The organism is Vibrio sp. Vb0349 (assembly GCF_033338975.1).
In genome coordinates this window covers 675,905-733,575 of sequence record NZ_JAWOTS010000001.1, presented here as the reverse complement: position 1 = coordinate 733,575, position 57,671 = coordinate 675,905, and the positions used below count along the sequence as shown (strand labels likewise).

The window sequence follows — 57,671 nt, the reverse complement described above, 5'->3', positions numbered from 1 at the left end:
GACTCTAGTCGCATTTTTATCCTCTAATACAAGGCTTCGTTAATATGCACAAGACTGAGCACTGTTCAAAATTAATACACAAAAGCGCTTCCGTACTGAGTTCGTAAATTGTTATAAGTAATCCACTAAAACGAAAACAAGGAAGACAAACACAATGACTATTCACTTTCGTCAGCTTGCAGCTAAGAGAAACACGACACACTTGTTTATTGACGATTGGAAAATTAACACTCAGCAGTCTTGGGGGATATTCAGCGCGGATGGAGATATTGGCTCTCTGCTTGGAGACCTTATTTGTGATGAAATATCACCAAATAGTGGGGAAATTGAGCTAAATGGGCTGTCCGTTGCGCAAGTGTCGTTATCAGAGCAACAGCGATTACTGGAAAGAGAATTAGAAAAAGATGATACGGATTTTCTTGATCGTATCGACCAAGGAAGCACTGTTTATTCATTAATCCTAGAACAGAGCCAAGACACTAACTTAACTGAACAGCTAGTTAATGATCTCGACCTAAGTCATCTTAGAGATAGTGGCTTCCGTGTTCTCTCTACCGGAGAAACCAGAAGAGTAATGCTCGCCCGAGCTTTAGCCACACAACCTGACTTAGTATTACTCGATAATCCATTTACTGGCTTAGATATTGCGCACCGAGCTGCTCTCGCTCGCTATTTACACTCGCTTTCTCAAAATGTGCAACTACTCATAACCTTCTCTCGCGAATCTGACATGCCTGAGTGGATCAATAGCATCGCGCTTTTCAGTGCAGGAAAGCTTGATAGTACAATGGATAAGTCCAGTTGGGATAATCATCCAATCATTGGACAAATTAAATCTCAGTCAAAGCAACAGAGTGAAGAAATGATGAGCTTGATACGTCAGCATCAGCACTCGACACCATTCAACAACCCAATATTTGAACTAAAGAATGGGACTGTTGAATACACCGATAAGAAGATTTTTACTGACTTGAACTGGCGCATAGACAAGGGCCAACATTGGCAGGTCAAAGGCCCAAATGGTTGTGGAAAGAGTACCTTACTTGGATTGATCTTTGGCGATCATCCGCAATGCTACAGCAATGACATTGATATTTTTGGTAAAAAGCGTGGTACTGGCGAGACAATCTGGGAAATTAAGCAGCATATCGGTATGGTGTCTTCAGCGCTACACCTCCAATATCGAGTCAATTGCAGCGCATTAGAAGTCATTTTGTCAGGATTTTACGATTCGATTGGGTTGTATAACCAGCCAACTCGCAAAGAAATGGATATTGCAAACGAGTGGCTCGATATCTTACATATGAGCCAGTACAAAAAAACCTCATTTAAGCAATTAGAGTACGGCCAGCAGCGACTGTTACTGATTGCAAGAGCCATCGTGAAACAACCCACATTATTGATTTTGGACGAGCCGTATCAAGGGTTAGATTTTTTGGGTAGACGGTTAGTTAAGAACACACTTGAACTCATCGCTAGAGAGAATTTAAGCCAACTATTGTATGTGTCTCACTACCAAGAAGACCGCTTAGATAGCATCAAAAATGAGTTAGAGTTTGTGTTTGATGAAAATGCTCAGTGTTATAGAGCTAACGTCTACCAATCATAATGACTTCGCTGCGCAAGCTGCTCATAAGGTAATGGTTTGGAGTACAGGTATCCCTGATGATATCTCACTCCCATCTGCTTTAAGTGTTCAGCTTGCGCTATGGTTTCCACGCCTTCAGCGATCAATTGTACTTGTAATTCTTCCGCGAAGTGAACCATCGCTTTTAAGACAGAAGCACTAAGGCTAGGAATACCAATAGTTTCGACAAAACACTTATCGATTTTTAAGTAATCTATGCGCATGTGCTGTAGAAATGCTAACGAGGTTTGGCCAGTTCCAAAATCATCGATCAGCACATCAATACCATGCACTCGCAGCGCTGCAATGCATTTTCTCGCCTCTGAATCAATGAGCTGACGCTCCGTTATCTCTACCCCTAATGAGACTTTGTTTCGGCTCAACTGTCTGTCGAGCAATTGAATTTTTCTGATCGCGTTTGGTCCGACTAAATAACCAGGCGGCACGTTAATACCAAGGTGGACAGGCTGATCAAAGCCTAATTTACTGAAGTCCTCTGCCGCTTTATCCAGAACGAAATCAGTAAGTAAAAAAACCAATCCACTTTGCTCTGCCGCAGGGACAAACTCATCCGGAGAAATGAACCCCTTACTTTGATGCTCCCATCGCACTAGCGCTTCAAACCCGAATAACTGACCGGTATCAACGTTAACTTGCGGTTGGTAATACAGGGTCAACTCTCCTCTTTTTATCGCTCTTTTAAGATCCAGTATCAAATTGCGATGGGGATCAATAAACTTATTCAACGCATACAAGCAAAGGTAGATAACGAAAATAATTGGAATTGAGTACAAAAAATAGGAAAGTGTTCTCTGTTTGACGAAAAGATCGCTGGCTTCGCTCAAAGCTTCATACTCAAACATTTGCGACGATTTGATACCGATAGGATTACTTCCCGCTCTTAATGCTCCTTCTGGTGAAACTTGATCATGGATAAACAGCGCAGAGCGTTTTAGGCGTAAATCGTTGTTAAACCCTATTGTCGCATTAAAGTAGTCATGATCGATAATCGTTACGGCTTGATAACCCCGCTCTCCTTCCGTTACCACTAGCAAGAACTGATCGTACAAGCTATCAACACTACCAAGCGCTAGCGTTTGTCCCTTGGGAAAGGCGATGTGCTCAGCTAACGGTTTAGAGATACTTCCCAATTTCGAAGAACAAGTAATGACTCCCTCTTTCACAATGAGCATTTCTTCAATATCTCGTTCAAACATTAAGCTTTGCTGGAGCTCTTCACATCGTTCAGGGTGTAGCAGCGCCGTGCGGTTTTCTGTCTCTATTTGGAATAAAATTTCATCTGCAATTTGCACATTTTTTTCTAATAAATGATTGAGATTGTTTTGCACGCTTTCACGAGCTAAATACAAAACCTCTCCAATAACCAAGGGAATAGGCAGAAGGAAAATGATGGCTTTTTTAAAAATCGCCTTATTCAGCATATAAAAGTAACCTTTTATAAAACCGATTTACTGAGATGGTACCTCGATTCCGATACCCGCTAGCAACTCACGTTTTTTAACATTATTTGTTTGGATTAACTCAGTATGCGAAACGCTGAGTAATACCGCAAACTAAACAATGTCTTATTCACTCCTGTTCCAATTTAGTATCAAGCGCCTCAAACCTGAGACTTTAATTCGACACCATGTTATGTCTATCGGTACTTGCGAAAGTCTTTACCTGTCTGTTTCTCATCATGTAAGAATTACCCATTAAAATTATTTTTCTTTTCTCAGTGATTAAGAATTATATTTGTCGTAACTCCTACAACACGTTACAACACTCTCATGACGACAAACAAAGCTAATGCTAACCAGGTAAACGAAAAATCACTGCAGTTGTTAATGCAAGTTGCAGTTAGTCCGTTCCCAGTTTCTGCGAAAACGCTAAGCGAGCAATTGAACGTTCCTTTAAGCAGCCTTTACCGACACTTAAAACTGCTTAAAGAATGGAACTTGATCGAAGAAAGCGTTCACGACAAGACATTTGTCGTTGGTCCGGCGGCATTATTACTCATGCACAGCTATGAGACCGCGCAACATGGGCTCGACATGGTCGAAACCATACTGGCTAGGTTGGTACAACAAACCGGGGAAATGGCCGCTTATATGGTACCAGCGGGTTATCGTGCGCTTTGTGTCAGACAGAAAGAAAGTATGCAGGCGCTGCGTTGCAGCTTCGTCCAGGGTCAAAGTCAACCTCTGCTGCGCGGTGCCTCATCTAAAGTGATGCTCGCTTTTATGCCTCAAAGTCGATGCGAGAAAATCTTGAGATATTTTAATCAAGATCACCGACGTGACGAGTGGGAAAAAGAGCTCACAACCATCCGTAAACACGGATATGCCGTCAGTACTTCTGAGATTGACCCTGGTGTGTCAGGTATTAGCGCACCGGTAATGAAAGGAAGCAAACTGATTGGCGCAGTCTCGGTGATGGCTCCGGCCCACCGAGTCGAAAAGGACAAGCAGCGCATTATTTTACATGTACTGCAAGCGGCAAGGGCACTACCACCAGAAAGGTAATTCATCATGTTAAGCTTTTTCAAACGCTATAAACTCCACCACACCGTGAAACAGCCGCAGCATTACCCTTTTTCTTTTATGACAGTGTGTGAGTATTTGCCACCCATGTCTAAGGGCGCGTTTGAATTAGCTGATCAAAGTTTGGAAAATGCTAGTGATTGGCTTTACCAACAACACGATCATGAAACCGCTGAGAACTATGGGCACTTCAACCACGACAAACTGGAGAATGGCGAGTTTCAGGAAGCGTTAAGCCTTTCGCTTTCTCGCCACTCAATTCCTGTTTTAGTCACTAACTGTACCGAGGCAATCTTGTCCATGTTACCTGTGGTCGTGTCCTATCGAGACGAAGTGGGTGTGGTAAATATTGGACATGACATGAACTTGAAACCAACACTTGAACCACGTTTAGGCTCGGCATTCCATTTTGCTCTTTCTCGCTATCAAAACGTGCGATTATTTTTTGCTGGTGTTAGCGAACAAGATACAAAGCAAGAAACGTGGGAATACGCGGAGGATCAAGGTTGTGACTGGGTAACCGATAAAGAGTTTTCTTTTCGTCATCGCAATAATGTTAAGCAACAGATCGGCAATTACCTAGACCACTGCGACCAAATAATCATTAGTATCGACCTTGGATCTCTAAAAACCAAAAACAGCCTTGATGGCGCGTCAGAAATTGATATCCAAATGGTTCTACGCACGATTAGGCAATGTTTGGTTGCAGGTAAAGTGAGAGCAATTCAGCTCGTTGGCGATCGAGATTGTCTGGTGTATTCGAGACAAACGAAAGCCATACTAGAAGAGTTATATCAGATGGCTCCACTCATCGTTCACGCTGCCTAGCGTTATAAACGTTCAGAATCAGGATCGCGTCCTTCCTGATTCTGAACCAACATGCTTACTTATTATCCTTAACTAACAAATAGTTACACATATAAATCGACACACATCACACTTGCCTCTTGAACTAACCTGACACTTACGTTGTAATAAGGCAGCTAAACTTTGGTATGACATACGAAATAAAAAATAACCAAAGTTCAATAACTAAGCGGCTTCAGAACAAAAAAGTACCGCAGCTATTCCAATTTCAGTGAGCATTTGCTCACGCTCGCTTGATGCCATCTTGTTCCACTCATTAGGACATTTGATGATGCGTCTTTGCAGTATTTTCACTGCGGTTCTTTTTTTACCGCTAACCTCACACGCCACCACTTATGACGTAAAAGATCTATCTGAGTTAGGTCAACTTTGCTCACACAAGAGTTTTAGTATCGAAAGCGATGGCACGACTTATCGCTGTACAGGGAAACTAGTCCTACCCGCTGGTGATAAAATTGTCTCCTCATTACCGGAAAAAGAGATAACATTAAAAGCAGATTATGGAATTGTGTTAGAGGGGAATAATACAATTGGTGAACCCAATAAACGTATCTCTCTACACGCCCTCGCTACCGGATTAACGGTTAACAATGAGAAAGCATCAAACCTCGACGATTACCAAAACAAGCACACTGTTATCTATGGTGATCTTCTATCGGCTTATCCAACAAAGCTGCATAACGTTCTCATCGATGGGGATATAGAGCTAACAGGTGAGGCCCTTCATATTAATGGTGAGTACAACACCATTATTGGTGACATTTTGACTCACAGCACGACCAATATATTTAATACAAACATCTGTGGTAAGGTCGAATCACAAGGCGAAACACTACACCTAAAAACAAACCATCCTTTACAAGACCATTTTGTCGTCGGTGATGTTTCTGCGCACAAATCTCTGATTATAAAAGATATGTCGATCTATGGTACGGCTGAATCTGTAGGATCGTCAGCTACATTAAGTGGCTCATTCTATAGTTCCACCGCAGCAATTAAATACTTCCAAACATTGAACTTCAACAACGCTCCAAATCAGCCTAGTCAAGTTTGTGGTGAAATCCAACAAACGCCAGGAAGTGCACAAACGAAAGCACAAGACAACAAATACACACAATACTGTGGATTGGGCGAGGCTGATTGTCACTACTCTTCCCAAGTCTGTCCAATCACCCCTCAAGATGTTCCGAATTGCAGCATGCAGCCTCCATCGGAGAACGACTTAAACCTCAGCGTCACACCATCGGACAACATGGCACTGATGTGCGGCGACGATCTTCCGCAATTTACAGCAACAACAACCAATAATGGAGAAGTTGTAAGCGCAGAAGTCAGTGCTGTCCTATCACACCCTGACTTGTTCACTTTAGAGGTGGTTAAAGGTCAGCAGACATTAGGAGCCAACCAATTTATATCTGACGAGAATGGTGAACTTGTTGTTCGAGTGGTTCCGAATAATATTGATACGATCTCGTTAGATACCAACTACACACTAACTTTCACTATGGCGAAAGACACGAGCAAGCATCAAACTGTTCGCTTTATGTTTACGCCATTTATGTTTGAGGCCTACTCAAAGACGAAAAGCGCAACTTTAAATGAAATACGCGTTATTGCAGGTAAACCAGAAAACGTGCATACGCGATTGCTTGCTTGTGCCTCCACCGGCGAACCTGTAGTGGCAAGCAACTACAATGGTACGCCTAAGATTTTTCATCCATTGGTTCAACCATTAGGAGGAAGTGAAGGAAACTTTAGCTATTCAGCGGAATTTAAAGACGGCTTGTCTGAACATGGTCTTATCACGAACGAGTCCGGCATATTTGAAGTGACATTGTCCGATCATTTTGAATGTGAGGGATTTGAAGAATGTCCAGAAGAAGGCAAAGTGGAAGTGAAAGGGACATTTAATGTGCACTCGCGACCATGGACACTCGCTATTTGTGACAACCAACGTGCTTTGCCTTCTGGCACCTCTGAACAAGGAGAAGGGTTTCTTGCTGCCGGAGAACTTTTCTCTCTAACGGTGAAACCAATCATTTGGCAACCTGACGGCTCTGTAAGTGGGTCTGTTGAATCAGCACGCTATTGTGATGCTTCTATCACCCGTAATTTTACGCTTGATGACGCTCCAGCAGCATCGGTTGTCTTGTCGAGTGAGCAACATACGCCATCAGAGACAGCGAACCAAACCTCAAAATTGCTAAAAAGTAGTGACTCACTGGCTCAGGCGCATAATTCAGCCAAGAATGATCAATTCGTCTTTAATGGATTATATTGGGAAGAAGTCGGGAGCTTGAGAGTAAAAGCAAACCTAGAAAGTAAATATCTAGGTATGACTGTGAACGAAGGCTATCGTTACGTTGGTCGTTTTTACCCAAAATATTTTCAAGTGCAAGACCAAGAATGGCACTACCCACATGGCCAAACTTTTGCTTACATGAATCAACCTTTTGAGAAAGTCACTTACGATGTTGTCGCACTCAATGCGAATAAGGAAAACGTGAAGAATTACGTCCACTTTTCGTCTAACCTTCAACAACATTTCGATTTAGGCGAGCTAAGCTCATACTCCGATCGGTTTTTGCCGCCTAAGCCTAAGAAGGTAGACTGGAAACTACTGGGTAGCGCGAGTGTTGGAACGTTTGTTATAGAGAAGCCCTCGACCAATGCGACTTGTAACAATAGCCCATGCTGGAAAAAGAACACGACAGATAAGCAATATCCTGATGGTCCATTCAATACCGAGACTAATAGTGATATCAGCCAAATAGGTTTAGTCTCAGTAAAAGCCGTTGATGAGGTAAACTTCTTCGACGATAGCGAAGTGCTCACAAAACAACCAGACATTCGATTCGGTCGTTTGAACTTTCAAGATGTAGGTGGCAACCAAGGCATGGTGATCAAAGTGCCACTTGCTGTAGAAACTTGGCAAAACGGTCGATTTACGACTAACTTCGATGACAGCTCAACAACGGCGAATGGTGAATATTACTTCAGCACGCCAATTTGGTCTCATGCGCCAGCAAACAACGCCCTGCTTTCTGGCGTTGGAACGATGAGTATTGGCAGAATGACCGATATCGTTGCAAGCCAAATTGACTCAGCGCGAGAGCAAATACAATTCCACCTAGATTTAGACAGCTCAGGCAATCGCATCCCTTGGCTGAAATACGACTGGGATAGCTCTACAAGTGAAGAGGAAAGCCCACCCGTCATTGTTACGTTTGGTATTCACCGAGGAAACGATCGCATTATTTATCGTGGTGAACCCAATATGCTTGGCCTAAATTAACGCGAAACGGCAAACAAAAAGAGCCCCTCAATTGAGGGGCTCTTTTCATCACAAACTGATGTAATTTACTTTGCGCCACGACGCGCTTTCAGGCGCTTCACCATAGCAAGACGACGCTCTGCCGACCCTTGGTCTGTTGCCGACTGGTTCGGATTATTACGACGACCTTGACGATTCTTAAATGCTGGTTTTGAGTGCAGCTTTTCAATGTAAGATTCACGCTGTTTTGGTTCATAGCCTGCAAGCTCAATACGGCGAATGCGTTGCTGGATCAGATTTTCAACCTGAACCACCGTGAGCTCTTCATCTCGATTTACAAATGAAACAGCATGGCCTTGCTTACCTGCACGGCCTGTACGACCAATTCGGTGAACGTAATCTTCCGCTAAGAAAGGCATGTCATAGTTCACAACATGAGGTAAGTCTTCAATATCTAGACCTCGAGCAGCGACATCGGTAGCCACCATGACACGTGCTTTACCGGACTTAAACTCTTCTAGCGCACGACGACGAGCGCTTTGAGCACGGTCACCATGACAAACCACCGCTTTGATACCATCAAGTTTCAGCTCTTTTACCACTTCGTTTGCGGTCTCTTTGTAGTTCACAAATACCAACACTTGTTTCCAGTTCTTACGACCAATCAGCTCCGAAAGCAGTTCCGTTTTTCGCTCTTGATCAACTGGATATAACACGTGAGCAACTGTCTGTGCTGTCATATTCGCTCGCTCAACTTCAATACGTTTAGGCTTACGCAGGATATCTTTTGCTAACAGATTTAGTTGGCTCGAAGTCGTTGCGGAAAACATCATAATTTGCGGATCAGTATCCACATCTAGCATGATCTTACGTACTGCGTGAATAAAGCCCATGTCCAAGATACGGTCTGCTTCATCAAACACTAAAAACTCTAAGTGTGCGACCGAGACATTACCTTGTTCAATGTGCTCTTCCAATCGACCAGGTGTAGCCACTAGGATATCTACACCGTTTTCTAATGCCGTTACTTGAGAAGACATTTTACGGCCACCGAAAATCGCAGCCACCGACAGGTTCGTGTACTTCGTGTAAGCTTTGATGTTATCAGCAATTTGTTCAGCAAGCTCACGAGTTGGAGCCAAGATAAGTGCGCGAGCAGTCTTACGAGAAGCGCTACGGTTACTGTCTAGCAACTGCTGAATCATAGGCAGAGAAAACGCAGCCGTTTTACCAGTACCTGTTTGTGCTGTAGCGAAAATATCATGGCCTTTGCGAGCCATTGGAATCGCCTTCTGTTGAATTGGCGTTAACTTTTCATAACCGCATTCTGCCAGTGCTTTAACCACTTCTGGCGCAAAACCTTGAGATGAAAATGACATTGAGCGTATTCCTTAAACAAACCACTAAAAATAGCTTTAAAAATTTAGCCGTGCACTATACCCGAATTTGAGTGATTTATCTCACTTTTCTCATTGAAATCCTACAAAAGAAAAAACGGTGAGCACAGATACATTAATGGTTCACCGTTTTCGTTTAACCTTTGTGCGATCTAATGTTTGATGCCAGATAACTGAAGGAGAATTCGCTCAAGCTCATCCCATGGCAACAGCTGAGAATCTATCACTTCTAATCGTGATTCAAAGCCTTCTAAGCTGATTTCATTCACCGACACGACTCGGTTGGCAACATTAAACGCGTAACAACCTTGATCCGTATTGACCACCGCTTTAACACGCTCTGCGGTCAAGTCCGAAAGCATAGAGAAAAGCTTTTCAAAATCAAACTTATACTCTGCCCCAAACAACCACCCACAACTAAAATAACCCTGCCCTTTGTTCTCTTTGCGCACAAAGGCTTCACCAGGCGCCAACTGGAATTGAGGCTCTTGGTGAGCATGGTCATGATGATGTGACTCGATATGGGAAGAAGCGCTGCCGTAAACCCGTTCGATATCCAAGACTTCTATCGGTAACTCACCATCATGAATAAGCTTACTGAATACTTTTGAGGGAGATTGGTCCGTCACCCAGTCATTAAACACATCAATGTCGTGACTGGTACAAAGGTCAACCTTACTGCCTATAACCACATCTGCGCTGTCTAACTGGTCCACGAAATTTTGGTTAGAAAGATATTTTTCATCACTTAAGTTACGCGGATCAACCAGAGCGATCGTCGCTTTTAGATCAACGTAAGGTTCATACTGCTGTGAGGTAAGCGTCGCGATAACCTGTTTTGGATGACCAAGGCCTGTCGGCTCAATCAATAAACGGTCCGGTTTTTGGCGCAGTAACGCGGTAATACCGACCGACATTGGCACGCCCGCCGTACAACACATACAGCCACCCGGCACTTCTTTAATCAGCGCACCTTGGTCGGTCATCAATGCACCGTCGATGCCAATCTCACCAAATTCATTGACCAAAACCGCCCAGTTTTCGTTTTCCGGTTTGTTCTTCAGTAGATTTAAAATCGTGGTCGTTTTACCGACACCCAAAAATCCGGTCAGTATGTTGGTTGGTACTCGATTTGACATGCTTATCTCCGACACGTTAGTGCATTAATGCTCCAGCAAAGTATACGGAGAATGTGACTCGCTTCAACGCTTTTTATCGCGCTCATCAAGCTCATTGCGTGATGCGTAGGTATACATTTTTTGAGAATGATCAGAGTGACTTATCAACTCTGAACGCTTCATATCGGACAAGTACCTACCGGTATAAATAACGCAGGTAAAAAACGCGATAATAGCGACTACGATGGGAAGAACTCCGAGCGTGTTTTCGAATTTAAGCGCAGCAATAGCCAACGCGAAAACAACGACAGAGATAAGTGCGATTGACTTACTTTTGTTGCTTTTCATAATAACTCGCCTTTCGTAAAGTTAGCCCCCTAACACCTCCTGTACTAGAGGAATGTCAGTTTGAACAACATCCAACCTGACTATTCAATGCTACTCCTTTCGCTACTTGTGAAATTTGACAAAGCTAACATTTACTACAACATCAAACGACGAGCTTATTATTATCTTTCATATACTTATTGGATTTTAAAACACTTACTAGCAAATCGTTCCACCGCTTACCAGGATATCGCTATCATTGGCAATACAAACTTGCGCCACCAGCTTTAGCCCTTCGACTATCATGTCCAAAGACATAGAAGGCTGACTGCCATCTGCTGCTTGTTCTGGCAATAATGGAATATGAACAAACCCGTGACGAATCGGATTGTCTTTCAAGTAATGTTGGATGCCATAAAAAAGGTGGTTACATACAAATGTTCCGGCACTGTTGGAAATCTGGCTAGGTATACCCTGCGTTTGCAATGTTTGCACAACACGCTTTATCGGTAGTGTCGAGAAGTAAGCATCAGGACCATCAGCCACCACGGGTTCATCAATCGGCTGATGACCAGCGTTATCTGGAATACGAAAATCATCCACATTAATTGCGACACGCTCTGGGGTTATCGCGCTACGCCCGGCCGCTTGCCCTACAGTAATCACACAGTCTGGCTGGTGCGCTTCTATTGCTTCAATAACGACTTTCACCGAGTCATATCGAACTACGGGGACTGGGCAAGTAACTATCACACCGCCTTTTATGGCCGCGGCCTCTAATTGCTTGACCGCTTCTAAGGCGGGGTTAATGGCGTCACCACCAAAAGGTTCAAAACCGGTAATCAGGACTTTCTTCATAACAGCCTTTAGGAAAAGAGTTTTACAAATTATTGCACTCCCCTTCACCCCATCCAATAGCAAAAGTATTGATGAGATAAACCAGACAACATTATGTGACTCATGTCTAACCAGAGAGTGTTTTCTGCCTCATTGAATCTAGGCAAGTTCCGGACTATCGAGACTAACTTATTGATGATTAGTGGCAGGGCAAGGTTCTCTCGTTACATGACTCACGTAGAAGCTTGGTTTCCACGCTTAACTTAGGTAGAGTACGCGACCGCAATGCAATTCGAAGAGATTGAATACAATGAATATTGATAACCATGTAATCGAAACGATTGAAGAGTTAGAGGCATTTCTGCATTTAGTAGAAAGCGGCGCTCTGGGTCTTGAAGGTGTCACTGGCGTTGCGCTAGCCACCTCTAATACCGATGGCCGTCCATTTGTTGCCGTATTAGGAGAAAAGCACCAATTGCTCCTTGGCCGCTGGGTTTCGCAGCACGTATATGACAATGGTAAAGACATCGTTCGTAACGGCCCAACCAGAAAACACTAAGCGCTCGACGCCACCTATAACATCACGCCGTCTTATACACCAAGCGTATGCTTTGAAAGCAATGCGCTTGGTGTACTCAAAAAATAAAAAAGAAAAGGCTAGCCTTTATTAATTTTGTCGGTATACTGCACATCAGCTCTTACGGAAAGAGCTATTAATGTAATTAAAGATCAAAGTTTCTCTCAGTTCCACATCGAATTCCTCGTTTACGTTCCTGCGACAAAATAGTTATCTCTAAAATCATATAGTAGCACTTGATATTAGCTAAAAATTCAATATTTAAAACAATCAAATATAGAGGTATCTATGTCTAATAAATTAACTGGTTCAGTAAAATGGTTCAACGAAACTAAAGGTTTTGGTTTTATTTCTCAAGACAATGGCGGTGATGACGTATTCGTTCACTTCCGTTCTATTGTTTCTGAAGGCTTCAAAACTCTTACTGAAGGCCAAAAAGTATCGTTCGTTGTTGAACAAGGTAACAAAGGTTTACAAGCAGCTGAAGTAACTGCACTGTAATTCTTTGTGTGGCATCAATGTTGTTGGTGCCACAATCCCCTTCCACTTATTACTGCCCTTACTATTCTCTATCTGAGTTTATATACCCAAATCACTTACCTCTCCCACACCATCATTAATCACTTTCAATAAAGTCACTTTGGTATACATCTTTAGGTAATCACACAGTCTACCTTGCAATTCCAGTTTGGAACTAAATTAATCTCATTCATATCTGAATCACTTCGCCTCATGCTTTGCTCATAAAAATAAAGTTTATAAAATAAAAGCGATTGGCGAATATAAGAGAAAAAATGAAATTAAATATATCTGCTCAATCAATAAATTCTAATAACTACGAGCACATAATCCCTAGCTGAGAGATTGAGTTTGCACTGAAATGTCATTACATGAAGCCATTTATCGGACAACACTTCATAGGGACAGCGTGTGGAGTCACACACTTCGGGGTATTTGTTGAGTTAGAGGAACCGAAGGTCTCATTCCTTTATCAAGTTTCCAAAATGGTGAGTTCGAATTTGATGCAGTCAAACAAAAAATTTCCAGCCAGAGCGCCACGTTTACTTTAGGGACCAAAGTGCACGTGTTGGTTAAAGACGCCGATTCGAGACAAAGAAAGATCATGTCCAACTTAAAAGACGCGGAACACGCGGTAGGTTAGCCTGTTTTAGGTTACTTTCTAATCCATTAATCAAAAATAAAAAATAAGCTTTTAATACCGCAATTAACTTGTGACATTTCGCTGACATCGACTCATTCTAAAACCCTAATATCTGACAAAGGAAACGAATCTAATTTTTGTTTCCAGACACCATCGCAGAGTGTATTTCCAGCATTCTGTTTGCCTCGAGAGGTTCTTATGACAGCCTAGGATCTCTCGAGGCTTTTTTGCATCTATTCAAACCACCTGATTCTACATCACAACTATTATCCCCTACACAAGCTGTACTTTTTAACTAGTGCACTAGATCGCGAACTCTGATTTAAGCAACTGATCACACAACCACTTCTAAATTTTGGGTATAAAAGTATCAATACTTTCGTTAACTAGGATGTAAATAATGAAAAACTCGTTTGATCTCACTATGCCCAACGAAGAAGGATACTTTGGTGAATACGGTGGTAGCTTTGTTCCACCTGAGCTTGAACAAATCATGCATGACATCAACGCAGCTTATGAGGAATGCAGCAAAGATCCTGAATTTAAAGCGGAACTCGCTCGCCTGTATAAGCACTTTGTTGGACGACCTAGCCCAATCTTCCATGCGGAAAACTTGTCTAAAAAATACGGAGCAGACATCTACCTAAAGCGCGAAGACTTAAACCATACAGGCGCACATAAAATTAACCACTGCTTAGGGGAAGCCATTCTCGCTAAAAAGATGGGTAAGAAGAAACTAATTGCAGAAACTGGCGCAGGGCAACACGGTGTTGCGCTTGCTACAGCCGCGGCATTGGTTGGTTTGAAATGCGATATTTACATGGGTGAAGTTGATATCGCCAAAGAACATCCGAATGTCGTCCGCATGAGAATCCTTGGTGCTAATGTCATTCCTGCCACTCATGGGCGCAAAACCCTCAAAGAAGCGGTAGATTCTGCATTCGAAGCTTATCTGAAAGATCCTGATACACAGCTTTATGCGATAGGCTCTGTCGTTGGCCCTCACCCATTCCCTAAAATGGTACGAGATTTCCAATCAATTATCGGTAACGAAGCACGAGTTCAATTCAAAGAAATGACCGGCAAGTTACCCAATAATCTCGTCGCATGCGTTGGAGGTGGTTCTAACGCGATGGGGCTATTTACTGCTTTCTTAGAGGATGAACAAGTCGCCATTCATGGCGTTGAACCTGCGGGCCGCTCTTTGCAAAAGGTTGGCGAGCATGCTGCAACACTCACACTCGGTGAGCCAGGTATCATGCACGGATTTAAGTCTTACATGCTTAAAGATGCGCAAGGCGAACCTCAGGAAGTGTACTCTGTAGCAAGTGGCTTGGATTACCCATCGGTTGGACCTCAGCATAGTTACTTAAAAGACATTGGCCGTGTCAATTACGGCTCAATCAGTGATGACGAAGCGATTGATGCCTTCTTTGAGCTGTCTCGTGAAGAGGGAATAATCCCTGCTATTGAATCCTCACACGCTGTCGCTTACGCAATTAAACTCGCACAGCAAGGAGAAACCGGCTCGATTTTGATCAACTTATCAGGCCGTGGTGACAAAGACATTGATTTTGTCGTTGAACACTACGGCGCAAAATACGGCATTGAATCACTCATATAGCCTAACTCCGTAGCCTAACCCTACATGCAAAAAGCTACCTGGTACTAGGTAGCTTTTTGTTTTTGTCTACTATTTTAAGAAGCAAGTCCCTTTACTCACTGCTCTCACTATACCTTTAGAGCATAATTCGATTAACCGATAAGAGCTGGAATGCCTGGAAGCTGACCAACAATAGCAAGGGAGCCTGCACAAACGATAAACGCAGTGCCAGGAATCAGATATTTATCTTTGCGCGATAGTTCGTTAGCACGCTCATGGTCGCCGATAAGCCCGAGGTTATCCAACAGCATCGTGATTGCCCAACCGAAGACTGGATTAACGAATGCACAGGCAAAAATACAGATACCTGCACTGAGTGAATCTTTATGCTTATGGATCATCTGCATACCCGCTTCAAGGAGTGGTAAGAATACACCCACAATCAAAGCAACGCGCAGAACAGGTTCCCACATTGCTAGATCCATTGGGTAGCCAATTACCGCCGCCGCAATACACATGAAACCCGTCAACAGAGCGCCACCTGGAATAGGACGCTTGGCAATTGCGGCAGGAATCATGTACGTTCCCCAAGAAGAAGCTAGGTTTCCGCCCCCTAAGAGTGAACCAACCCCCTGACGAACAGATGCTCCGACCATCGTGTCGTCGACATCCATGAGTACACCTTTCGCTTCTTTTGGGTAGTTAAGTTCTTGAAACACACGATGGCCGAGATAATCAGGGGACCACATAGCGACTGCCAGTAGAGCAAATGGAGTCACGGCAATAAAGTGCTCTAGGGTTGGCCAGCCTAGCTGCCAGCCTGTATCTTCACCCCACCAGTAGAATGGACTGAAATTAGGCAGGCCCGGTTCTGTGGTAAAGGCAAACTCAGCGCCCATCAAATAAGCAACAATACCCGCGAGTGCAGAGCACAATGGGATAGCGAGCCAACGTTTATTGATCTTGGCTAAGTAAGCGTAAACCATAACGGTTAGGCCTATGACCACAAACGAAATGTAACCTTGGTCCGTACTTGCAGCCCACGCTTCCGTCTTATTAATTTGCCCGAGCAACCCAACGGCACCAAGGTAGATCAACAACCCTCCTCGAACCCCGATACCAGTCAGAGTCATGAGTTTAGAGCCACCTTTGGTTAAGGCGAGAATTAACCCAAAAACACATACCATCAAACCTAGCGCGAGAGGGTGCCCTCCTGCAGCTGCAATCATAGGAATCAGCGGTATCATTGGGCCATGGGTTCCCGCTAAGTTTGCATTCGGGTTTAGGATGGCAGAAAACAGGATGACGAACAGGGCTCCAGCGATAAGTAATTCGTAACGCACGTTTTCTGCAATGAATTCCGGAGATAAACCAAACTGAGCAGCAAAAGCGGAAACCATGGCAGTGACCATAACCACTTTACCAATGGTTGCTGCTAATGCCGGTACCCAGTCTTCGATTTCAATACTGTAATCACGTGAGGGCAAATGAATTCCCCAGCGACGGAAACTCATGACGGTTAAATCATGATTTAGAAAGTCTTCTCGGTTTTCAAATTCATGCGGTTTTTTGCGCACATCCCTGTAAAAAGTCTTACTTTTGTCAGACATTGAGTCATCCTTTTATGTTTCAACGTTGAACTACGTCAACTAGAGTTTCGCTTGGTAGACAGACCTTCGACCAATACGAGACAACACCCACATCAAACTTCTAGGCCATACTAAGAAAGCGGCATGAACCAATTTTGATTTTGAGCTTATTAAGCATGTGTTGCTATGGGTAGGAATATTAGACATTAGTAAAAGAACAACAAAAATCTCACTTATTACACAATAATTTAACATCGAGCTGGGACGCTTGAACTTTTAAGAGTCATTTTTGAGCAGAGAGCCAAGTAGAGCGGCCAATTCCGATTTATACTTTCAAGGTAGAGAGCACTGTGCTCGCATCCATCGCAAAGTAACTATAGATATCTCTACATTGTATACTTTGTTAAACTCCGCCCTTTAATGAGTAAGGCCCTTAAAAATGATGACTGACGAAGAGAGAATCGAGCTGCAACAGAACAATCCACTGCACGGATTAAAGCTAGAGACTATGTTGCAAGAGTTAGTGGATTTTTACGGCTGGGACATTTTAGATACAGCAATGCGTTTTAATTGCTTTAACACTAAGCCTTCGATTGCAAGTAGCGTGAAGTATTTAAAGAAAACCGAATGGGCGAGAGAAAAATTAGAAAACTTTTACCTTTATCGCTTTAAGCGCATGCCACGCGCGAGCGAAGAAGAATACAACTTACCACCAAGAGCTCGTACCTTCCCTCATGGCCTTGAACCTAAAGAGCCAATGCCGCTAACCATTGACTCTATTCTTAAGTCACAAGCCAAAGCAGCGTCTGCATTTAAAAAGCGTTCACCTCGCGGACGCCCTGCTCGTCGCCAATAACACTATCTTGAAAAGCAATAGAGCCCTACTGGTAGCTCCAGCAGGGCTCTATTGTTCTTTAAAGGAATGGCTAGAAGCGAAGACTCAAGCTAGTGAGCATTCCCTTTCTCCAGCAACTCCCGTAAGTAAACTCACATGTAGTTTACGTTTTCTATTGATTACGCTTTTTCTTCTTTTTACCCGTACCTGCTGGCTTCGCTCGCGGCTTCATTGGTAAAAAGTAGGCTTCACTCTGATCGTCTTCCACTTCAAAACCGACTACCTGCTCGCGTTCAAGTTGGAACTTATTTTTCTTTTCTATCACTTTGAAATGGTGGTAGTCGTCGTAATCGATAAGAGATAACCCTAAACCTACTTCACCAGCACGACCACTACGACCGATTCGATGCATATAATCAGCAGGGCTACGCGGAAGATCGAAGTTAATCACCACTGGAAGTTTTTCAATATCAAGGCCGCGTGCTGCGATATCGGTGGCAATAAGAACTTGAATCTCGCCAGACTTAAAACCGTCAAGGACACGAGTACGAGCGCCCTGCCCTTTATCACCATGGAAAACTTCAGCGGTAATACCGCGTTTTGACAACTTTTGAGCTAAATGGTTACAGGCATTCTTAGCGTTCACAAAAATCAGAGTCTGTCGCCACTGATGCTGTTTGATTAAGTGCGCGAGTACCGCCGTCTTCTCACCTTTATTTACACTAAACACGCGCTGCACCAAAGTGCTGGCTTCTGCGCTCTGCAACTGAACTTCAACAGGGTCGCGGAGCAACTGCTGAGCCAGCGTCGTGACTTTATCAGGGAAAGTAGCAGAAAATAACAGCGTCTGTTTCTTCTCTGGCAGTAACGCAAGAATCTTATTGAGTTCTTCGGTAAATCCGAGGCTCAACATTCGGTCGGCTTCGTCAAGGACGAGCGTTTCTACTTGGTTCAACTTAATCGCGTTACTGGATACCAGATCAAGTAATCGACCCGGCGTAGCTACGATAATGTCACAGCCACCGCGAAGCGCTAGCATTTGTGGGTTCACCGATACACCACCAAATACGGCAACCGTTTTGATCTTATCTCTAAGATGGTATGAGTAAGATTTGACGTTGTATGCCACCTGTGATGCCAACTCACGAGTTGGAACTAAAATCAGGTGAGAAACGAAGTTACCACGGCGATTGTTTGATCCGTCTTGCTGAACAATTTTTTGCAGGATTGGCAGCGAAAAAGCAGCGGTTTTACCAGAACCCGTATTGGCACCACCAATAATATCTTTCCCTTCAAGGATATCAGGAATAGCACGGGATTGAATAGGCGTCGGTTGGCTGTATTCCAACGCTTCTAGTCGCTCGACTAATGTTGGAATCAGGCCAAGATCGGCAAATGTCGCTTGCTGTGTTTTATCTGTCATTACGATGAGTGGCTCAGTGCTAGTAAAGGCCGTGTATCTTATGCTATTTCGCGTCTGGATGTTAGAAATAATGGCCCAAACAGAAGATTGGTGAAAGAAGCACTATAGGGTTCAGGAACTTCCTTTCACTAACATGAGTTAATGGTTTCGATAACCAATACTCTACGACCAAGATGGTAGCGCTCACGACAAGCAAAGGGAAAAGGAGCCAGGCATTCTGACTCCTGTAAAGCAAAACACATTGTATTTTGGGGAAAGAGATTACAAAGGCAGGCCACATCCGAATCAAAGGCTTAACCACACTATTTAAGCTCTGTGGTTTTGAGAGCTTAATATAGCTTGAGAAAACTCCAGGTCACTAATGTCCATCGTTGTCTATTTAACTAATGTAGTGGACTCGGTTGTATAGATTACTTTCTCCCAATACCACGGTTCTTCTTAGGGCAAATTTGACTGCTATAGCCACAATCGTTACTGATGTCGTATATGGAAATACCTGTTGTCAGAAAGGTAACGCGCCAAGATGAGTAATGTTGCATATCATCCTCGTAAGCCCAATTCCTTCACGAGGTAGTAATGGAAAAAATTAATTTATCCCGATATCTGATATGTAGCTTCGCCTTTGTGTTGCTTTATCCTACGGCAATAGATCTCTACTTGGTTGCTTTACCACAAATCGCCCATGACCTGTCTGCCAGCGAATCACAACTTCATATTGCTTTTTCTATTTACCTCGCTGGTCTAGCATCGACTATGGTTTTTGTTGGGCGAACTGCTGATTGTTTAGGACGCAAACCTGTTGCCATTTGCGGTGCAGTGATTTTTACCCTTGCATCAATGTTCGCGGGCTCTGCTGAGACCAGTAATAGCTTCCTAATAATTCGCTTTTTCCAAGGCGTAGGTGCCGCATGTTGCTATGTAGTGGCCTTTGCCATTTTGCGTGACACTCTAGGGGACCCAGAGCGAGCTAAGGTTCTATCGATGCTCAATGGAATTATCTGCTCTATTCCAGTACTTGCCCCCGTGATCGGCAATCTGATTATGATCAAGTTTCCGTGGCCCGTGTTATTCACTGCCATGGCGATAATGGGTGTTGTGATAGGTTTAATTGCTTGCTTTGTCTTAAAAGAAACCTTGCCTAAAACCAAGCGCACAACTTTAAATGTGAGTGAAGCTTCGGACGAATCACTATCTAACCTCTTTTTCATATCGCGCGTTATTTATACATCTTTAGGCGTCACAGCTATTCTCTCTTATGTAAATACGTCACCAATGATAATAATGGATTCAATTGGTTTTACTCGAGGCGAATATTCAACAACGATGGCACTACTCGCGATGGTAGGTATGACGACATCGTTTTCAGTTCCATTTGCTCTTTCTTGCTTCAAACAAACCACATTGATGTTCGCTGCACAAATGACCAATTTTCTGTCGGCTATCGTTATTCTCGCGGCTCACTTGAATAGCGATAGTCCGACACTTTATATGGTAGGATTCACTCTGCTCAGCATGAGTTTTCCAATGGGGTTTGGTGTGGCGATGAGCCAAGCGTTAAGCCAGTTCTCACGCAAAGCTGGACTTGCAAGCTCTATGCTTGGCATAGGTCAGGTTTCTTGGTCTGCACTTTACATTTGGTTGATGGCGACGTTAGGTGTGTCGGCTGTGATGATGTTAATGATAGCGTTGGTTGCTAGTAGCGTTATTGGACTCTCCATAATATTATTATTTCCAAATCAGAACGTTAGTGAGCCTCATGAAGAAATCTCTTGCCCGACTTGATCTTAATTTACTGCTCACTCTGCAATTGCTACTGCAAGAGCAGAGTGTTACTAAAACGGCGAAAAAACTTAATGTAACTCCCTCAACCGTGAGTAAGTCTTTAGGCAAATTGCGCGCTTGGTTTGATGACCCGCTTTTTGTGAATACGCCGCAAGGCCTAAAGCCAACAAATCTCGCGACAAACGTGCAAGTGCTTTTGTCAGACTGGATGCAGATCGGTAACCAGATTGTTTCACTCAGAGGTGATGATGTTCCAAGCGGAGTTAAATTTCATCTTGGAGTAGAGTCGCCATTGTCACTCATCATGGTCGACGAACTGACCAAACGAATCCATGACTTTTACCCAGACTCAACGGTAAAGTACCATAACTGGGATGAGGACTCATTAGATGCCATCACTAGCGGTGAAGTGGATATTGGTTTTACTGGCCGCGAAAGCCATCCTCGCTCCAAAGAGTCGTTAGAACTGCTACCGTATTTCATTAACTTCGAAGTGTTGTTCTCAGATTTACCTATGGTGTATGTCCGCAAAGATCATCCTGCGCTCAAGCAAGAGTGGAATTTGGATACTTTCTTAAGCTATGCCCATATCAATGTAGCATGGGAGAAAAATGACAGTTGGGTGTTGGATGAGATCTTGGCTGAGCAGGGACACACTCGAAACGTTAGCCTAACGATGGCGAGTTTCGAGCAAGCTTTATTTGTTGCAGAAAAGCCCGACCATCAAATGTTAACCACAGCACCAAAATATTGTCAGCGATACTGCGAACAGCTTCACCCCAACTTAATAGCGTTGCCTATCCCCGTTGCTGAAGATTATCAGCACAAGCTACTGATTCCATTTACTATGATTTGGCACAAGCGCAATAACCAGAACCCTAAAATCGTGTGGTTGAGGGAGACGATAAAGAGCCTGTATGGCACAAGTTGAACGGTTAATGTTTAAGTACATTTAAAGCAAAGGAATAGACATTCTCCCCCCCCCCCCTTATGTTGTCAATAACCGTAGGAGTATGGTCTTGCCTTCCATTAGATTAAATATTTTAAAATCTTGAACTCTATTATCCACTTCGAAATTGATTTCAGCTCATTTGAGGCAGAAAGAAGCTAGAAGCACTTGCTTATGTTGGGTGAGTAAATGTATGTAAAAGCCTCAGTACATAAAAACGAACCTAATTTAGGTAAGCTCTTGGCAACTATATGCCACGACTCGAAAAGTAACGCGTGGGTGAATCGCCATAAACCCGACGAAACATCGCAATAAAGTTACTGGGCGTCGAATAACCTAAAGCATGTGCAATATCTCCCACCGATTCCCCTCGAGCTATCATTTCTAATGAATGTATTAGCAGTACTTGTTGCCGCCATTCACTAAAACTCATGTTTAACTCACTTCGAATCAATCGTCTTAACGTCCGAGATGAGACTGCCCCAATATTGGCCCAATGCTCTACAGAATGCTTGCTGTTTGGGTCTATTAAAATTGCTTGAGTAACTTTTTGCAGTCTCGGATCTCTGGGCAGTGGGATGTGGAGTGACTCATGAGGGCTATTGACGATTTCATCGGATATTACGGCGAGAATACGTAAAGACTGTATGGATAGATCGTCTGTTTTGCTCCATATCGATGCTCTAACCGATAGGGCTTTCAACACATCGCTCATTTGGATAACACAAGGTCTCATTGGAAACCGCTCACAACTCTCTGGAGTAAACAGTAATGAACGACCTTTCAGAGAACCACAAAAATAAACACTGTGCATCGCACCCGGGGGGATCCAACCAGCTCGATGAGGTGGTAGTATCCACGTTCCTTCATCGGTTTTGACCTGAATTAGCCCTTCATCTATACACAGTAACTGGCCTCGATGATGACTGTGCCAATTATGTGGCCGTTGATCCAAATGGTTGAAGTCGCTCCTTTCATGCTGCCACTCCTTAGCGATCAGTGCGGCGCCATTTTTCCATTCGCTGTAATCAGAGTTTGTCACTTTATTTACTCAATTCCATTTTGGCCATTATTCATTATTTTCTGTCCTCTTAACGTTACCATAGCAAGTTAGCGTTCGAGTAACATTTTAGCAACGATCATTTTATCGAAGGCAGAACCATCATGAACGAACCTATCTTTATTATCTATTACATTACAGCAGGCTTGGGCATTGGCTTTCTCGCTGGACTCGTTGGTGTGGGTGGTGGTGGAATGGCCGTCCCTATTTTTGCGTTTCTATTTTCACTACAGGGAATAGCTGATACGGAAGTAGTGCATCTTGCGTTAGGGACATCAATGGCTTCGATGATTATTACAACATTGGGCAGCATGCGCGCTCACTACAAAAAAGAGAATGTAGACTCGACAATGGTAGTAAAAATGTTGAGCGGAGTTCTAGTCGGAACATTTTGCGCCACATTCGTAGCATCGTATCTACAAGGAGTCTATCTGGCAGGCTTTTTCAGCGTATTCATGTTGTATGTTGCTTATAAGATGTTTCTCAACACTGAAAATGAGTACAACCCTAACCCACATGGGGCTATCGGTAATATCACTGTAGGCTCGGTGATTGGCTCTGTATCAGCACTTGTCTCTATAAGCGGTGCGGGGTTGATCATCCCCTATCTTGTCCAGCAAAATTTTGAGGTAAAACGTGCTATTGGTACCTCTGCTGCGATAGGTTTCCCTATCGCGCTGTCAGGAAGCCTCGGTTACATGTTAAACGGATGGGGAAACACAGATTGGAACAACTTAGTATTAGGATACATATACCTTCCTGCAATGCTCAGCTTCTCCATTAGTAGCTACTTAACTACTAGCCTCGGCGTGCGTTGTGCAGAGTATTTCCCAAATAAAGTTCTTAAGAAAGTCGTTGGTATTTTGTGTGTTCTTCTAAGTTTCAAAATGTTGGTACAAGTACTTAGTTAGAGCAAATAACACGGTCACTAGTAGGCCTTGCACTATGGTGAAAGGATAAGCCTGCAAAAACTTACTTCTCGCTTTGCTGGTCCAAGCACACAATGTGTAAGAAAGCTCCTCATTGTTGCACTCTTATGACTTTGTTAACCTGGCCAGAATTACATCCAAAATGTGCTGATGATTGTCCTTTCTGGAAACCTCGTCACGCTCCTGGCAAAGTGCTTCCTCCCCTTCTGATGCGAGAATTTTAATGCCACGCTCAGTACATTCTGCGAACGCACTAAACTGACTCGCACTAGGAATCTCTTGAAACGTCACATTGGGAAGATCAACAAGTGATTCGGCTGGTGTCAGTGCGGGATGTAGCCGATCAGAAAGCGTCACCACGGTGATAGCATTGTTCATCAAGGCCAGAGTTTCAGGGACAAAAGTTTTCGTTAGCTCAGGGTTGATAACGACGACCGATTTCAGTTTGTTTTCAGACTGAAATCGGGGGAATTTTTGATCCGGGATGCTGGTAATATCAACGTTATTTTCACGTAACCAATGACAGTCTACATTGGTGGCGTTGTGACACGATGTTCGATATTTCTCCGGGCTTATTTGCGCTCCGGAGAGCATCAGCATAGATGTGCCGCCCAGAAAAAAGCCGACCCCCTGCACTGCATCAGTATCTACGCCTCCGGACAGTATCCCGACCGAACTTAATTCGTTCAGCCCAAGCACCAAATCACTGGTTCTGAATGTGATTTCATCAACAGCCATTTCTGCATTGATTTCGTTCGGTGCAGGAGGCTTTGGTACCACAACGACATAACCTTGTTGCGCCAGGCTCGAGGCTATCCAACCACTGTGGGAAAACGCTGACCGTGTTCCGCCCTGCGACAAAAGCACAACGGGAAATTTTCCACTTGCTAAAGGGGCATCTAACTGCGTTTCGACTGATTTAAAAATGTTCCCCCTACCAAACGTGAAATTGTTTTTTTCGTTCGTTGTGGGATACCAATAATAGACTTCTACTGGCTTATCTCTGTCTTCACTGAATCCCGTTTTGATTGTTAGCGCAGAATGGTATTTCGGCTCATTCGTACTGGCGCTGGCACTGACACACAATGTAGCGAGTAGAAAAGACATTATTATTTTGGTTTTCATTTTTCCCTCAGCCGGTCAACACATTATTCTGCACGGCATCTAGAAAAATAACGCGCAGGAGATTCTCCATATATTTTGCGAAACATAGCAATAAAGTTACTTGGAGTCGAGTAACCCAAAGCAAGTGCCTACTTTGAACTGCGCCAGCACTCTCTTGGACAGAAATGATTTAGAGCATTTACTTAAATTAGCAAAATGCGAATAACTTCTGGTATGGAAAATCTGTGTCCAATCTGGCAGGAGCAGTTTAGTTATTGGAAATGCAGCTTTATCGAGACGTTCTATATGTATTGGCTTAACAGAGGTGTTGCGAGCTTCAATGCAATACCAAACATGATGCATGAAATCGCAGAATCTAAAATTCTCCATGTTCTTGGCTTACTAAAAAGTGGGATCAACTTGTTAGCCAAATACACTAATCCATAAAACCAGATCCCTGATGCAATCAGTGCCCCTATAACAAACAATAGTTTTTCATCAGGTTCCATTTGAGCAGTCACACCACCAAGGATCACCACCGTATCCAGATAGACATGTGGATTTAAAAAAGTGATAGCCATCGCCATTAAAACGACTTTTAACCAACTCTGGGCAATGTCCGAATTTTCCAACTCTAGGTGACTTGAACCATTCCATGCTGATTTTGCAGATTGGTAGCCATACCAGAAAAGAAATACTACGCCGCCAAGAGTCAAAAGGTCTTTCCATAATGGTGCTTTATAGAGCAGTGTCCCTATACCAAGTACACCAGTACTGATCAGTAGAATGTCTCCAAGAAAGCAGATAGTGGCAACGGACAGTGCGTATTGCTTTTTTAATCCGCACTTTAATAGAAACGCATTTTGGCTACCGATTGCGACAATCAAACTTCCAGAAACAACGGCACCCGTTAACAAAGTATTTATCACATCAAACCTCAATGGATTTTGAAGCAAACACCAACGATTGCTCTATCACTGAATCAGGCATGATCACTTGCAAGTGTTTAATCATTTCTTGCCCCGCCTCCTGCAAGTGTTCTAGTGGCATTTCAGGCAAGCTTTCTAGAATAAACCACATGTTACGTGTGTCAGATTCAATTCGGGTTCTGACACCCTGCCTCCAGTTCCAACGACGACAAGTAACGCCTACTTCATCGCGCCAAATTACTTCCCCAACATCAGGGTTTTCAATTGAAGCCTCACCATTTTTCATGGTGTCAAAGGATTCAGAGCCATCTGCGATAGTGAGTGTTGGCGTTCCTTGATAACTGTCCATATCTTCACCACCTACGGGTATGGCGTATCGAATACTGATGGCATTATAAATATCCACAATAGGGTCAATGCTCTGCATTCCTCCATCTTTCAATACTCGTTTTCGCAGTGCAGCAGCCGAGCAAGGGGTTCGAGTTGGTTTAGCGCCAAATTGACGAAAAACGTCTCCCCACGCATTGATGTGTGATTCTGCCCATGGATAGTCGTTCTCAATGACGGAAGTACATGCTTCTTGCAGAACCCGTTTTGCATACTCTTGGCTCTGAACTTCCGTTCCTTTAACGGATATGCTCAATGCTTTGAACTCTGGTGCAATCTGGGAAATTCGAGCATCGATTGACGGCACTACAACAACCATTAGATAATTCCTTCAGTGATTCATTTTCATGCAAGATACATTACAATGACCAAAAAAGTCAATATATCGACCGATAGTGGCACTGATGCTGATTTCATTAATCAAGCGGTAGCCGCAAGGATCAAGGAACATCGAAAAAGGCTCAAGTTGTCACTGGATGCCCTGTCAAAAAGAGCAGGGATAAGTAAAGGCATGTTAGTAGAAGTAGAGAAAGGGGCAGCTAACCCTAGCATTTCGACGTTGTGTAAACTGTCTGCTGCCCTTGGGATTTCGGTTGCCGATATTGTGAATGTTGCGAGTAATCCAACAGTCAACATCATTGATAAAGAGGACATTCCAACGCTTTGGACTGGCGAGCACGGTGGTAGCGCAAAACTTCTGGCGGGAACAAGCGGCCCAGATATGATTGAGTTGTGGCGCTGGAATATGAAACCATCAGAAGTTTTTGAATCAGCAGGTCATCCACAAGGCACGTTTGAACTTTTTCATGTTGAGTCTGGAATACTCACTTTGAATATTGATGGGAAAGCCATAGAACTGCATGAAGGTCAGTCCGCTATAGCTAAAACGGATGTCCCTCACAGCTACTCAAACCAAGCAGATTCGGATTTAGTTTTCACTATGAGCGTTGCTGAGTTACATCGATAAGCCCACTCATTTAGAGGCGAGTTCAAATAAGATTTATTAAGGCAAAGCCATACTCACAATAGATGGATTAGTACTAGCCCCAAGTAACAATGGGGCACTTTTGCGTTAGAAAGTACTCAACATGAAGGTTCTCGACAAAGATGAATCAACTCGATGCTGCCCAAAAGACGTCTAAGCGAGTTTCAGATTTCAAGTAACTTTTGAGACTTTGAGCACTTTATGTATATCGGTGTGTTCAATCCTAATAGAGCATTGAATAGTTAGATATTGAACAATCCATGTGAACTATGAAACTTAAGTTAACCGTGTGATTTGCTCTCTTACGATATCTAAAGCTGATTGCAATTGTAATCGGCTTAATGGACCTGCAAGTGATATCCTCACTGCTGCCGGCACTTCATACCGACCCACAGCAAACATTTCCGCTTCCCTCACTCTGACACCATGTTTCAACAACGACTGGTTAAAGTGATACCCTGTTAATGGCTCAGGCAAAGGTAGCCACACATTGTAACCAGGAACACCAATCTGGATTTCGGGAAATACTGCCTTCCAGATCCGATGACGTGCACTGAGTTCCATCGCTATCTCTTTGTCCACGGCTTGCATAGCTCCGCTAGTTAACCAACGACAAACAAGGTCGATTATCAAAGGGCTAACATACATACAACTGGCTCGTAGCGCACGTTGCAGTAAATCTTTGAACGACAAAGGCAGAATGATGAAACCCAGCCGCAATCCACCTGCAAAGTATTTAGAAAAACTGCCCACGTATAAGGTAATATCTGGAGCAATAGCAACTAAGGGACTCTTTCGATGAGACGGTGGGCAGTAGAGAACATCGTCCTCAATAATCAACACATTGTAACGACGACATATCTCTATGATTTTTAGTCTTCGGCTATCCGTTAACTGAGCTCCGGTCGGGTTCTGTATTCCCGGCGTAAGATAAAGCAGTTTTGGGCGATGCCTCTTACAGTGCAAAGCCAGATCTTCTGGATCTAATCCATGTTCATCGACTTTTACTGGCACTAGCTTTCGTTCGGATTGCTGACATGCATAGATGAACTCTGGATAACACAGCCCTTCAGCAAGAATTGTATCTTTAGGGCGGCTTAGAGATTGAATAATCAACGATATCCCGTGTTGCCCTCCATGAGTCCACACTAGACGCCGTGCATCAATATCGATATTGAATTTGGTCATCAGCCATTGTCGAAGAGTCTCGTTATGACCCCGAATGCCATCAGCGGAGTAGTAATCCAGCACGGCTGCCTGCGCAATTTCCTCGTGTGATAGCTCTTTCAACGCATTCGCAAGAAATTTCGGTTGCGATAATAGCAAAGGTCGGCAACGTGCCAGATCAATGCCTTTTTCTTCCAATACCGGATGATAAAAGTGGTTCAGTTCAGTTTCTCTGTTACGTACATAAGTACCGCTTCCTACTTTTGGTTCCGTTAAGCCCCTCCGCTCTAGCTCCCTATATGCCCTCGTCACCGTTCCAACCGTCACACCTAAGCGATAAGATAAAATACGCTGAGGAGGTAATTTAGTGTCTGGTTCGAGTTCACCACTCTCTATCACCTCTGCAATCGCTTCAGCCAGTGCCATAAACTTAGGTCCGGAACGACCCGATATATCAGGGACTAACATTGTCTCTCTCCGAAGGGGTACAATTAACTCTTGTATTCAGGATAAATAAGGCCTGACGAAAATGAAATCAAAGAATTGTCACCATGACGCATTAACAGTAGGTCTCTCTCACTTCATCCCTTTATTCTTGGCTTATCAGCACTAATTTGAGAAGAAAAGAAATGACAACATTATCGGACCTAACTCCAGCGATGAGTTTATTTGCGTTTGTCACCGCCATAACACCCGGCCCAAATAACTTATTGCTCGCCAACTCAGGGGCACAATTTGGTATAAGGAAATCATGGCGACACCTAATTGGTATCCGTATTGGCGTAATAGGGTTAATTCTGCTTTGTGCATGTGGTGTCGGTGTTGCCCTACAAACTCATCCAAGTTGGTATCTCGCTATAAAATACATCGGTCTGGTTTACATGTTCTGGCTGATGATTAAGCTGCTATGTACTAACCCTTTCGCAGGCAAACCCACTAAAAGCAAACCAATCAACGTAACTCAGGCTACGTTGTTTCAACTGGGTAATATGAAGGCTTGGATGGCATCACTTGCTTTGGTCACAAGTTATAGTCTCCCTTCTAACTATTGGCTCTCTGTTACATTGATTACTTTCGTGTTTACGACATTCGGACTGTTTGCAAATATTACTTGGGTCTGGGTTGGTAAAAAAATTCGTATTTATCTCAATACCGTATTAAGACAGCGCGTGTTCAACATCAGCCTAGCGACGATAACATTCATATCATTGTTACCAGTTTTGGGGCACTCTGCCTGAATGGCAAAGAGCAGAGTTTTGTATGTATAAAATTGCCAATTATCTAAATTCGGATTTTGAATTGTAACGCACTTTGGGACAAAAAAGAGTCAGCCTAACGGTCTGGCTCTTTTGAATGAAAACACATGGTATCGTGGAATAACTAGGGAGGCTGTGGCAGATTACACTCACTTACTCCTTAGGCAGGTGACCAGTTTCCTTCGCAAGCTTTTGCATCGCCTCGGCAAACGTTGTTGTCCCGCCTTTAGCTTTAACCTGTATTACCTTATATCCCAACTTTTCCAATGCTTGGCGCTCTGCCAAAACAGCTTTGTCATTGTGTTGGCTACCTTGAGCTGGCTGATGAATGTAGCATCCCTCTAATTTACCATCTTCGACTAATTGGTGGTGTTTCAGTGCATTAATATCAAAATCCATAATAATTCTTTTCATTAAGAGTGGGAGTTTCTTTGGCTAGTTACATACGCTTCAAAGGCTTCACGACACTATCTAAGCCTTCAATTTTGAGCGCTAAACATAGCTTGAGCAGATCCCCTAGCTCGCCGCTTGGCCAGCCCTTTTTATCAAACCACAGTAAGTATTCTTCAGGCAGGTCGATTAACACTCGCCCTGCATATTTCCCAAATGGCATTTGCATTCTAGCGAGTTTAATGAGGTTTTCTTTTTCTAACATAAGTGACAGAGAGTTAAGGTAACTCGCCCAAGGGTAACACTGGTTCTCCCTCCTCACCAGCAAATCGCAGTCACGTTTATTTTTGGCGGCCTTGACTCGCTTTATGCTAGAGTACGCGGCATAAAAAATGAGAACGAGAAAGCAATGAAGTCACCTTGTCGAGCAGCATGCAAAAATAACGCCGGAATATGCTCTGGTTGTCACCGAACGATGGATGAAATCATCCAATGGAAAGACAAAACCGATCTCCAACGAGATGCGATTATCGAGCAAATCGCAGGAGAAGATTCAACACACAGTTGTCCTGAATGCGGGACTCAAGCCCATTGTGATATCGCCGCAGGCAAAGAGACATGCTGGTGCCTTACTATTGAAACCCGTGATTTACCCAAGCCAAGCACCAACCAGCTGTGTTTGTGCCGAAAATGTCTAGAAAAAAAGCCAGTCGCGTAATACGACTGGCTTACTGATCATCGTTTTCTGACTAGTGTTTATTTAGCGGTTAAAGCGGACGCTTCAAACTTAATGCCTTCCCACCCTGTCACCATAAAATTACGAATATTCTGGTGATCGCTGTTCTCTGGATGCTGCAATACATCTTCACGATAAAAACGGCCAAAGCAGGCTAGCGTCGCTTCTTTGTCTAGGTTGTTTAGCAAACCGAAAGCGAAGATCTTACACGAACCGTTGTTCTCGCCTGCATTGTTTTGTGTCTCACCATTTACAAAAGCGGTTGGCTCAAACGTATAGTTATCTTCGATCACCGCCATCGTTGCTTCAAATTCGACCTGCTCTGGTGACGCTGCCAATAAATCTAAAAACGATTTTAATTCCATTATTCCTCTATCCCTACTTCATCATATTGATGACACATTAGTTTCATAAAAAGCCAATATAAGAGTCATCAATCATACATATATTCAGAGCCTTACCAAATCACACGTCATTCAGCGCTCTATCATTCCAGTTGCGGAAATGGACAGCAGCATAAAACCCATGCTGATTGACAACCTTTCGGATTGATAAGGAGATATCATGGTCACCCCTTTAAAGGCAATCGGTGCACTCGCATTGTCATCACTTGCCATCGCGTGTTCATCACAACCCGAAGATACCGTGGCTTCATTCGCTACACAATGCAAACCTACCACTGCACCCGTTGCTGGGGAAACTTCAATTCAAGGTTTAACTTTTATCGGAGCATCCGTTGCTGATGCACCATTCGACACATCGGCAGCTGAAATCGTCAGTTATGACGCCTGTACAGATAAGCTCTATGTGGTTAATGCTCAAGCAAAACGTGTCGATGTAATGTCTATGGATGACAACGGCGTACCAACGCAAAGCGCATTCATTGATCTCAACAGCGCTGGCGAAGCAGCGGGCATTGAAATTGGCGCAGCAAACAGTGTCGCTGTATTCAATGGTTTGGTAGCAGTTGCGATTGAAAACAGTAATAAACAAGCGAATGGTATTGTTGGCTTGTACCGCTCCGACGATTTGTCATTAGTCATGACGTTTCCAACAGGCGCATTGCCAGACATGGTTGGCTTCTCGAAAGATGGCCGATACATCGCAACCGCTAATGAAGGAGAACCAAACAGCGATTACAGCATTGACCCTGAAGGTAGTATCACTTTGATCGATCTGAGCCTTGGTGTTGCTCAAGCAGAAGTGTCACAAATTGGCTTTAACGAATTTGATGATTCACGAAAAGCAGAGCTTCCAAAGAATGTGCGTATTTCGGGGGTAAACGCCACCATCGCACAAGATCTAGAGCCGGAATACCTCACTTTTGCAGATAACGGCAAAATCTATGTCGCGCTACAAGAAAATAACGCCATGGCAATCGTCAATCCAGAGAGCAAATCAGTAGAGCGAATTGTTGGCTTGGGTGAGAAGTCTTGGTCGGGCGCTAAACTCGATGCATCCAACAAAGACAAAATCATTGGGAACTTGAAAAGCTACCCACAACTGGTTGGCTTATTTATGCCTGACACCATCGACAGCTACTCAGTGAATGGGAGTACTTACATCGTATCTGCAAATGAAGGCGACGGGCGTGAGTACGGATTCAAAACCACTCAAGAACTGTGCGACAAAGCTGGCTTTATGTGGGATGAAGACGATTACCTCGGTACAGATGAATATACATCTGAGCAAGGAACCTGTTTAAGCCATATTGATGAAGTGCGCGGTAAGAAGCTGAAAGTGGCAGCAGAACACCCATTGGCAGAGGCACTAAAAGACAACAAACAACTCGCGCGTTTAAAAGTGATTAAGCCGGAACAAACGCTTTCTGCACAAGAGAATGTTCAATCATTTGGCGCGCGTTCATTCTCGATTTGGGATGAAAACGGCAAGTTGGTCTTCGATAGTGGTGACGATTTCGCGACTATCGCGCTGCTGAATGAAGGCAAGAACTTCAACAGCACCAACGATAACAATAATAGTGGGGATGACCGAAGTGATGATAAAGGTATTGAGCCAGAGGCGATTGAAGTAGCACAAATTAACGGTCGTCATTACGCGTTTATCGGCTTGGAGCGTCAAGGCGGTATCATGATTTATGACATCACAGACCCGAAACAAGCGCAGTTTATGCATTACGTAAACCGCCGTGATTACAATCAGCCAGTATGTACAGAAGTCGAAGATGGCGAATGCATGAACGACACATACAATCCAAAAGCAGGCGATTTAGGTCCAGAGTCCATTAATTACTTTACCCGTAACGGTGGTCATTTTATCGTCGTTGGCAATGAGGTATCGGGCACGACATCCGTCTTCCGAATCAATCTATAAAGTAATGTAAAAGTCATTTAGAAACAAAACGCCCGACGTAAGCCGGGCGTTTTTTGTATGAGGTAATGTCCTACTCTGCCGATGCTAGCGCGTCACACTTTGATGCGCAGATAAAATCGTTTTTATGCAGACCTTTGATAGAGTGACTCCACCACGTTACGGTAACCTTACCCCACTCCAACAAAATAGAAGGATGGTGGAACTCATCTTCTGCCAGTTCCGCGATTTTGTTACTGAAAGCCCATGCTTGTTTGAAGTTCTTAAATTTATACACCTTTTCTAGTTGAGGTATGTCTTCTCTTTCAATGATCTGCCAATCAGACAATTGCAGCAGCAGAGATTGTTGTTCTTCTTTGCTTAGTGCAATGGCATCGATACTACAAGCTTCGCATTTTTGTTCATTCAACATGAGCAGGTTCCTTTGGTTCAAAAAGTGGAGGAAGCAGTCCAGCTTCAATCGCTAGATCGGCTTGTTTCAATAAATTTAACTGACTGATTTTAAAAAGTTGAGAAAAGTCATCAATCACGTAATACTTCGGTTGCATGATGTCGATACGATAAGGCGTTCTCAGCACTGTTTGTAATTCAAATGGGTCGCGAATTGCTACATCACTCTCTAATGCGTAGAGGGTTTCGCCAGGAGATGAAAGAATACCACCACCGTAAATTTTGGTTTTGTCCCCTTCTTTCACCAAGCCAAACTCTACGGTAAACCAGTAGAGGCGAGCGAGATAGGCTCTTTGTTTTGGGGTAGCGGCTTGCCCTAGTTGACCATAATGCTCGGTAAATGCAGCAAAGTCTGGGTTGGTTAACATCGCGCAATGACCAAATATTTCGTGGAAGAAATCTGGCTCCTGTAAGTAATCGAACTCATCTCTTGTACGCAAGAATGTGGCGACTGGAAAGCGCTTATTACCGAGTAGATTAAAAAATCGGTCGAAATCAATAAGCGCGGGAACGGGCTCCACTTGCCAACCTGTTGTATCCATCAAGACACGATTAATTTCTGGCAACTGAGGAACGCGGTCTTGAGGTAAATCAAGCAGCGTCAAACCGTGTAAATAAGCCTCACAAGCTCTGTTTTGGATCACACCCATTTGTCGTGTTACCAAATCTCGCCAAATGGCGTCTTCTTCACGGCTCCATTCAACCCTGCCTTCCTGGTTTACGGGTTTAGAACGATACTGGGTCATGGCTCATCTCCATTAACAAATCCTTTACATTAAGCCTATCTGTAGTCTTAAGAGCTTCCAATCCCTGCGCGATTTTCTCAGCATTATCCTGATGTAACATATTGTTTACAACCCATCGTAACTGCATGATTTTTATGACACGATATAATATCTGGCTTGTTTGACTTTATCGTGTATTCCTCTCACACTAAAACCTGTTATCACTTTGTTATAGAGGGACCTATGCGCGAGAGCAGCAAAGTATGGCAACCGAGCGACAGTCGTATCGAAGAAGCCAACATTACACAGTTTATTGAACACATTAATCGACAAGGAAATACCCTTGAAAGCTTCGCTGATCTGCATCAATGGTCACTCGATCATGTAGAAAAATTTTGGCAGGAAGTTTGGCTATTCTGCGACGTCATTGGCACTCCGGGAGAGACCATAAAAGAGCGATCAGAAAGTCGCTGGCAGCAGCCTGTTGAAAATAGGGATATAAAATGGTTCCCAAACGCGCAAATTAACTACGCCGAAAATTTGCTAACCTACGCGTGTCACCAACCCGATGATCTCGCGATTTGGTTTGAAAATGAACGTGAAGAAAAACAGACCTACACCTGGAAACAATTGTGCGAAGAAGTTTCGAGTGTGCAGCAATGGTTGAAAGAATGTGGAATTAAGCAAGGTGATGTCGTCGCTGGTTATTTACCTCACCTACCTCAAACGGTGATAGCTATGCTAGCAACCACCAGTTTAGGGGCGACCTGGACTTCCACCTCACCTGATTTTGGCGTCGAAAGCGTTTTGGAGCGCTTTGGTCAAGTGAAACCCAAAATCCTGTTTACTTGTGATGGCTATACATTCAATGGCAAAACTTTCGATATGTCTGAGAAAAACCAGCATATTGCGGATCATCTTGATGGTCTTAAACAAGTTTGCCAAATTAGCTACCTTAAACCACACATTTTTGAATGCGATGTCTGCACCCAAGATTGGCAAAACGTCCTGAATCAATACACACCCGAAGCGCTGACTTTTACTCGTGTGAATTTTAACGATCCGCTATTTGTGCTTTATTCTTCAGGCACAACAGGCAAACCGAAATGCATCGTTCATTCCGTCGGCGGAACGGTGCTTAATCACTTGAAAGAGCATCAACTGCATTGCGATATTCAACCGAACGAACGCGTGTTTTATTACACGACCTGCGGTTGGATGATGTGGAACTGGCACGTTTCTTCACTCGCGAGCGGTGCATGTTTGGTGATTTTTGATGGTAGCCCTGTTTACCCCACTCATGATGTGCTCTGGGACCTCGCAGAACGAGCCGAAGTGACGCTGTTTGGAACCTCAGCAAAATACCTAGAGGCGCTGGAAAAAGCATCTTTTTCTCCGCAGAAAAGTGATGCATTTCCAAGTCTGAAAACCATTTGCTCAACGGGCTCTGTTCTGTATCCAGAACAGTTTGATTATGTCTATCAGCACATTAAAGAAGATGTACACCTCGCCTCGATTTCTGGCGGAACAGACATTTGTGGCTGCTTTGTATTAGGCAACCCTATTTCTCCCGTTTATCGGGGAGAGTGCCAATCAGCAGGGTTAGGGGTCGATGTCCGAGTCTTTAACCAACAAGGTAATAGCGTAATGGGAGAGCGCGGCGAGTTGGTTTGTGCCAATTCATTACCCAACTTCCCTGCTGGCTTTTGGAACGACACCGGTGAGAGATATCATCGCGCTTATTGGGATAAATTCGACAATATTTGGCACCACGGCGATGATGTTGAACAGACCAGCGTTGGGGGATACGTGTTTTATGGTCGAAGTGATACCACGTTGAATCCCGGTGGCGTAAGAATCGGCACGGCCGAAATCTATCAGCAAGTGAACTGTATAGACGGTATTCTAGATTCGATCGCAGTAGGAAAAGAAGTCGATCGCAACGAACAAATATGGCTGTTTGTCCAATTAGTCAAAGGGGTAGAGCTCAATGACGAGATGATCGCTTCCATCAAAGCACAGCTAAAGTCTGCATGTTCTCCAAGGCATGTACCTAGTGCGATTTACGCAATAAGCGATATACCTAAGACACGCTCAGGAAAGCTGGTCGAGTTAGCCGTTAAGCAAGTCGTTAACAACCGAAACGTCGAAAATTTAGGCGCAATAGCCAACCCTGAAGTGCTGGAGGAGATACGCAGGATAATCGTCTAAAAATAACCTCCGAAGACTTAGTTGTTCGAGTATGTCCTTGCCTGCACCACGACGACTTGTTTAGAGCAAGTAAAGTTACACATACCCTCAGCAGATAAGAAAAAAGCGAGCTTGTTAGCTCGCTTTTGTCAATTTTTGTTCTTTATTCAGCGGTATTAGCGACGGCCAAGCCCCATTAATACCGACATTGTTTTACCATCAGATGTAATGTCAAAAACGTGTTGCGATTCAACTTCAGTAAAACCCGCTTCTTTCAGTGCACGCTCAGACTTCGCAAGGGTAAAACCGTCTTGTTCACATTCTGCAATCCAATCAAAATGAACAAAATAACCGCCGTGGTTAAGTAGAGAATGCGAGATCGTTAATGACGCGTCTAAGTCTTCCACGAACGCTAAAACTGATGATGCAACCACCAAGTCGAACTGTCCACGAAACGCAGGGTGCTGAGCGACCAAGCCGCGAGATAATGCATCTACCACAGGTTCTACATTGACGAGCTCTTTTTTATCGAGTTCCTCAATCATGGCTTCCGATGCGTCTAATGCTACGATGTCTTTAACCATCGGTGACAATCGTTGACTTAACTGCCCTGTTCCGCATCCAAAATCTAGTACTTTAATGCCATCAAGCTGAGTTAGCTGTTGTAACTGCTCAAACACCGACTGCGCAAATTGCTCTGTTGCTGGATTTGATTCCCAGTTTTTTGCTAAGCCGTCCCAATCTTGTGCCATCGTGGCCTCCATGTTCACTTTTTGTAACCCACATAGATTACCGCAAAACCGTTAAAAGACCATAGACTTATCTAGCGGATTCGCGTTTTTTTCGATAATCTTTCATGGCTTTGGGAGCGCATCTGCATAATACCCAAATTATTTGAATTCATTTATTGGTTGTGTCAAATCATGAACTTAACTCAAGTAGAAGCCTTCTGCACCATCGCTGAGTGTGGTTCTGTTTCTGAAGCGGCAAGGCAACTCGACTGCAATCGTACCAAACTCAGTATGTCGATTAAGGCATTAGAGAAAGATCTCGACGTTGAATTGTTTAACCGAACTGGCAACCAGCTCACCCTCTCTGAAGCTGGGAAAGCCATTTACAAAGATTGCGAACACCTACTTATCATCGCACAACGGGTCAGAAAGACCTGCGCTCAAATCTCGGAAGGGTTTAACGCGGAAGTTTGGGTAGCACGTGACGACTCCTTACCTGATGATCTCTGGCAAGAATTATCTCATACATTGAATAACCGCTTTCCTTCAACAACCTTCAACTTAATCTTGGCATCCAGTGGCGACTTAGCCAACTTGGTCAGTACCCACCAAGTAGATTTTGCTTTCGGCGTTGATTATGAGCGAGTAGACGATCCTCGTATCGTATATAACCCATTAGGCAAGATACGTATGATGTCAGTATGCAGTGTAGCACACCGCCTAAGTAAGATGCGCCGTGTCTCAGACGAAGATCTACGTAGTCAAATGCAAGCACTAATGGTGTACCTAAATGAGAAAGACAACCCTGAACTGCAACCTTTCTCGACTCGATATATTGGTTTTTCGAGTTTTGACTACATGCTGAACACCATCTTAGAAGAAGACGCTTGGGGCGTGCTTCCAGAACCATTAATCCGCCATTACCTTCGTCAGCAGAAGCTCGCCGTTATCAAACACACATACGGATTGACGCAAGAAGACTACTGTATGTTTTCACCTAACGGCCATGCTGAGCACCCTGCAATGACGTGGTTAGCAGATAAATTGAGCGAGTATTTATTTGACTTCTAAACATTTTATCAGTGAGCGTCAATTTTACTGACACCAAAAAACCACAGTAAGCCGTTGTTTTATAAGAACATAAATAAAAGCGCAATTTTTTAGATTAGTTACTGGTCACTTTGTGGTTGCCTAAATTACCTTATGAGCGAAGAATAGTAAGGTATTAAAATTCAAAGGCATCTTTTATGTGTGACAGGACAAGCAAAAACGAAAACCGTATTCTAACCATTTCAGCCCTTTTGGCATCTGGGTTCGCTTCTGGTGGTATGGTACTTGGCTTGCTTGTAGGCTCAATTGTCATCGTTTTTGACGGTGTTTACTCTTTGGTCAGCTTACTGTTAACTTTATTGTCACTGGCCGCTTCTTACTATATTAACAAGCCTTCAAAATCTGTATTCCCATTTGGAAAAGCGGTCTTAGAACCAATCGTTATTGCGATAAAAGCAGCCGTCATTTTAGTGGTTGTAAGCTTCTCTCTCTACTCTGCGATATCAGCATTGATGTCTGGAGGTCGCGAGGTCGATGCTTCTATTGCGACCTTATTCGGCATCGTGAATGTTATCGGTTGTGGTTACGCTTGGTGGTTTATGGCGAAACGCAGCCGCCGCTTCTCATCAGGCTTGATTGAAGCGGAGAAAAAACAGTGGCAAATGGATACTTTGTTGAGTGTGGCGGTGACCGTAGGATTTATCTCGGCTTGGGCTGTTTCACTAACGCCATTCTCTGAGTATGCGGTATATGCCGACCCCATGATGATGGTTTTAATGGGCTTTTACTTCCTCAAAGTACCGTTCGATATGCTAGTAGGTGCCTTACGTGAACTACTAATGATGGCACCAAGCAAAGAGCTGTGTCAGAGCGTTGGCAAAGATGTTCTTGAGATTGAAAAAGTAACTGAGCATCAATTGAAACTGGCTGGCGTAACGAAGGTGGGCCAAGAGCTACGAGTAAATGTGGACGTACATATTGATGACGACACATTGGAGCTTGATACACTAGAGCACACTCGTAAGCAGCTTATCAAGCGACTGTCGAAGCACAGATTCAAGCTTCAACTACACTTGAACGTCGCTTATTAGAGTGCCACCAAAGAGCCGTTAAAACTCAATAAAAAGCTCCCAATCTCGGGAGCTTTTTTAATTTTTTCGATTTAGCTTCTTCGTATTCGAATACAGCTCGCAAGGGAGATCTGTTCGTTGCTCACTTAAATTCTCTGATCTCGTTGGTAACTTACCCAGCCGCTTCGCGCTTCTCTTTGGTGACTAACCAACACATCAGCGAGCCCACCGTTACCATCACAACGCCCTGCCAAAAGCTATGGCTCAGAGTTACGCCAAGAATAATGGAAGAAAATAACGCGGAAAAAATGGGTGTGAAGTAAGACAAGGTGGCGAGAAAAACCATATTGCCGCCAACGATCGCGATATTCCATAAACCATAACCACCAGCCATTAAAGCCGCAGAGGCCACTAAGTACCCCATCGCTTCCCAACTGAATGTCATTGGTGGCTCATCCGTAAACGCGTATTTGACCCAAAGCGAAACAGCTGTTGCAATAAAAAACAGGGTAATCGCATTATGTTTAGATTGCTGCCTTTGGGTTAAGTTGCAATAAAAAGCCCATATAACCGCGCCAGCGAAAGCCATAAAATACACCAGAGGGTTACTACTAACATTGGACATGATCTGAGTTATGGATAAGCCATTCTCACCGCTCACAGTCCAAGCAACCCCAACAAACGCCAGCGTAACTGCGGGATAAAGCAACCAGTTTGTTTTTTTATTGCTGCCAAGGACCGCAAATAAAACCGTCAGTGCGGGCCAAAGGTAATTGACAATCGACACCTCAATTGCCTGCGCGCGCGAGTTGGAATATCCCAAAGATAGAGCGAGAAATATTTCATAACAGACGAACATCGCACCACCAAGCGCAAGATACTTGGGAGAAAAGTAAGACAACTTTGGAATACCGACCACGATAAGAAGGAAAACAGAGCTAAGAGAGTACAACATGGCTGCCCCGCCTACAGGACCTAAACTCTCCGTAACCAACCTCGCGATGCCAAGCAGACAACTCCAAGAGAGAATCGCGATACAACCATAAAGTGTGAAACGAAATTGCACTGATTTCATGTGACCTACCACTCACGAATGCCAAAGGAAACGTCAGCTTAACTCAAAAATGATCAGGTTCAACGTACTGTTTTATAAAAATCAGTATAAAAATCATTCTATTAAGCCGTTGGAGTCGATATGAAACATTTTCTGCCCTCTAGTGTTATGCTTACACCCTTTGTTGTGCGCTACTATGATGAAGATGACAACGAGAGTGAAAACGTTAAAACACATTCGGAAACGCATGGTCTAGATAGCGAAGAGCAATCTAAGGAACGTTCAGAGTAAAGGAATCCAAACATGAAAAAAGTCGCAGTCATTTTAAGTGGTTCAGGCGTTTACGACGGTTCTGAGATCCACGAAGCAGTGTTGGCGCTCTACGCCATCGAGAAGGCAGGTGCAACTTGGCACTGCTTTGCACCTAACATTGACCAACTCCACGTCATCAATCACCTAACTGGTGACGAAATGGATGAAACACGTAACGTATTGATCGAATCAGCTCGTATTGCACGCGGAAATATTGACGATGTCGCCAAACTTAACGTCGATGAATACGATGCCCTACTGCTTCCAGGTGGGTTTGGTGCCGCGAAAAACTTAACCGACTTCGCTGTTTCGGGTGCGGAGTGCTCCATTAACACACACGTAGCTCAAGCTTGTCGCGCGTTTGCTAATGCGAAAAAACCAGCTGGCTATCTGTGTATTTCTCCTGTCATTATTCCGATGATTTATGAGCAAGGCGTGAAAGGAACGGTAGGCAACGATGAGGCAGTCTCAATAGCATTTAATCAAATGGGCGGTGAACACACCACGTGCCCTGTCGAAGACATCGTTTTTGATGAAAAACACCTCGTACTTTCAACCCCTGCTTACATGTTGGCAGAGAATATCTCTCAAGCGGCTTCAGGTATCGAAAAGTTAGTATCAAAACTGATTAAAATAGCTTAATTATTAGTAGTTAGCTTATAAAACACTTCCCTACCCCCATTGATAATTAAGTTATTAATGGGGATTTTTTATACTTTAGTCGAATTTAGAGATATATCCGCGTCAGAAGTCAATTTCTGCCAATCGTTTGCGTCCATAGTTTCATATTTGTTCTACTTTATATCAGTGTTGCACTTATACGCAGTGCAACAAGATCACTGTCACAGTTTTTCTCTTGCAAGTACCTCTAAGTGGGTAAACTTGCTTTAGATCAACTTCAATCTGGAAACGAATGTGCGACAGTAAATGGCAAATTAAGAAAGATTATTAAAAATAACGACGGAGCTATCCAATATGACAAGTGCATTTTTTATCCCTACGGTAAACCTAATGGGCGCTGGTTGTTTGAAAGACGCAGCAGACAGCATCCAATCTCAAGGCTTTAAAAAAGGTTTGATCGTTACGGATAAGATCCTTAACCAAATCGGTGTAGTCAAACAAGTTCAAGACCTTCTCACTGAGCGCGATGTAGCAACCGTTGTGTTTGATGGCACTCAACCAAATCCAACTATCAGCAACGTTAACGACGGCTTAGCACTTCTTACTGATAACGAATGTGACTTCGTTATCTCTCTAGGCGGCGGTTCACCACACGACTGTGCGAAAGGTATCGCGCTTGTTGCTTCTAACGGCGGCAAAATCGCAGATTACGAAGGCGTAGACCAATCTGCAAAACCAATGATGCCACTTATCGCGATCAACACGACGGCGGGTACTGCATCTGAAATGACGCGTTTCTGCATCATCACTGACGAAGAGCGTCACATTAAGATGGCTATCGTTGATAAGCACACAACACCGCTTATCTCGGTAAACGATCCAGAGCTAATGCTCGCTAAACCTGCTTCGCTAACTGCGGCAACAGGTATGGATGCCCTAACTCACGCGATTGAAGCTTACGTATCTATCGCGGCAACACCAATCACTGATGCAGTAGCAATCAAAGCGATTGAGCTTATCCAAGCTTACCTACGCACAGCAGTGAAAAACGGTGAAGATCTAGAAGCTCGTGAACAAATGGCATACGCACAGTTCATGGCGGGTATGGCGTTCAACAACGCTTCTCTAGGTTACGTACACGCAATGGCACACCAGCTAGGTGGTTTCTACGACCTTCCACACGGTGTTTGTAACGCGATTCTTCTACCTCACGTACAGCGTTACAACGCGCAAGTATGTCCTGAGCGTCTACGTGACGTAGCAAAAGCAATGGGCGTAAACGTAGAAGGCATGTCTGCTGAAGAAGGTGCAGCGGCAGCAATCGACGCTATCGTTACTCTAGCGAAAGATGTGGGTATCCCAGCAGGTATCAAAGAGCTTGGTGCGAAACTAGAAGACATCCCAACACTAGCAGACAACGCACTGAAAGACGCTTGTGGTTTCACTAACCCTAAACAAGCAACTCACGAAGAAATTTCTAAGATCTTCGAAGAAGCGATGTAATCTCGCTAACTAAACAATTCTCTAGCCTTAATTCAATCCCCGATCTCGTATCGGGGATTTTTTACATTCATATACAAGTGAATCTCTGCCAAACATAGTCTTTTAGTGTTAGCTTTTAAGTATTAACACGATTCATATTGGAAGGAACCATGAGAACGATTGCTGCTGCCCTACTCACTTGTTTATCCTTTTCTGCCAACGCTGCCGAATACCGCGCCAACGAAGTGGCGAATGGATTTCAGATCCCTTGGGGGATCGAGTTTTTAGATAACCAACGCGTTATTGTCAATGAAAAGAACGGTACGGTTTCGTTGCTGGATATCACCACAGGCAAACCTCAAAAGCTGTTTAACGTCCCCAATGTGAACACCAGTGGACAAGCCGGCTTATTGGATGTCGCGCGCGCACCGAATGCCGATACGCAAAACCCGCAACTCTTCTTTACCTACAGCAAGCGCACGAGTAAAGGCAATACGGTGGCGTTAGCGACGGCGCAATTGCAAAACAATCAACTTGTGGGTTGGAACGATCTCTTTGTTGCTGATGCCATCACCGACACAGGGCGTCACTACGGCAGTCGACTTTCATTTGTTGGCGACAAAGTTTATTTCTCAATCGGTGACCGTGGCGAACGTGATAATGGGCAAGACACTCAAACCCATGCTGGCAGTATTCTGCGCCTTAACCTTGATGGTTCGGTTCCGCAAGACAACCCATTCAAACCTTCCCAAGCTCGTCCTGAGATATGGAGTTACGGGCACCGTAACCCACAAGGTATGTTTTACGACGAAGCAACAAAACAGCTGTGGTCTATTGAACATGGACCACGGGGTGGCGATGAAATTAATCTAATCAAGAAAGGCGCGAACTACGGCTGGGCAAAAGTCTCTCATGGTAAAGAGTATTGGGGTCCGTTGGACGTCGGGGAAGCTAAGTCGTTACCGGGAATGGAAGATCCAAAACTGGTATACATCCCTTCTATCGCGCCCAGTAATATGATTTTGTACCGTGGCGATAAGTACCCTGAATTGGACGGAAAAATCCTCGCCGGTGCATTGAAACTGGCGCACATCAACGTGGTTTCTATTGAGAATGGCAAGCTCACCGAATCAAAAAGATTGATGGAGAATCTTGGTGAGCGAGTAAGAGATATAACCATCAGCCCCGATGGTTATATCTACTTTTCTACCGACAGCGGCAAAATCTTTCGTCTTGAGGCAAGGTAATCAAACACTAAAATCGTTAAGACTATTTAATTTGTGACGTACTAGTGATTTATTTTCGTACAATCCAAGCAGAAGAATCTAAACTTAACAATAACCTTTTGTTTTTTATAACGATAGTTCGGTTAAGTTGTACGAGGTCATTATGATTCCATTCCCTTTACAGCTCGATAAAATTAAAGCCGTGGTGTTTGACTTAGACAACACCTTGGTGAGTTCTGATATGAACTTCGGCGAATTGCGACAACAGCTAGGTTGTCCGCAGAGTGAAGATCTATTGGATTTTGTCGACGCACTTGAGCATCCTCATCATCGAGAGCACGCTCATAACGTGATATTTGATTACGAGATTTCTGATGCTGAGCATTCTGCTCCAATGATTGGCTGCCATGAATTGCTCGCCCACTTGCATCAAAATGAAATCAAAACCGCTATCGTGACACGCAACTGCCAAATCGCCACGCAGCGCAAACTAGAGCACAACCAAATCTCTGTGGAGCGAGTCATCACTCGTGAATGCTTCCCGCCCAAGCCAGATCCATTGTCTTTGCAGGTGTTGGCGAAAGAGTGGCGTTTGATGCCGGATGAAGTGCTTTATGTCGGCGATTACCTTTACGACTTGCAGGCAGCGTATAACGCTCAGATGCCCTCTTGCCTTGTTCATCACGGTAATCAAGAAACCTTCAATGATTCAGCCTCGTTGGCGCTTAATGAACTCAGTGATTTATTGAGCCATTTCGAATCCTTACCACGTAAATAAAGCACACATATAAAATACGCAAACAAAAAAAGGGGCACCAACGTGCCCCTTATGACTTATTCCCGATTGTTTCATGCGTTCCCAAGGATTGCTTGAGTGATGCGTTGCTTAGCCTTGTAGGTAAGCGTTAAGCATCCACATTAATTTTTCTTGCTCACGGATGTAGTCACCCATCAATGCCGCTGTACCTTCGTCATCTGCTTCACCCGCGTTTTGTAGAATCTCACGCTGTTTTAGAAGTAGAACGCTAAAGCCTTGAACCAGACCTTGTACACACTCCTCACCAGAAGTCGCGTTTTGATGTTCTTTAATTTCACTTGCTTCCAAGTAGTTGCTGAATGCGTGCGCTGGCGTATGACCCAAAGTTAGAATACGCTCTGCAAGCTCATCGATTTTTGTTTGTAGATCAGTGTAGATCTCTTCAAATTTTACGTGCAGTTCGAAGAATTGCGCACCTTTAATGTTCCAGTGGTAACCGCGAGAGTTCATGTACAACACTTGGTAATGCGCTAGCAGTTGATTTAACTGTTGAGCTAGTTGTGCTGATTGTTCGCTGTCTAGACCAATTAGGCTTACTTGTTTGTTCATAATCTTGCTCCTAGAAGGATGATACCAATCGTAGTAACGAACGATTCTCTTACTGAGATTGGTATAAAGTTTAAAAATTCTTTTGCAGTATTTGCTGCCGATGGAGTCATATTACGACTCCGGCTCGGTGAAGAAAATTTGGTTTTAACTATGATTTAAATAGCTAAATCCAATGAGCAAGTAGACGTATATCGGCGTATCATCCAACAAAAAGCCCCAACCCTTTTTGTGTAAAAAGAATTGGGGCTTTTTTACTATTTGGTTAACGTTCAAAAGTCGATGAACAGACGTAAACCTTATCTACGCCGTTTTAAAAGTTGCCATCTGTTGATTCAGCTCGGTAACTTGCTCTTTTACTTGCAATGATGTCTCTGATGCACGTTGGCTGTTATTCGAAACCTCATCCACTGATTGAGTAATACCGGACATCAATCCAGTGATCGAGTTGGTCGCATGAGATTGCTGCTCTGCCGCTGCCGCAAGTTCTGCCATTTGTTCATTCAAAGAACCAATTTGCTCGGTCGTGACAAGCAAACGAGTTACCGCTTTTTCAATGTGTTCAGCGCCCTGCTCCGCAAGTGATTGACTGTGTTCAATCTCCTCAACCACAGAATTGGTCGAGCGTTGAATCGCATTAATGATGCCGTTGATTTCTGTCGTCGATTGAGTAGTGCGCGTCGCTAACATGCGTACTTCGTCCGCCACAACCGCAAAGCCTCGTCCTTGGTCACCCGCACGCGCTGCTTCTATCGCGGCATTCAGTGCCAGTAAGTTAGTTTGTTCTGCCAAACCTTCAATTACTTCCGTCACTCGACCAATGGCTTCGCTCTCTTTGCTTAACTGCGTCACTTGTGTACTCGCGGTTTCAATGCTGCCGTGCAAGCTTTCCATGGTGACTTTGTTTTGCTCTAAAGCATCACGACCTTGTTCAATCTCACCTTTTGAATCAGAAAGCTTCTGCACCGATTGATTGGCTTGATCTAGAGTGTTACGCGCGGCTAAAGCGATTTCATCCAGTTGGCTTCCCATTTCAACAATGCTGGTCTGTTGCTGTTCAACATTCGATGAAGTGACTTGCGCCGATTCCAATAAAGCCCCCATGCTGGTATCCACTTGGTGCGCTTTCTCACTCACCCCTGCCACGATGCTCGCTAACGATTGGTTCATGCGGTTAATCGAATCGGTAAGGTCTGCCAATTCATCTTTCCCAACAACAGTTAACGGAGGCTGAGAAACATCTCCTGAAGCGATCGTCTTGGCTCGCTCCGATAAGTTTTTCACTCGGCGACCAATGGTATTGCCCATGTATTTTGAAATCGCTACTGCGGCAATCAAAACCAATGCCGCAGCAATCAACATAGTGGTGAGTACGTTCTTGATCGACTGATTAATACCCTGTCCACTTTGATCAGCACGACTTTGCTGAGCCAATACGATCGTTTCTAAGCTTTGGTCTAGTGCATCCGCTGCTGGCAACAGTTCGTTCGCCATCAGCAAGTTTGATTCGTTCCACTCTGGCGACTGACGCAATGCAATTACCTGCTCTGCTAAAGGAAAGTACAGTTGCTGCATTTCTTTAAACAGTGACCACAATGATTGGTCGTTATCAGTCAGTCTGTCGAGTTTACTGTCGATTTCCGCCACAGACTGATTGTGGTACTTAATCAAGTCGTGGTATTTGTCCAGATGATCTTGCTGCCCGTACAACAGGAAATCTCGCAGAGCAGACAGCGCATTGGCGAGCGAGGTATAGCTATCCGCGTAAACTTTAAACAAACGCTTTCTGTCTCCACCAAATGGGTTTCCTGACTCTTCATTGATTAAGCTTTGAAGCTGATCAAGTGCCACTTCTGCAATGGGTGCCGCTTCGTTAATAAAGAGGTTGTGCGCGGGTAAGTTCTCATCACTGTGGCTAAGTTCAATCAGCTTGTTCAAAGAGACTTTTACCGCGTCCCACTGGCTTTGAATCGCTTGAAAATCCTGTTCAGAGATCAGAGCCTGCAACGTTGGAAGCGACTCGTCTGTAGAAGCCATGATATTGCGTACGTCCTCACTCAGACGTGCGCTCGCCTCTTCATCGCCACCTAGCAACATGTAGGCTCGAATAGAAGACAGCGACGCTTGAACGGACTGTTGGATACCGCGACTGGTGTCGACGGTCGGTAAATCGGATTTAAGTAACGAAGAGGCGTATTGCTCTACGGTAGTGACGTTGCGATACGTGAATACCGCTGATGCCATAAAAAGTACGGCTAGCAGCACAAAACTGAGCTGCAACTTCCCTGATATCGTAAGGTTCATCCATAAACTCCTGACAACGATGAGCCTTAAATATAACGATGTTTACAAAAATGTTAAATACTGGTATCAAAAGTTACTAAGAAAACCATGTAAATCACTATTTTAAGCCGATAAATAGGGCTTATTTGAAGTATGGTATGCGCTCACTACGTAAAATCAGATAATTAACGTAAGTCGTTTCTAAGCAGTCTTGATCCCACAACGAAAGAATCCGCTTAGTGGCGAAGTAGTAATCTTTATTACGCAGTAGCACACCCACCGTGCGGCTGAGCTGCTTAAAGCGCTGTTGCTCATTAGCAGAGATGTAATTGTCTTCATTTTGAATGATCGGCGCCAATCCATCGGCAAACCAATTGTTCAGAATTTCACGCATCTCTAGTTCTGACTCCGGCACATCCATACACGACAACTCACGATGCAGTGGCGGCGGTACTATGTACTTTGACGCTTTTGGCGAACTGACATAACGGTACATGTCGCTCCTCCTTGTAAATGACTCTTATACCCAAGTGACTTCAAGATGCAGGATTCAGAGCGTTGTCATTGATTCGGGGTCAAGGAAAACAACGCAGCGTAATAGTCAGCTCTTTCCAAGTTGTTTGACACAGAAGCCGAGTCAATGACACGCTCCCGAAGGGCGAGCTGTCTTGGTTTGTATACTTTGTTGTCGATTCTTGATTTAGACCCACTAGACCTTTAAATCGCCGCCGCGTCTACAAACCAAGCCATTCTCGCTGAACCTAACATCTCGAGGTTACTTGGGTATAAACTAGCTAAGAATACTTTTTTCAATTTCCAAGTTTTTTTCTAGAGCTCATAGAAAGAAGACCAACAAAAAAGCCATGCAAAGTAGGCTCTGCATGGCTTTGGTTCGGGCAGCAATGACACTGCCCTCGTCTAGGACTGGTTACATTGAGCTTTGATCGAAATCGTTGCCTTGGTCAGTACCCGTTTGAGTATCCGAGTCGAAGCTGCCAGAGTCATCCGTGAAGTCAACACCTTGATCTTGACCTCCCGCACTTGTCCAGTCGCTGCCGCCAGATTCCATACCCGCCATGTCTGGTTGCTGATCTTGCGCAGAACCTTGCATGGTGTATTGATCATCGACTTCAACTTCAACTGTGCCACTCGCACCTTCTACCGCGCTGCCCAATTCGTCGTAACCTTGGAATTGGATTTCGCTCGTACCTTCGTAACCTTCTGGTAAGTCAACCGATACTGGTTGGTTCAGGTTGCCACTTAATGTGAAGCTGCCATCGCCATTATCCAGTGCGTTGCTTACTGATGCACCATCAGGTAGACCGGACATTTCTGCATAATCCACCGATTCGTTACCACTGACCTCATCTGGAACCGAGATAGAAATGGTATCGCCTGGTGCTGCAGTCACATCAGCTGCGCTCTCCTCTTCACTGTCTGCACCGTTTGCTGCTTGCTCTTCAGGCTGTTGCGCTGCGCCGACTTGCTGCTCTGATGATGCTTGAGCAGTTTGGATTTGTGGCTCGTCGCTTTGCGCTGAATCGTCCGCAACTTGGATGCTCAGATTCTGAGTCGATACTTCACCGTTGTCGTTGACCTGAACATCCATAGCCAAATTGCCATCGAAGTCATCGTTCGGCCAGTATGTCCACTCTTCATCACCTGATTTCGCAAAAAAACCAGCATCGTTTGCATCGGCGACATCCAACACTTCTGCAGAAGGGCTAATGCCAAGCTCATCAATCAACTGCGCTTCCGTTAGTGTTAGTGAACCATCATCAGCCAGTGCGTAGCCTTCGCTGGTTGTGGTTTCACCTTCACCTTGGATGTCGACATTGAAGAAGCTCTCAATGCGGTTTTCACCGTCAGTTGCAATGAAGCCAACTTGAACATCTCCGGTGTAGCCTTCTGCTGGTGTGAATTGGTAGTTACCTTGGTTATCGGTCTCTATCACACCTTGACCTTCCATTAGGCTCACTGACTCAATGCTCAAGCTGTCGCCTTCTGCATCGCTCAAGGTCGATAGCATGTCATCATTGGTGAACGACAAGGTGCCATCCGCTGCCATTTCTGTGGTAGAAATGCTGTCGATTTCTGGTGAAGCATTCTCTTGTGGTGCGTCTTCTTTCACGACCACGCCTGTTTGCTCATCATGAAGCACACCGTCTTTATCAATCACGTAAGCGATATCCGCTTCACCCGTAAAGCCTGGTGCTGGATTGAATGTCCATGTGCCATCACCGTTATCGACAATCTCACCTTGGCTGCGGTCAGCTAGGTGAACGAATTTCACTTCATCACCCGCGTCAGCGTCTACGTTTTCTGCCAATCCGATTAGGTCATCAGCGGTTAGGATAACGGGTTCACCCGCTAGGGTTTCGAAGTCACCTGAATCGATGCCATCTTCGAACTCTTCTGGCTCGTCACCGTAATCCACCGTTGTTGCGGTCACGGTTACGAAGAACTCGCCATTAAAGTCAGCCGGAGGCGTCATTTGCAGGTCTGAGATATCCCACTCGTTCAAGTCGATGTATTGACCCGGTTCCGTGATGGTAATGGTGTTCACACCATCCGTAACTTCGAAGCCAACAGGGAAACCAGTCATCACTAGGTTACTTAGCGTTTCTGAATCGTCGATTAGACCGACATTCAAGCCTAGGTGACCCGTTTCGTCCTCACCGAAGACTAACGGACCATCATGGTCGGTTGTGATGGCCGCGCCATCCGCAACAGGGCGAACAAACACTGGTACATCAAGTACCGTCTCAAACTCACCGTCACTTACCACAACTTGCAAGTCAGAAACCCCTGCAAAATCGCCAGTCGGTGTGAATGTCCAAGTACCGTCACCGTTGTCTGTTACCTCACCACCATCTTCACCTTCAGCGGTGATAATGCGTGATACGACTAGGTTTTCAGTGTCGATATCGCCGAACAAGTTCATCAGGTCGCCAGCGTCGAAGGTGAATGCGCCATCTTCGTCGGTTGCCATAAAGGCATTACCCACATTGAATGGAGCATCGTTGACTGGAATAACATCCACATTCAACGAACCTTCAACCACTTCTTCACCATCCGTCGCGGTGAAGCCCAGTTCCACCAAACCATTGAAGTCTTGAGTGGTCACCAAGTGGTACATACCATCTGGTTGCTGAGTTAATGTCGCGTTTGCAGGAGCACGAACCGTGATGCTTTCTACACTGATTTCGTCACCATCAAGATCCGTAACTTGATCAGCGATGTAAGCTGGGTCAATCACCATGACCACATCTTCTTCGCCCTGCATCTGGATGGTTGGTGCTTCTGGTGCATCGTTAACCGCTTCGATGTTTAGATTGCCTTCAACTGGCGTAACTAAATCACCATCGCTGACACCGAACGACATTGGCACATCACCATTGAAGTTCTCTGCCGGAGTGAATGACCAAGTGCCATCACCGTTGTCTAGCAAGTCACCGTATTGCTCATCAATCACTAGGTCGACAGCAGACAGTTCGTCGTAGGTGTTGTCGATGTCTGTTGCGTTAGCAAGCAACATGTCCTGCGTGATAAGAATGGTGGTATCTTCGGTGCCAGCAATATTCACTGGCGTTGATTGCGGCGCATCGTTAATTGGGTTCACCGTTAGGTCAACGCCCACTTCCACGCTCGCACCATCGTTATCAATCAAGTCGAAACTTAGGTCGATATCGCCATTGAAGTTCGCATCTGGCGTAATCGTAAAGCTACCATCTTGGTTCTCAACAACGGTTGCATTGGCTACCGCGGTTAAGTTCACTGCTTCTAGATTATCGCTGTCGACGTCACCCGCTTGAGCCAGTAACTGCTCTTGACTCAATGTGATTGAACCGTCTTCATCGACGCTGTAAGCCAAGTCGCCAGATACCGGAGCATCGTTGACTGGCAATACATCAATGTTCGCGTTGGTTGTCGCAGTTGCACCGTCTTCATCAGCGACGACTACGTCTAGGCTTACGCCACCGTTGAAGTTTTCATTTGGTGCGAAGCTGTAAGTGCCATCGTCATTTGCCGTTAGAATACCGTCGCTACCACTGTAAGAGACGCTTTCTAGGCTCACGTCGCCTTCCACGTCACTTGATTGCGCTAGCAGTTGCTCTTCTGTGAAGATAATGACTTCGTCTTCGTTCACTGAGTAGCTAGTTGCGCCGGCAATTGGTGGATCGTTCACCTCAAGTACTGTGATACCCGCAGTGGTTGAGTCTGTCGCACCCTCATCATCGACAACCACAACGTCTAGGCTGACCTCTCCATTGAAGTTCTCATTTGGAGAGAAGGTGTACGTACCATCACCATTGTCTTGGAACACACCATCATTGCCACTGTAAGTCACACTACTGATGTCTACGTCGCCTTCAATATCCGACGAATTAGCCAGTAGTTGCTCGTCACTGATGGTGATCGAGTTGTCTTCATGTACTGTGTAAGACGTGCTGCCCGCCACAGGAGGATCGTTCTCTGGCGTCACGCTTACGTCGATATTTGCGGTCACGGTATCCGTGCCATCAGAAACATCGAAGGTAAAGTTCACATCACCATTGAAGTTCTCGTTTGGAGCAAAGCTGTAGGTACCATCACCGTTATCGGTTAGGACACCATCGGCACCAGTGTAATTGACACCTTCTACCGATAGGTCATCACCATCAATATCCGTTGCGCCATCAAGCAGATCTTGGTCAGTGAAGGTCAACACACCATCTTCACCAATAGTGAACGCTTGATCTTCTGGCTGCGGCAAGTCATTAACTGGGTTAACCGTTAGGTCCGCCGTTGCAACGATAGTATCGCTGCCATCGTTGATATCGAACGTGATATCAATGTCGCCATTAAAGTTCGCGTCAGGCGTAATGGTAAAGCTACCATCGTCATTAGCCGTAACCGTCGCATCACCGTCAACCACTAGGTTAGAAGCGGTTAGTGCATCACCTTCTACATCCGTTGCTTGTGCCAACAATTGTTCTTGGCTTAGCGTGATTGAGTTGTCTTCGTCGACACTGTAAGCCAAGTCACCCGATACTGGAGCATCATTGATTGGCAGAACATCAATGTTTGCCGTCGTCGAAGCGGTCGCACCATCTTCGTCCACGACTACAACATCAAGGTTCACTTCACCATTGAAGTTTTGGTTTGGTGCAAAGCTGAACGTACCATCACCATTGTCGGTAAAGATACCTTCGCTGCCACTGTAGCTCACGCTATCTAGTGCTACCTCACCTTCAATATCGGAAGAGTTTGCCAACAACTGTTCTGCACTGATGGTGATGACTTCATCTTCATCAATGGTGTAACTGGTTGTGCCTGCGATTGGCGGATCGTTCACCTCAAGTACCGTGATACCTGCGGTAGTTGAATCCGTCGCGCCATCTTCGTCGATTACAACAACATCTAGGCTCACTTCGCCATTGAAGTTCTCGTTTGGCGAGAAGGTGTACGTGCCATCACCGTTGATTTCCAGCACACCATCGTTACCGCTATAGCTCACGCTATCAATCGATACATCACCTTCAATATCCGATGAGTTCGCTAGTAGCTGTTCATCACTGATGGTGATCGAGTTATCTTCATGCACTGTGTAAGACGTGCTGCCTGCCACTGGTGGATCATTCTCTGGCGTCACACTCACATCGATATTCGCGGTCACGGTGTCCGTGCCATCGGAAACATCGAAGGTAAAGTTTACGTCGCCATTGAAGTTTTCGTTCGGTGCGAAGCTGTATGTGCCATCGCCATTGTCAGTAAGAACACCGTCCGCGCCAGTGTATGTGACACCTTCTACCGATAGGTCATCGCCATCGATATCGGTTGCACCATCCAACAGGTCTTGATCAGTAAAGGTCAACACGCCATCTTCACCAATGGTGAACGCTTGATCTTCTGGCTGTGGTAGGTCGTTAACTGGATTAACCGTTAGATCTGCCGTCGCGACCAAGGTGTCAGAACCATCACTGATATCAAACGTGATATCAATGTCGCCATTGAAGTTCGCGTCGGGCGTAATGGTAAAGCTACCATCGTCATTAGCCGTAACCGTCGCATCACCGTCAACCACTAGGTTGGAAGCGGTTAGTGCATCACCTTCTACATCCGTTGCTTGAGCGAGAAGCTGCTCTTGGCTTAGCGTGATTGAGTTGTCTTCGTCGACACTGTAAGCCAAGTCACCCGATACTGGGGCATCATTGATTGGCAGAACATCAATGTTTGCCGTCGTCGAAGCGGTCGCACCATCTTCGTCCACGACTACAACATCAAGGTTCACTTCACCATTGAAGTTTTGGTTTGGTGCAAAGCTGAACGTACCATCACCATTGTCGGTAAAGATACCTTCGCTGCCACTGTAGCTCACGCTATCTAGTGCTACCTCACCTTCAATATCGGAAGAGTTTGCCAACAACTGTTCTGCACTGATGGTGATGACTTCATCTTCATCAATGGTGTAACTGGTTGTACCTGCGATTGGTGGATCGTTCACCTCAAGAACGATAATACCCGCTGTTGTTGTATCAACCGCGCCGTCCTCGTCAACCACGACAACATCTAGGCTAACATCGCCTGTAAAGTTTTCGTTTGGTGAGAAGGTGTAAGTACCATCGCCATTAATTTCTAGCACACCGTCGTTACCGCTGTAACTCACGCTACTGATCGCAACATCACCCTCGATATCAGACGAATTAGCCAGTAGTTGCTCATCACTGATGGTGATCGAGTTGTCTTCATGCACAGTGTAAGACGTGCTGCCTGCCACCGGTGGATCGTTCTCTGGCGTCACGCTTACATCGATATTTGCGGTCACGGTATCCGTGCCATCAGAAACATCAAAGGTGAAGTTCACGTCGCCATTGAAGTTTTCGTTTGGCGCGAAGCTGTACGTGCCATCACCATTGTCGGTTAGGACACCGTCCGCGCCAGTGTAAGTCACGCCTTCAACTGTTAGGTTGTCACCTTCTACATCCGTCGCGCCTGTTAATAGGTCTGCATCTGTAAAGGTAAGAAGACCGTCCTCACCCACGGTGAACGCTTGATCTTGTGGCTCTGGAGCGTCATTGACTGGTGTAACGGTTAGGTCAAGACCAGCAGCAACCACTTCTTCGCCATCCGTGACATCGTAACTAAACTCAATGTCGCCGTAGAAGTTCTCGCTTGGAGTAATGGTGAAGCTGCCATCCTCGTTCATTTCAACCGTTGCATTTTCATCATTGGTGCTCAGGTTGATTGCACTTAAGTCATCGCCATCGATATCAACAGCGTGCTCCAGTAACTGCTCTTGAGTTAGCGTAATGCTGTTGTCTTCGGCAGTGACTGCAGTGATGTCACCCGTTACTTCTGGTGCATCATTGGTTGGCGAGATATGAATCGTCACATCTTGCGTCGCTGTCGCCGTTGTACCTGTATCCACATCCGTAGAGGTTGCATTTACGGTTAGCGTCACATCGCCGTTGAAGTCCGCAGAAGGGATAAACTCTAGTCCTTCTAGCTCGCCTGGTTGTAGTGACCAAGTGCCGTCACCATTATCGACACCCGCTGATAGTGCGCTGCCTTCTGGCACATCTTCAATCAAGATTGAGAGGTTTTCTGAACCATCGGTATCGCTTAACGCTGCATCGATATCAAGCGGCACTGGTGTATCTTCGGTACCAATAATTTGGTAATCCGCATCCGCTACCGTGATTTCGATGTTGTCGATACCAAACGATTCATCCCAAACGTCTTGATTCAAGGTTGAACCGAAGCCGAGTTGCAGTTCGCCATCCTCGACAGGAACCGTCAGGTTGATTTGGTGAGCTTGGTCATTCCAACCACTGAAGCCTTCACGTTGAGAGGCTCCGTGGATCACTTCACCCACTTCGTTACCGTCAGAATCGTATAGCGTTGTCGTACCATCTTGAGTACGGAACGCGGAGTTCTCCAAGGTGGTTAGCTGTTCGCCACCCACAAAGATTTGGAACGACTCGCCATCCCAAGAATCGATTTCGTAGAAGCTAAACGATATATTCACTTCATTAACATCACTTGGGATCTCGTAGGTTTTGCTGACCGCTTCATCACCGCCAGTGCCACCAATACGACCCAGCATGTCGCCCGTTTCGAAGCCTTGAGAGCTTTCAGTGTTCGCGTTCCAACCGTTCGAGCCAGACTCGAAGTTATCAGACGCAATCACCAAGTCCGAAGCAATTGACAACTCTGGCATATCAACCACAGATTGAACATCAATGTTCGCTTCAGCAGGCACGGTTGCAGTGCCATCGTTGACATCAAACGTCACGTTCACGTTGCCGTCGAAGTTTTCGTTTGGTGCGAAGGTGTAAGTGCCGTCACCGTTATCAACCAAGGTACCGCTGTCAGAGGCAACGTTTTCAACCGTTAAGTTATCACCATCGATATCACCTGCATTTTGCAGCAGTTGCTCTTCAGTGAAGGTGAAGCTGGTATCCTCTTGCGTGACGAACTGTGGCTGACCAACCGTTGGTAGGTCATTCACTGGGTTCACAGTCAGATCGGCAGTCGCTTGAATGGTTGCATCACCGTCCGTAATGTCGAAGCTCAGATCAATGTCGTCATTGAAGTCCGCATCTGGTGTGATAGTGAAGCTACCATCGTCATTCGCAACAACGGTCGCATTGCCATCAACTGTCAGGTTCGATGCGGTTAGGTCATCACCATCCACGTCGCCGGCTTGAGCAAGAAGTTGCTCTTGGCTGAGAGTGATAGAACCATCTTCATCCACGCTGTAAGCCAAATCACCTGATACCGGAGCATCATTGATTGGCAATACATCGATGCTTGCATTGGTTGCTACCGTTGCACCATCTTCATCAGTCACAACCACATCAAGGCTGACATCACCGTTGAAGTTTTCGTTTGGCGCGAAGCTGAATGTGCCATCGCCGTTGTCAGTAAAGATACCGTCGGAGCCGCTGTAGCTGACGCTATCAATCGCCACCTCACCTTCAACATCAGAAGCATTCGCCAATAGCTGCTCAGAGCTAATGGTGATGACTTCATCTTCGTTAACGGAGTAGCTGGTCGCGCCTGCGATTGGTGGGTCGTTCACCTCAAGAACAGTAATGCCAGCGGTGGTTGAGTCCGTCGCACCGTCTTCATCTACCACGACAACATCTAGGCTCACTTCACCATTGAAGTTCTCGTTTGGCGAGAAGGTGTAAGTGCCGTCACCATTGTCCTGGAACACGCCATCTGCGCCACTGTAGCTCACGCTGTCGATTGCTACTTCGCCTTCGACATCAGATGAGTTAGCCAATAACTGCTCGTTACTGATGGTGATCGAATTGTCTTCATGCACTGTGTAAGACGTGCTACCTGCCACCGGTGGATCGTTCTCTGGTGTGACTGTCACATCGATATTCGCGGTCACGGTATCCGTGCCATCGGAAACATCGAAGGTGAAGTTCACGTCGCCATTGAAGTTTTCGTTTGGAGCGAAGCTGTATGTGCCATCGCCATTGTCAGTTAGGACACCGTCCGCACCTGTGTAAGTGACGCCCTCAACAGATAAGTCATCGCCATCAATGTCCGTTGCACCATCAAGCAGGTCTTGATCAGTGAAGGTCAACACGCCATCTTCACCAATGGTGAACGCTTGATCTTCTGGCTGCGGCAAGTCATTAACTGGGTTAACGGTTAGGTCAGCCGTTGCAACAATAGTATCGCTGCCATCGTTGATATCGAACGTGATATCAATATCACCATTAAAGTTCGCATCAGGCGTAATGGTGAAGCTGCCATCATCGTTTGCCGTGACAGTTGCATCACCGTCAACCACTAGGTTAGTCGCGGTTAGCGCGTCGCCTTCTACATCCGATGCTTGAGCAAGAAGCTGCTCTTGGCTTAGCGTAATTGAATTGTCTTCATCGACACTGTAAGCCAAGTTGCCCGATACTGGCGCATCGTTGATTG

General features: G+C 44.8%; 46 protein-coding genes and 1 pseudogene (1 of these 47 cut by a window edge). 24 read left to right on the top strand and 23 right to left on the bottom strand.

The window, feature by feature from the left end:
* Window positions 1-154 precede the first annotated feature (154 nt).
* Window positions 155-1,609: a molybdate ABC transporter ATP-binding protein ModF gene (gene modF, locus R7Q47_RS03255; protein WP_104976535.1), complete on the top strand. Its 1,455-nt coding sequence runs from the start codon at window positions 155-157 to the stop codon at window positions 1,607-1,609.
* On the opposite strand, the gene R7Q47_RS03250 is transcribed toward modF, so the two are convergent.
* Window positions 1,597-3,069 (bottom strand): EAL domain-containing protein, encoded by a 1,473-nt coding sequence (locus R7Q47_RS03250; RefSeq protein WP_005386194.1) that lies wholly within the window; start codon window positions 3,067-3,069, stop codon window positions 1,597-1,599. The two genes, modF and R7Q47_RS03250, sit on opposite strands and share 13 nt — an antisense overlap.
* Before the next feature lie 348 nt (window positions 3,070-3,417).
* On the opposite strand from R7Q47_RS03250, the gene R7Q47_RS03245 reads away from it, so the two are divergent.
* The 3 genes from R7Q47_RS03245 (at window position 3,418) to R7Q47_RS03235 (ending at window position 8,332) form a co-directional block, all read left to right on the top strand.
* Window positions 3,418-4,152, top strand: a complete 735-nt coding sequence (locus tag R7Q47_RS03245; protein ID WP_005386192.1) for an IclR family transcriptional regulator — start codon at window positions 3,418-3,420, stop codon at window positions 4,150-4,152.
* Between the two features lie 6 nt (window positions 4,153-4,158).
* The gene (locus R7Q47_RS03240) at window positions 4,159-4,998 is read left to right on the top strand and encodes an arginase family protein (RefSeq protein WP_005386190.1); all 840 of its coding nucleotides are present in this window, start codon (window positions 4,159-4,161) and stop codon (window positions 4,996-4,998) included.
* A 307-nt stretch (window positions 4,999-5,305) separates the two neighbouring features.
* Window positions 5,306-8,332, top strand: a complete 3,027-nt coding sequence (locus tag R7Q47_RS03235) for a DUF6701 domain-containing protein (RefSeq protein WP_318088605.1) — start codon at window positions 5,306-5,308, stop codon at window positions 8,330-8,332.
* Window positions 8,333-8,397: 65 nt separating this feature from the next.
* On the opposite strand, the gene R7Q47_RS03230 is transcribed toward R7Q47_RS03235, so the two are convergent.
* The 4 genes from R7Q47_RS03230 to pcp all read right to left on the bottom strand — a co-directional run bounded on the left by R7Q47_RS03230 (window position 8,398) and on the right by pcp (window position 12,011).
* A complete protein-coding gene (locus R7Q47_RS03230; RefSeq protein WP_154203928.1) occupies window positions 8,398-9,690 on the bottom strand; it encodes a DEAD/DEAH box helicase in 1,293 nt (430 codons plus the stop codon).
* Window positions 9,691-9,860: 170 nt separating this feature from the next.
* Complete coding sequence (locus tag R7Q47_RS03225; protein ID WP_154203929.1) at window positions 9,861-10,847, bottom strand: CobW family GTP-binding protein; 987 nt, start codon at window positions 10,845-10,847, stop codon at window positions 9,861-9,863.
* A gap of 63 nt (window positions 10,848-10,910) precedes the next feature.
* Entirely contained in the window at window positions 10,911-11,174 is a 264-nt protein-coding gene (locus R7Q47_RS03220) for a hypothetical protein (protein ID WP_154203930.1), read from the bottom strand.
* Between the two features lie 198 nt (window positions 11,175-11,372).
* Window positions 11,373-12,011, bottom strand: coding sequence for a pyroglutamyl-peptidase I (pcp, locus tag R7Q47_RS03215; protein ID WP_154203931.1), 639 nt, complete (start codon window positions 12,009-12,011; stop codon window positions 11,373-11,375).
* A gap of 289 nt (window positions 12,012-12,300) precedes the next feature.
* On the opposite strand from pcp, the gene R7Q47_RS03210 reads away from it, so the two are divergent.
* The 4 genes and pseudogenes from R7Q47_RS03210 to trpB all read left to right on the top strand — a co-directional run bounded on the left by R7Q47_RS03210 (window position 12,301) and on the right by trpB (window position 15,353).
* A complete protein-coding gene (locus R7Q47_RS03210) occupies window positions 12,301-12,549 on the top strand; it encodes a hypothetical protein (protein ID WP_005375646.1) in 249 nt (82 codons plus the stop codon).
* A 306-nt stretch (window positions 12,550-12,855) separates the two neighbouring features.
* Window positions 12,856-13,068: a cold-shock protein gene (locus tag R7Q47_RS03205; protein ID WP_005375644.1), complete on the top strand. Its 213-nt coding sequence runs from the start codon at window positions 12,856-12,858 to the stop codon at window positions 13,066-13,068.
* Between the two features lie 359 nt (window positions 13,069-13,427).
* Window positions 13,428-13,729: pseudogene (locus tag R7Q47_RS03200) on the top strand (S1 RNA-binding domain-containing protein); the annotation flags it as partial.
* A gap of 400 nt (window positions 13,730-14,129) precedes the next feature.
* Window positions 14,130-15,353 carry a tryptophan synthase subunit beta gene (gene trpB, locus R7Q47_RS03195; protein WP_005375643.1) on the top strand — a complete coding sequence of 408 codons (1,224 nt, stop codon included), beginning with the start codon at window positions 14,130-14,132 and terminating at the stop codon, window positions 15,351-15,353.
* Window positions 15,354-15,484: 131 nt separating this feature from the next.
* Here trpB and R7Q47_RS03190 read toward each other — a convergent pair whose 3' ends face one another.
* Entirely contained in the window at window positions 15,485-16,942 is a 1,458-nt protein-coding gene (locus tag R7Q47_RS03190) for a DUF3360 domain-containing protein (protein WP_005375642.1), read from the bottom strand.
* A gap of 418 nt (window positions 16,943-17,360) precedes the next feature.
* On the opposite strand from R7Q47_RS03190, the gene R7Q47_RS03185 reads away from it, so the two are divergent.
* Window positions 17,361-17,777, top strand: coding sequence for a VF530 family DNA-binding protein (locus R7Q47_RS03185; RefSeq protein ID WP_053350637.1), 417 nt, complete (start codon window positions 17,361-17,363; stop codon window positions 17,775-17,777).
* Window positions 17,778-17,928: 151 nt separating this feature from the next.
* Here the strand turns inward: R7Q47_RS03185 and R7Q47_RS03180 are convergent, their stop codons facing one another.
* Complete coding sequence (locus tag R7Q47_RS03180; RefSeq protein WP_053350636.1) at window positions 17,929-19,179, bottom strand: DEAD/DEAH box helicase; 1,251 nt, start codon at window positions 19,177-19,179, stop codon at window positions 17,929-17,931.
* 576 nt (window positions 19,180-19,755) lie between these two features.
* Here R7Q47_RS03180 and R7Q47_RS03175 point away from each other — a divergent pair.
* Both R7Q47_RS03175 and yidZ read left to right on the top strand, forming a co-directional pair.
* Window positions 19,756-20,961 carry an MFS transporter gene (locus R7Q47_RS03175; RefSeq protein ID WP_151515445.1) on the top strand — a complete coding sequence of 402 codons (1,206 nt, stop codon included), beginning with the start codon at window positions 19,756-19,758 and terminating at the stop codon, window positions 20,959-20,961.
* Complete coding sequence (yidZ, locus tag R7Q47_RS03170) at window positions 20,936-21,892, top strand: HTH-type transcriptional regulator YidZ (RefSeq protein WP_033907131.1); 957 nt, start codon at window positions 20,936-20,938, stop codon at window positions 21,890-21,892. The genes R7Q47_RS03175 and yidZ overlap by 26 nt, the downstream gene beginning before the upstream one ends.
* Window positions 21,893-22,157: 265 nt before the next feature.
* On the opposite strand, the gene R7Q47_RS03165 is transcribed toward yidZ, so the two are convergent.
* The gene (locus tag R7Q47_RS03165) at window positions 22,158-22,952 is read right to left on the bottom strand and encodes an AraC family transcriptional regulator (RefSeq protein WP_005389423.1); all 795 of its coding nucleotides are present in this window, start codon (window positions 22,950-22,952) and stop codon (window positions 22,158-22,160) included.
* Window positions 22,953-23,074: 122 nt separating this feature from the next.
* On the opposite strand from R7Q47_RS03165, the gene R7Q47_RS03160 reads away from it, so the two are divergent.
* Complete coding sequence (locus R7Q47_RS03160) at window positions 23,075-23,881, top strand: sulfite exporter TauE/SafE family protein (RefSeq protein ID WP_130545527.1); 807 nt, start codon at window positions 23,075-23,077, stop codon at window positions 23,879-23,881.
* A gap of 123 nt (window positions 23,882-24,004) precedes the next feature.
* Here the strand turns inward: R7Q47_RS03160 and R7Q47_RS03155 are convergent, their stop codons facing one another.
* From R7Q47_RS03155 to R7Q47_RS03145, 3 genes are all read right to left on the bottom strand, one after another.
* Window positions 24,005-25,024, bottom strand: a complete 1,020-nt coding sequence (locus tag R7Q47_RS03155; RefSeq protein WP_053350633.1) for an alpha/beta hydrolase family protein — start codon at window positions 25,022-25,024, stop codon at window positions 24,005-24,007.
* Window positions 25,025-25,305: 281 nt separating this feature from the next.
* A complete protein-coding gene (locus R7Q47_RS03150; protein ID WP_053350632.1) occupies window positions 25,306-25,932 on the bottom strand; it encodes a LysE/ArgO family amino acid transporter in 627 nt (208 codons plus the stop codon).
* Window position 25,933: 1 nt separating this feature from the next.
* Window positions 25,934-26,638 carry a B3/4 domain-containing protein gene (locus R7Q47_RS03145; RefSeq protein WP_213901306.1) on the bottom strand — a complete coding sequence of 235 codons (705 nt, stop codon included), beginning with the start codon at window positions 26,636-26,638 and terminating at the stop codon, window positions 25,934-25,936.
* Between the two features lie 45 nt (window positions 26,639-26,683).
* On the opposite strand from R7Q47_RS03145, the gene R7Q47_RS03140 reads away from it, so the two are divergent.
* The gene (locus R7Q47_RS03140) at window positions 26,684-27,286 is read left to right on the top strand and encodes a helix-turn-helix domain-containing protein (RefSeq protein WP_025768446.1); all 603 of its coding nucleotides are present in this window, start codon (window positions 26,684-26,686) and stop codon (window positions 27,284-27,286) included.
* 294 nt (window positions 27,287-27,580) lie between these two features.
* Here R7Q47_RS03140 and R7Q47_RS03135 read toward each other — a convergent pair whose 3' ends face one another.
* Entirely contained in the window at window positions 27,581-28,939 is a 1,359-nt protein-coding gene (locus R7Q47_RS03135) for a PLP-dependent aminotransferase family protein (RefSeq protein ID WP_053350629.1), read from the bottom strand.
* 161 nt (window positions 28,940-29,100) lie between these two features.
* Here R7Q47_RS03135 and R7Q47_RS03130 point away from each other — a divergent pair, with 161 nt between their 5' ends.
* Complete coding sequence (locus R7Q47_RS03130; RefSeq protein WP_154203933.1) at window positions 29,101-29,709, top strand: LysE family translocator; 609 nt, start codon at window positions 29,101-29,103, stop codon at window positions 29,707-29,709.
* Between the two features lie 171 nt (window positions 29,710-29,880).
* Here the strand turns inward: R7Q47_RS03130 and R7Q47_RS03125 are convergent, their stop codons facing one another.
* Window positions 29,881-30,126 (bottom strand): hypothetical protein, encoded by a 246-nt coding sequence (locus R7Q47_RS03125; protein ID WP_154203934.1) that lies wholly within the window; start codon window positions 30,124-30,126, stop codon window positions 29,881-29,883.
* Window positions 30,127-30,166: 40 nt separating this feature from the next.
* A complete protein-coding gene (locus R7Q47_RS03120) occupies window positions 30,167-30,382 on the bottom strand; it encodes a DUF3820 family protein (protein ID WP_005375557.1) in 216 nt (71 codons plus the stop codon).
* A gap of 144 nt (window positions 30,383-30,526) precedes the next feature.
* Here R7Q47_RS03120 and R7Q47_RS03115 point away from each other — a divergent pair, with 144 nt between their 5' ends.
* Window positions 30,527-30,835 carry a cysteine-rich CWC family protein gene (locus R7Q47_RS03115; protein WP_154203935.1) on the top strand — a complete coding sequence of 103 codons (309 nt, stop codon included), beginning with the start codon at window positions 30,527-30,529 and terminating at the stop codon, window positions 30,833-30,835.
* 38 nt (window positions 30,836-30,873) lie between these two features.
* Here R7Q47_RS03115 and R7Q47_RS03110 read toward each other — a convergent pair whose 3' ends face one another.
* Complete coding sequence (locus R7Q47_RS03110) at window positions 30,874-31,218, bottom strand: HopJ type III effector protein (RefSeq protein WP_005375560.1); 345 nt, start codon at window positions 31,216-31,218, stop codon at window positions 30,874-30,876.
* A 199-nt stretch (window positions 31,219-31,417) separates the two neighbouring features.
* Here R7Q47_RS03110 and R7Q47_RS03105 point away from each other — a divergent pair, with 199 nt between their 5' ends.
* Window positions 31,418-33,187 (top strand): choice-of-anchor I family protein, encoded by a 1,770-nt coding sequence (locus tag R7Q47_RS03105; RefSeq protein WP_318088596.1) that lies wholly within the window; start codon window positions 31,418-31,420, stop codon window positions 33,185-33,187.
* 70 nt (window positions 33,188-33,257) lie between these two features.
* Here R7Q47_RS03105 and R7Q47_RS03100 read toward each other — a convergent pair whose 3' ends face one another.
* Window positions 33,258-33,596 (bottom strand): 4a-hydroxytetrahydrobiopterin dehydratase, encoded by a 339-nt coding sequence (locus R7Q47_RS03100; RefSeq protein ID WP_005375563.1) that lies wholly within the window; start codon window positions 33,594-33,596, stop codon window positions 33,258-33,260.
* A complete protein-coding gene (phhA, locus tag R7Q47_RS03095) occupies window positions 33,586-34,380 on the bottom strand; it encodes a phenylalanine 4-monooxygenase (RefSeq protein ID WP_064369173.1) in 795 nt (264 codons plus the stop codon). The genes R7Q47_RS03100 and phhA overlap by 11 nt, the downstream gene beginning before the upstream one ends.
* A 222-nt stretch (window positions 34,381-34,602) precedes the next feature.
* On the opposite strand from phhA, the gene R7Q47_RS03090 reads away from it, so the two are divergent.
* A complete protein-coding gene (locus R7Q47_RS03090; protein ID WP_170893318.1) occupies window positions 34,603-36,570 on the top strand; it encodes an acetoacetate--CoA ligase in 1,968 nt (655 codons plus the stop codon).
* Between the two features lie 155 nt (window positions 36,571-36,725).
* Here the strand turns inward: R7Q47_RS03090 and R7Q47_RS03085 are convergent, their stop codons facing one another.
* Window positions 36,726-37,301, bottom strand: coding sequence for a class I SAM-dependent DNA methyltransferase (locus R7Q47_RS03085; protein ID WP_017821100.1), 576 nt, complete (start codon window positions 37,299-37,301; stop codon window positions 36,726-36,728).
* Window positions 37,302-37,472: 171 nt separating this feature from the next.
* On the opposite strand from R7Q47_RS03085, the gene R7Q47_RS03080 reads away from it, so the two are divergent.
* Together R7Q47_RS03080 and R7Q47_RS03075 are read left to right on the top strand one after the other, a co-directional pair.
* Window positions 37,473-38,351, top strand: coding sequence for a LysR family transcriptional regulator (locus tag R7Q47_RS03080; RefSeq protein WP_115386719.1), 879 nt, complete (start codon window positions 37,473-37,475; stop codon window positions 38,349-38,351).
* Between the two features lie 176 nt (window positions 38,352-38,527).
* Window positions 38,528-39,421: a cation diffusion facilitator family transporter gene (locus R7Q47_RS03075; protein ID WP_248486241.1), complete on the top strand. Its 894-nt coding sequence runs from the start codon at window positions 38,528-38,530 to the stop codon at window positions 39,419-39,421.
* A 151-nt stretch (window positions 39,422-39,572) separates the two neighbouring features.
* On the opposite strand, the gene yddG is transcribed toward R7Q47_RS03075, so the two are convergent.
* Complete coding sequence (yddG, locus tag R7Q47_RS03070; protein WP_005389394.1) at window positions 39,573-40,475, bottom strand: aromatic amino acid DMT transporter YddG; 903 nt, start codon at window positions 40,473-40,475, stop codon at window positions 39,573-39,575.
* A 120-nt stretch (window positions 40,476-40,595) separates the two neighbouring features.
* Between yddG and R7Q47_RS03065 the strand changes: the two genes are divergently transcribed.
* The 5 genes from R7Q47_RS03065 to R7Q47_RS03045 all read left to right on the top strand — a co-directional run bounded on the left by R7Q47_RS03065 (window position 40,596) and on the right by R7Q47_RS03045 (window position 44,873).
* Window positions 40,596-40,745, top strand: coding sequence for a hypothetical protein (locus R7Q47_RS03065; RefSeq protein WP_017634379.1), 150 nt, complete (start codon window positions 40,596-40,598; stop codon window positions 40,743-40,745).
* Window positions 40,746-40,757: 12 nt separating this feature from the next.
* Window positions 40,758-41,408 (top strand): isoprenoid biosynthesis glyoxalase ElbB, encoded by a 651-nt coding sequence (elbB, locus tag R7Q47_RS03060; RefSeq protein WP_017634378.1) that lies wholly within the window; start codon window positions 40,758-40,760, stop codon window positions 41,406-41,408.
* A gap of 333 nt (window positions 41,409-41,741) precedes the next feature.
* The gene (yiaY, locus tag R7Q47_RS03055; protein WP_005388247.1) at window positions 41,742-42,890 is read left to right on the top strand and encodes an L-threonine dehydrogenase; all 1,149 of its coding nucleotides are present in this window, start codon (window positions 41,742-41,744) and stop codon (window positions 42,888-42,890) included.
* Between the two features lie 149 nt (window positions 42,891-43,039).
* Window positions 43,040-44,116, top strand: coding sequence for a PQQ-dependent sugar dehydrogenase (locus R7Q47_RS03050; protein WP_318088593.1), 1,077 nt, complete (start codon window positions 43,040-43,042; stop codon window positions 44,114-44,116).
* Window positions 44,117-44,258: 142 nt separating this feature from the next.
* Entirely contained in the window at window positions 44,259-44,873 is a 615-nt protein-coding gene (locus R7Q47_RS03045) for an HAD family hydrolase (protein WP_154203941.1), read from the top strand.
* 108 nt (window positions 44,874-44,981) lie between these two features.
* Here the strand turns inward: R7Q47_RS03045 and R7Q47_RS03040 are convergent, their stop codons facing one another.
* The 4 genes from R7Q47_RS03040 to R7Q47_RS03025 form a co-directional block, all read right to left on the bottom strand.
* On the bottom strand, window positions 44,982-45,461 hold the full coding sequence (locus R7Q47_RS03040; protein WP_005388254.1) for a Dps family protein: 480 nt from the start codon (window positions 45,459-45,461) through the stop codon (window positions 44,982-44,984).
* A gap of 300 nt (window positions 45,462-45,761) precedes the next feature.
* Complete coding sequence (locus R7Q47_RS03035; protein WP_154203942.1) at window positions 45,762-47,762, bottom strand: methyl-accepting chemotaxis protein; 2,001 nt, start codon at window positions 47,760-47,762, stop codon at window positions 45,762-45,764.
* A gap of 121 nt (window positions 47,763-47,883) precedes the next feature.
* Window positions 47,884-48,237, bottom strand: a complete 354-nt coding sequence (locus R7Q47_RS03030; RefSeq protein ID WP_005388258.1) for a hypothetical protein — start codon at window positions 48,235-48,237, stop codon at window positions 47,884-47,886.
* Between the two features lie 432 nt (window positions 48,238-48,669).
* Window positions 48,670-57,671, bottom strand: partial view of a tandem-95 repeat protein gene (locus R7Q47_RS03025; protein ID WP_411912865.1) — the 3' portion only. 9,859 nt of this gene lie beyond the right edge of the window; only the last 9,002 of its 18,861 coding nucleotides appear in the window; its start codon lies off the right edge, out of view; it ends in the stop codon at window positions 48,670-48,672.

Excerpts from the sequence above, each read along its gene's own strand:
- modF (WP_104976535.1), top strand. The coding sequence starts at position 155 with ATGACTATTCACTTTCGTCAGCTTGCAGCTAAGAGAAACACGACACAC.
- R7Q47_RS03250 (WP_005386194.1), bottom strand. The coding sequence starts at position 3,069 with ATGCTGAATAAGGCGATTTTTAAAAAAGCCATCATTTTCCTTCTGCCT.
- R7Q47_RS03245 (WP_005386192.1), top strand. The coding sequence starts at position 3,418 with ATGACGACAAACAAAGCTAATGCTAACCAGGTAAACGAAAAATCACTG.
- R7Q47_RS03240 (WP_005386190.1), top strand. The coding sequence starts at position 4,159 with ATGTTAAGCTTTTTCAAACGCTATAAACTCCACCACACCGTGAAACAG.
- R7Q47_RS03235 (WP_318088605.1), top strand. The coding sequence starts at position 5,306 with ATGATGCGTCTTTGCAGTATTTTCACTGCGGTTCTTTTTTTACCGCTA.
- R7Q47_RS03230 (WP_154203928.1), bottom strand. The coding sequence starts at position 9,690 with ATGTCATTTTCATCTCAAGGTTTTGCGCCAGAAGTGGTTAAAGCACTG.
- R7Q47_RS03225 (WP_154203929.1), bottom strand. The coding sequence starts at position 10,847 with ATGTCAAATCGAGTACCAACCAACATACTGACCGGATTTTTGGGTGTC.
- R7Q47_RS03220 (WP_154203930.1), bottom strand. The coding sequence starts at position 11,174 with ATGAAAAGCAACAAAAGTAAGTCAATCGCACTTATCTCTGTCGTTGTT.
- pcp (WP_154203931.1), bottom strand. The coding sequence starts at position 12,011 with ATGAAGAAAGTCCTGATTACCGGTTTTGAACCTTTTGGTGGTGACGCC.
- R7Q47_RS03210 (WP_005375646.1), top strand. The coding sequence starts at position 12,301 with ATGAATATTGATAACCATGTAATCGAAACGATTGAAGAGTTAGAGGCA.
- R7Q47_RS03205 (WP_005375644.1), top strand. The coding sequence starts at position 12,856 with ATGTCTAATAAATTAACTGGTTCAGTAAAATGGTTCAACGAAACTAAA.
- trpB (WP_005375643.1), top strand. The coding sequence starts at position 14,130 with ATGAAAAACTCGTTTGATCTCACTATGCCCAACGAAGAAGGATACTTT.
- R7Q47_RS03190 (WP_005375642.1), bottom strand. The coding sequence starts at position 16,942 with ATGTCTGACAAAAGTAAGACTTTTTACAGGGATGTGCGCAAAAAACCG.
- R7Q47_RS03185 (WP_053350637.1), top strand. The coding sequence starts at position 17,361 with ATGATGACTGACGAAGAGAGAATCGAGCTGCAACAGAACAATCCACTG.
- R7Q47_RS03180 (WP_053350636.1), bottom strand. The coding sequence starts at position 19,179 with ATGACAGATAAAACACAGCAAGCGACATTTGCCGATCTTGGCCTGATT.
- R7Q47_RS03175 (WP_151515445.1), top strand. The coding sequence starts at position 19,756 with ATGGAAAAAATTAATTTATCCCGATATCTGATATGTAGCTTCGCCTTT.
- yidZ (WP_033907131.1), top strand. The coding sequence starts at position 20,936 with ATGAAGAAATCTCTTGCCCGACTTGATCTTAATTTACTGCTCACTCTG.
- R7Q47_RS03160 (WP_130545527.1), top strand. The coding sequence starts at position 23,075 with ATGAACGAACCTATCTTTATTATCTATTACATTACAGCAGGCTTGGGC.
- R7Q47_RS03155 (WP_053350633.1), bottom strand. The coding sequence starts at position 25,024 with ATGAAAACCAAAATAATAATGTCTTTTCTACTCGCTACATTGTGTGTC.
- R7Q47_RS03145 (WP_213901306.1), bottom strand. The coding sequence starts at position 26,638 with ATGGTTGTTGTAGTGCCGTCAATCGATGCTCGAATTTCCCAGATTGCA.
- R7Q47_RS03140 (WP_025768446.1), top strand. The coding sequence starts at position 26,684 with ATGACCAAAAAAGTCAATATATCGACCGATAGTGGCACTGATGCTGAT.
- R7Q47_RS03135 (WP_053350629.1), bottom strand. The coding sequence starts at position 28,939 with ATGTTAGTCCCTGATATATCGGGTCGTTCCGGACCTAAGTTTATGGCA.
- R7Q47_RS03130 (WP_154203933.1), top strand. The coding sequence starts at position 29,101 with ATGACAACATTATCGGACCTAACTCCAGCGATGAGTTTATTTGCGTTT.
- R7Q47_RS03125 (WP_154203934.1), bottom strand. The coding sequence starts at position 30,126 with ATGGATTTTGATATTAATGCACTGAAACACCACCAATTAGTCGAAGAT.
- R7Q47_RS03120 (WP_005375557.1), bottom strand. The coding sequence starts at position 30,382 with ATGTTAGAAAAAGAAAACCTCATTAAACTCGCTAGAATGCAAATGCCA.
- R7Q47_RS03115 (WP_154203935.1), top strand. The coding sequence starts at position 30,527 with ATGAAGTCACCTTGTCGAGCAGCATGCAAAAATAACGCCGGAATATGC.
- R7Q47_RS03110 (WP_005375560.1), bottom strand. The coding sequence starts at position 31,218 with ATGGAATTAAAATCGTTTTTAGATTTATTGGCAGCGTCACCAGAGCAG.
- R7Q47_RS03105 (WP_318088596.1), top strand. The coding sequence starts at position 31,418 with ATGGTCACCCCTTTAAAGGCAATCGGTGCACTCGCATTGTCATCACTT.
- R7Q47_RS03100 (WP_005375563.1), bottom strand. The coding sequence starts at position 33,596 with ATGTTGAATGAACAAAAATGCGAAGCTTGTAGTATCGATGCCATTGCA.
- phhA (WP_064369173.1), bottom strand. The coding sequence starts at position 34,380 with ATGACCCAGTATCGTTCTAAACCCGTAAACCAGGAAGGCAGGGTTGAA.
- R7Q47_RS03090 (WP_170893318.1), top strand. The coding sequence starts at position 34,603 with ATGCGCGAGAGCAGCAAAGTATGGCAACCGAGCGACAGTCGTATCGAA.
- R7Q47_RS03085 (WP_017821100.1), bottom strand. The coding sequence starts at position 37,301 with ATGGCACAAGATTGGGACGGCTTAGCAAAAAACTGGGAATCAAATCCA.
- R7Q47_RS03080 (WP_115386719.1), top strand. The coding sequence starts at position 37,473 with ATGAACTTAACTCAAGTAGAAGCCTTCTGCACCATCGCTGAGTGTGGT.
- R7Q47_RS03075 (WP_248486241.1), top strand. The coding sequence starts at position 38,528 with ATGTGTGACAGGACAAGCAAAAACGAAAACCGTATTCTAACCATTTCA.
- yddG (WP_005389394.1), bottom strand. The coding sequence starts at position 40,475 with ATGAAATCAGTGCAATTTCGTTTCACACTTTATGGTTGTATCGCGATT.
- R7Q47_RS03065 (WP_017634379.1), top strand. The coding sequence starts at position 40,596 with ATGAAACATTTTCTGCCCTCTAGTGTTATGCTTACACCCTTTGTTGTG.
- elbB (WP_017634378.1), top strand. The coding sequence starts at position 40,758 with ATGAAAAAAGTCGCAGTCATTTTAAGTGGTTCAGGCGTTTACGACGGT.
- yiaY (WP_005388247.1), top strand. The coding sequence starts at position 41,742 with ATGACAAGTGCATTTTTTATCCCTACGGTAAACCTAATGGGCGCTGGT.
- R7Q47_RS03050 (WP_318088593.1), top strand. The coding sequence starts at position 43,040 with ATGAGAACGATTGCTGCTGCCCTACTCACTTGTTTATCCTTTTCTGCC.
- R7Q47_RS03045 (WP_154203941.1), top strand. The coding sequence starts at position 44,259 with ATGATTCCATTCCCTTTACAGCTCGATAAAATTAAAGCCGTGGTGTTT.
- R7Q47_RS03040 (WP_005388254.1), bottom strand. The coding sequence starts at position 45,461 with ATGAACAAACAAGTAAGCCTAATTGGTCTAGACAGCGAACAATCAGCA.
- R7Q47_RS03035 (WP_154203942.1), bottom strand. The coding sequence starts at position 47,762 with ATGAACCTTACGATATCAGGGAAGTTGCAGCTCAGTTTTGTGCTGCTA.
- R7Q47_RS03030 (WP_005388258.1), bottom strand. The coding sequence starts at position 48,237 with ATGTACCGTTATGTCAGTTCGCCAAAAGCGTCAAAGTACATAGTACCG.